Consider the following 57,102-nt stretch of genomic DNA (forward strand, 5'->3'; position numbering starts at 1 on the left):
TTCACCGACCTCTATACCCACCTGGTCCTCAACGACGGCGAGCTGAGCATGGAACCCCTGCGCTTCGGGGTGGCCGGTGGCAAGCTGGATGCGCAGATCCGCTTGAACGGCCGCACGGTGCCCATGGAAGGCCGGGCCAAACTGACCGCGCGTAACTTCAAGCTCAAGCAACTGTTCCCGACTTTCGAACCGATGAAAACCAGCTTCGGCGAACTCAACGGTGATGCGGATATTTCCGGGCGCGGCAACTCCGTGGCGGCGCTGTTGGGCACTTCCAACGGCGACCTGAAAATGTTGATCAACGATGGCGCCATCAGCCGTGGCCTGATGGAAATCGCCGGGCTCAACGTCGGTAACTACGTGGTGGGCCGCCTGTTCGGCGACAAGGAAGTCAAGATCAACTGCGCGGCGGCGGACTTTGGCATCAAGACCGGCCTGGCGACGACCCGGTTGTTTGTGTTCGATACCGAGAACGCCATCATCTACGTCGATGGCACTGCGAACATGGCCACCGAGCAGTTGGACCTCACCATCACGCCGGAGTCCAAAGGGTTCCGCCTGTTCTCGTTGCGTTCCCCGCTGTACGTCAATGGCCCGTTCATCAAGCCGAATGCCGGCGTCAAAGCCATCCCCCTGGCCCTGCGTGGCGCAGGCATGGTCGCACTGGGCGTGATCGCCGGCCCGGCCGCCGGCTTGCTGGCGCTGGTGGCGCCGAGTGGCGATGCGCCGAACCAGTGTGCGCCGTTGCTGCAACAGATGCGGGAAGGCAAGGCACCAAAGACGGTGAAAGGCTGACAGACCAAACCGCGAACAAAAATGGGGGAGGGGGGCCCCTGATGCCGTTCAGTTAAGCGTATATCGCCTTCTGTAGGAGCGAGGGGGACGCCTAGTTCTTGCTCGCGAAGAACGTCAACGATAACGCGTGTCTCCTGAATGAACGCGGCGCCTGAGAGTTCTTCGCGAGCAAGCTCGCTCCTACAAAAAAGCCATTAACTAAATGGCATTAGGGCTTGCCACAGGGGTTACAGGCTTTCCAGGATGTCGGCCATGTCATCGGCATGCTCTTCTTCCTGAGCCAGGATTTCTTCGAACAGGCGGCGCGTGGTTGGGTCTTTGTCACCGATGTACTGGATGATCTCGCGGTAGCTGTCCACCGCAATCCGCTCGGCGACCAGGTCTTCGTAGACCATTTCCTTCAGCGTATTGCCGGCCACGTACTGCGCGTGGGAGTTTTTCGACAGCAGGTCCGGGTTGAACTCCGGTTCGCCGCCCAACTGCACGATGCGCTCGGCGAGTTTGTCGGCGTGTTCGGCTTCCTGGGTGGCGTGTTCGAGGAACTCCTCGGCGGCGATCTGGGTCTTGACGCCGCTGGCCATGAAGTAGTGGCGCTTGTAGCGCAGCACGCAGACCAGTTCAGTGGCCAGCGAGGCATTGAGCAGGCGAATGATCTCTTCGCGGTCGGCGTCGTAGCCCTCGGTCACGGCGCCGTTTTCGACGTTCTGGCGGGCGCGGCTGCGCAGGGTCGCAACGTCAGTCAGGTTTGCTTCAGTCATCTCAATCTCCTGGTGCTAATCCGGTTTTGCGCCACGCTCTGCTGGCGTGATCGCTCCCAGTTGTGAGTGCCGCGCAACGCAAAAAGTTTTATTGGATTTACTGGGCGGTGTCATCTGCTCGTCGCTGGATTGGGCTAGCCTGCGCCTATCCTGTATCGATCAAGGACGTTCGCCCCATGCCGCAGTCGTTAGCCACGCGTTACCCCTTGGTGTTGGTGCCCGGCATGCTCGGGTTCGTGCGCCTGGGGTGGTTTCCCTACTGGTATGGCATCGTCCCGGCGCTGCGGGCGGGTGGGGCGCAGGTGTTTGCGGTGCAGGTCGCGCCGCTGGATTCCAGCGAGGTGCGGGGTGAGCAGTTGCTGGCGCACATCGAGCGGATTCGCCGCGAGACCGGGGCCGATAAGGTCAACCTGATCGGCCACAGCCAGGGGGCGCTGACCGCGCGCTACGCGGCGGCCAGGGTGCCGGAGTGGGTGGCGTCGGTCACCTCGGTGGCCGGGCCCAACCATGGTTCGGAACTGGCTGACCATATCCACACCCATTACCCGGCGGAGAGCGTCAGGGGTCGGATCATGAGTGCCCTGTTTCATTGGGTCGCCTGGGTGATGGGTGTGCTGGAAACCGGCTATCGCGGGCCGCGCTTCAAGGCTGACTTGCACGCCTCGCACCATTCGCTCACCAGCGTCGGCGTGGCCGCGTTCAACCGTGCGTACCCCCAGGGCTTGCCAGCAACGTGGGGCGGGCAGGGGGCTGCCGAGGTCAATGGCGTGCGCTATTACTCGTGGTCCGGCACCTTGCAGCCGGGCAAGACCGACCGCGGGCGCAACCTGCTGGACGGGACGAATCGCAGCTGCCGCCTGTTCGCCCGCAGCTTCGTGCGCGAAAAGGGCCAGTGCGACGGCATGGTCGGGCGCTACAGCTCACACCTGGGCGTGGTGATCGGCGATGACTATGCGTTGGATCATTTCGATATCGTCAACCAGTCCCTGGGGCTGGTGGGCAAGGGGGCGGAGCCGATCCGGCTGTTCGTCGAGCATGCGCAGAGGCTCAAGGCGGCCGGGGTGTAGCAGGTGCGCCGCGAGAACCATCGCTCAGGCTGCAGCGCGTTGACGCCCGACCGGCGTGGTCCAGCGCTCCGACAAAATCACCCCGCCCAGGGTCAGCAAACCGCCCACCAGGTGATACAGCGCCAGCGCTTCTTTCAACACCAGCGCTGCGATCAGCGCGGTGATCAACGGCAGCAGGTTGAAAAACAGCGTCGTGCGGCTCGGCCCCAGGGTCTTCACCGAATGCATCCATGCCAGCGGCGCGAGCATCGAAGCCAGCAAACACGCATACAGCACCAGCGGAATATTCGCCCAGCCCAGGCCGGCTTTGGCCGAGAACAGGAACAGCGGAAACAGCACCAGCACCGCCACCAGTACCTGCAAGTACAGCAACACCAACGGCGGCAGGCGCAGTTGCCACTTTTTCAGCAAGGTGCTGTAGACCGCGTAGGCCAGGGTCGCCACCAGCATCATGCCGTCGCCCAGGTTGACCCCGTGTTGCAGCAGCGCCCCCAGGCTGCCGGCCGATACCACCACCACTACGCCGGCGAACGACAGCAGCGCACCGGTGAGTGCGCCGAAGGTCAGGCGCTGGCCCAGGCTGATGATCGCGGCGGTCAGCGCCATCAACGGCATCAGGGACAGGATGATGCCCATGTTGGTGGCCGAGGTCAGGGTGGCGGCGTAATAGGCCAGGCTTTGGTACACGGCCATGCCCAGCACACCGAGGATGAAGACCTTGCCCAGGTTGCGGCGGATGATCGGCCACTGGGCAAGCACCGGCTTGAGCATGAACGGCGTGAAGAGCACGGCCGCCAGCAACCAGCGGTAAAAGCCGATTTCAGCCGGGAAGATCGAACCCACGGCCAATTTATTGACCACGGTGTTGCCGGCCCAGATAAAAATGGCCAGCAGGGGATACGCGTATTGCATCGAAAGAAACCAGGTGGGTTGATGAGGCAGGATTATCCCCTGTCTGGATCGAAGCCTATACTGCGATCCAGACAACCGACCTTTGTATCCAGACAATATGCCCAGACATACCGTACGCCTTGCGGATTTCCCCCGGCTGCCGAGCCCGGTGTACTTCCGCTACTCCGATTTCGCCCCCGATACTGAATGCACGCCGCACCGGCATTCCTGGGGCTCGCTGGATTACTCGGCCAGCGGGGTGATGCGGATGGAGGTGGCCGGCAACCGCTTTATGTCGCCGCCGCAATACGCCGTGTGGATACCACCGAATACCGAACACAGCTCCTACAATGCCCAGGCGATTGTCTATCGCTCGGTGGGCCTGGCCCCACAACTCTGCGAGCAACTGCCCAAGCAGCCTTGCACCCTGGCGATCAGCGAGATACTCAAGGCCATCCTCAGTGACTTCGCCCTGCGAGACGTCAACATCCCCCGCAGCGAGGCGGATATCCGCCTGGCCCAGGTGCTGGTCGACCAGCTCAAGCAGGCGCCGATCCACGATTGCTTCCTGCCCTACGCGCGCCACCCAGGGCTGCTTGGCGTGCTCGAAGGCATGCAGGCGGAACCCGGCGACAACCGCCCCCTGGCGCAATGGGCCGAGCAGGTGCATGTGAGCGAACGCACCCTGGCGCGCCAGTTCGTGCGCGAGTTGGGCATGAGCTTTGGCGAATGGCGCCAGCGCCTGCGTTACCTCGCCGCCATCGAAGCCCTCGACAGCCAGCGCAGCGTGCAACACGTGGCGTTTGACCTGGGCTACAGCAGCGCCTCGGCGTTTATCGCGATGTTCCAACGCCAGGCCGGCTGCACGCCAGAGCAGTACCGGCGGACGAATATCCGCAGCCGATGAAGATGTAACAAGGTTTGGCTACACTGCTGGGTAGGCCGTGCCTCCCGGCACGGTAACAGGGAGAAAACTCCATGAAGATGCTGCGTATTCCGTTGTTGATGATGGGCCTGCTGCTGTGTTCCCAGGGCTTCGCTGCTACCGCCCAGCAAAACAAGATGACCACCTGCAATGCCGAAGCCACCACCAAGACGCTCAAGGGCGACGAGCGCAAGGCGTTCATGAAAACCTGCCTGTCGGCGCCGGCGGCCAATGACGCGAAGACGCTTACGCCGCAGCAGCAGAAGATGAAGGATTGCAATGCGGACGCCAAGACCAAAGCCTTGACCGGTGATGCGCGCAAAACCTTTATGAGCACCTGCCTGAAGAAATAATAGCCCCAGGCCATAGAAGGCTGCGACACTCGCACACAGCCCCCTGTAGGAGCGAGCTTGCTCGCGAAGAACGCAATGGCCCCGCGTTTATTCAGAGTAAACGCGTTATCGTTGGCGACCTTCGCGAGCAAGCTCGCTCCTACAACATCCTTTAACGCAGTTCGTTTTGAGGCTGTATGCCAACGTTTTCTCAGCGTCACGTGTTATTGCTGGCCAGCTACATCATCATTTTCGGCGGGTTGTTGCTGGTATTGCCGCTGAAGTTGTTGCCCAGCCTGCTGGCCGGCCTGTTGGTCTTTGAACTGGTCAATATGCTCACCCCCCAACTGCAACGGCTGATCGAAGGCCGGCGCGCGCGCTGGCTGGCGGTGGCGTTGCTCGGCACCCTGATTGTCAGCGTGCTGGCCCTGATCTTCGCCGGCGCTATCAGCTTCCTGCTCCACGAGGCGGAAAACCCTGGGGCCTCCCTCGATAAATTCATGGGTGTGGTCGATCGCGCGCGCGGCCAGTTGCCGCCGTTTCTCGATGCCTACCTGCCTGCCAGCGCGGCTGAATTCCGCGTGGCGATTGGCGATTGGTTGAGCAAGCACCTGAGCGAACTGCAACTGGTCGGCAAAGACGCCGCCCACATGTTCGTCACCCTGTTGATCGGCATGGTGCTCGGCGCGATCATCGCGCTGCAGCGCGTGCCCGACGTGACCAAACGCAAACCCCTGGCCGCCGTGCTATTCGACCGTCTGCACCTGTTGGTCCAGGCGTTTCGCAATATCGTCTTCGCGCAGATCAAGATCGCCGCGCTGAACACCGTGTTCACCGCGGTGTTCCTGGCCGTGGTGCTGCCCCTGTGTGGCATCCACCTGCCGCTGACCAAGACCCTGATCGTGCTGACCTTCCTGCTCGGCCTGCTGCCGGTGATCGGCAACCTGATGTCCAACACCCTGATCACCATCGTCGCGCTGTCGCTGTCGATCTGGGTGGCGGTAGCGGCGCTGGGGTATTTGATCGTGATCCATAAGGTCGAGTACTTCCTCAACGCGCGTATCGTCGGCGGGCAGATCAGTGCCAAGTCGTGGGAGTTGTTGTTGGCGATGCTGGTGTTTGAAGCCGCGTTCGGTTTGCCGGGCGTGGTGGCAGGACCGATTTACTACGCGTATTTGAAGAGCGAATTGAAGCTCGGCGGGATGGTTTGAAGGTGGGAGGGGAAGGGGCAACACTGTGACTGTGGCGAGCAGGCTGGCCTGTGGCGCGCGGGCTTGTTGTGGCGAGCGGGCTTGCTGTGGCGAGCGGGCTTGCCCCGCGTTGGGCTGCGAAGCGGCCCCATTACAGGCGATGTGTTTTTAACTGACACACCGCGCTGCCTGGTTTTGGGGCCGCTTCGCAGCCCAACGCGGGGCAAGCCCGCTCGCCACAACGCTGCGTCGAAGAGGGAGTGGGTGAGATCGGCGCCGGTCAGCAGCCGTAACGCTTGCTGGCCTCGATCGCCAAGCCACTGCCGATGCTGCCAAAGATATTCCCTTCCACATGCCGCGCATTCGGCAACATCGCCGAGATGCTGTGGCGCAGCGCCGGAATGCCGCTGGAGCCGCCGGTAAAGAACACCGTGTCCACCTGGGCCACGTCCACCGAAGCGTCATTGAGCAATTGGGTGACGCTGTTACGCACGCGCTCCAGCAAGCCATCGATGGCCGATTCGAACAAGCTGCGGCTCAGGTCCACGCTCAGTCCTGGCTCAACCCGGTCGAGCAGCACATGGCGGCTGTCTTCGTGGGTCAGCTGGATCTTGGTTTCTTCCACTTCCATCGCCAGCCAATGCCCGGCGCGCTGTTCGATCAGCTTGAACAGGCGGTCGATGCCGCCGGTGTCTTCGATGTCGTAGCGCATGCTGCCCAGGGCCAGCTGGGATTTTTGCGAGTACACCGAGTTGATGGTGTGCCAGGTGGCCAGGTTCATGTGGTGGCTGGTGGGCATGTATGCCCCGCTCTTCATCCGGCTGCCATAGCCGAACAACGGCATCATGCCGGCGAGCGAGAGTTGCTTGTCGAAGTCGGTACCGCCGATGTGTACGCCGCCGGTGGCGAGGATGTCATCGTGGCGGTTGTCATTGTGACGGCGATCGGGCGACAGGCGCACCAGCGAGAAGTCAGAGGTACCCCCGCCGATGTCGACAATCAGCACCAGCTCTTCTTTTTCAATGGTGGACTCGTAGTCGAAGGCCGCCGCGATCGGTTCGTACTGGAACGAGATGTCCTTGAAGCCGATCTTGCGTGCCACGTCCACCAGGGTGTTTTCCGCTTCCTGGTCGGCCATCGGGTCGTCATCGACGAAGAACACCGGGCGCCCCAGCACCACCTCTTCGAACTCACGGCCGGCGGTAGCTTCCGCGCGGCTCTTGAGCTGGCCGATAAACAGCGCCAGCAGGTCGGTGAACGGCATGGCCGTGCCGAGCACGCTGGTGTCGTGCTTGATCAGCTTGGAACCCAGCAGGCTCTTGAGCGAGCGCATCAGCCGGCCTTCGTAGTTTTCCAGGTATTCATGCAGGGCCAGGCGCCCGTAGACCGGGCGGCGCTCCTCGAAGTTGAAGAACACCACCGACGGCAAGGTGATCTTGTCGTCCTCCAGCGCGATAAGCGTCTCCTCGCCGGGGCGGATCCAGCCGACGGTGGAGTTGGACGTGCCAAAGTCGATGCCGCAGGCACGGGCTGGGGATGGGTTTTCCATGTCTATCGGGTTCCGGTTGAAAAACGGCCGCGCAGTGTATGCCACCCGCGTGCAGATGCGTAGGCCGACTATCTGTTAAATAGCGGGCACTGCGCCTTGAAAGACCAGGGTTCGTCCCCAACTTGTCCAGCATACGGTCGGTGGGTGCAAGGATATTCGTGCACTGCCGATAAACTTCTACGCACCCATCGGCTTGGGATTGAGATCAGTCAATTCAAACGCTGCAATCCGGCGCATGCTGTGCCGCTGGCTGTGCGAAATCGATCACGGAGGGTGACCCCCCAGATGGACTTTAAAGACTATTACAAGATTCTTGGCGTAGAGCCGACGGCGGACGACAAGGCGATCAAGGCGGCCTATCGCAAGCTGGCGCGCAAATATCACCCGGACGTGAGCAAGGAAAAGGACGCTGAAGCCAAGTTCAAGGATGCGTCCGAGGCCTATGAAGCGCTGAAAAGTGCCGACAAGCGCGCCGAATACGACGAGTTGCGCAAATACGGCCAGCATGGCCAGCCGTTCCAGGGCCCGCCAGGCTGGCAGAGCCGTGGCGGTTTTGGCGGTGGCCAGGGCACCGAGGACTTCTCCGACTTCTTCAGCTCGATCTTTGGCGGCCGTGGCGATGCCTTCGGCGGTGGCCAGCGCCGCAGTGCCGGGCGCAAGGGCCAGGACGTGGAGATGCAATTGTCGGTGTTTCTTGAGGAAACGCTGTCCACCGAGTCCAAGCAGATCAGCTTCCAGGTACCGCAATACGACGCCTCGGGGCGGCACGTCAGCAACACCACCAAGAGCCTGAACGTGAAGATCCCCGCCGGCGTGGCCGACGGTGAGCGCATCCGCCTCAAGGGCCAGGGCGCGCCGGGTGTTGGCGGTGGCGCCAACGGTGACCTGTACCTGATCATCAAGTTTGCACCGCACCCCAAATTTGAGGTGGAAGGCGAAAACCTGGTGATCACCGTGCCGGTAGCGCCTTGGGAGCTGGCGCTGGGTACCGAGGTGGCCGTGCCAACCCTGACCGGCAAGATCAACCTCAAGGTGCCCGCCGGCAGCCAGAACGGCCAGCGCATGCGCGCCAAGGGCCATGGCTTGCTGAACAAAAGCGGGCAGCGCGGTTACCTGTTTATCCAACTGAAGGTGGTGATGCCTAAAGACGCCGATGACGAGGTCAAGGCCTTGTGGCAGGCACTCGCTGACAAAGCCGCTTTCGAACCGCGCAAAACCTGGAGTCACTGACCCGGCACCTGCCCTGCATAGTTAAGGCCCGGTCTTTGTGGGTCATGAATAAGCTCCTCATTTCTCATTGAGGTACTGGTTCATGGCCCATGCTCAACCCCCGCTTCCTCCGGGAGATCAGGGGCAGCACTATGCAACGCTCGTTTCCCTCATACCGCAGGCGCTGGTAAAGGCTTCGCCTCCCCAACGTACGGCGTTGCGCGCTATAGACCCCAAGCTCCCCGCTGGGTACACCAGCGCAACCCAGCAGCAAAAAGACACGCTCAAGACCTATGTCGACGCCAGTTGGACCTCATTGGTCCAATGGGAAACGCAGATGGCGAAGATCCAGACGGTTGTGGCTTTCGCCAAGCCGCTGCTGGAAGCAGCCCTCAAGCGTCCCGGCCAGGTGATGACGGACGAACAATACTATGCAGACATTCTGATCTTGGATGAGGAAAGAAAAACCATACTGCGCAGGCTCTGTGACCAGGCGATGGGGCGTACCGCCAGCGTTGCCTAGTGTGCTCGACGCCCTGTACGCCCGGTGTGCGTTCACTGACCAGGTGCGCACACCGATCGCCTGAGATGCGGTAGCTATACAGTCCACCCACACTGGGTCGTTCGATAGGCTGAGGGCTTCGGCTAACCCTCAAGGACGATCCACCATGTCAACACCCGTCACATCCTCCACCCTCCCCGAAGGCACGTTCACCACGGACCTTCGGGGTGTTCATTACGATTTTCTCAAAGACCGCGTACCCACCTGGTTCAACCAGGCCATCCCGTACCGACAGGAAGAACTCGGCAACCATGAAATGCACCAGCCACCCTCCTGGTATCGGACAGCTTCGCCTGACGCCAGGGCCCGGCTGGCAGACAGCCACAGCACCTTTCGTGAAACGCTGAACACGATCGAAAACAGCCTGGGGAGCATCACCGACATTCTGGCGTTTGCCGAGCAGCCGCTCAAAGAGGCGATCAAGCGAACCTTCAACCTGGACCTGGATGTCAGAAGCGTCTACTTCGCGCGCAAATATGCGTATCCACGAGGGCGTACTGACCTCTATGGTTTTTTTGCCTTCGAGCAACAGAACGATCCGACGCTGAGCTACCGGTATCGCGCTGTCTCCCTGCTGGAGGCCGCCCTGGCCAATTTCGAGCCTGGCGAAGCACGAGCCCCCTCCTGTCACGACTGCCAGATCATTACCACCTTCGGCGCGTATGACGGCGAGATTATCCCGACGTTCGATGCGCTCAGCGAACAGGCCGTGGCCATCGCCCCTCATGCGTTTGCCGCGCTGTGCCGGACGTTGGATCTGGGCGCGCGGTATCAAAAACACCTCAAGGAAATATTGACCCCCACAGGGAACGCCGAGCGCTCCGCACTGATGCAGCAACTGCAAACCCATCAGCGTCAACAGCTGGCGCTGAGCGGCGAGATCGCGAACCTTCAATTTGCCCTTCGCCCTGGCACCCGCCGGGTTGAATCGGGCATCAGTGCCGATGCCTACCGCATGCTCAAGCAAGTGCTTGCCGACCCGTCCGGCGCGACCTTGGACGGCCGCCCCGTCACGTTCGCGGCATTGAAAATCTTTGGGGTGTCCTTGATCGGGCCCTTGTTGATCGGGCCCGACCGTCAAAGCAGTCGCAGGGTTGAGCGCCTGCTGGCATACATCCCCAATGACCCGCAGCAACCGCTCAAGGAGTATGCATCGGGTGCCGACTTCATGGCTGATCTGAGGTCGCGCTTGCACAGTGCGTCCTATCGCCGGTTCTTCAGTCGGTTTATCCCGCAGCGCGAACAGGGGGCGTTCTTTAAACAGTTCAACCGGTTGTACCAGCCTGCCAGCAACGGCAACCCGGCCACCGATTACCCGCTCAAGCCTGAGCCCGCGCGGTTGCGTTTGGAAGAGACGCCCCTTACCGCCGCGCTGTGGGAGCAGCAGGTCCAGGCCTTCATCAACAAGGTGTTCGACGATGCCAGGGCGGTCGCCGTGCCCACCGGAGACGAGGACCGCAAGGCCCGCATGGAACGTTTAGAGGGCTATCTCGATGCGGTGCTCAGTTTTTTGAACGTGGCCGCCTTTGTTGTGCCGGGGCTGGGCCCGATCATGCTGGCGGTGGGCGCGGCGCAGATGTGTTCCGACGTATTCGAAGGGATCGAAGCGGCTGAACAGGGCGATACCCGGGCGATGTGGGCACATTTTTCCTCCGTGGCGCTCAATGCCGCGTTCTTTGCCACCGGGTCCCAGGTAGTGCCCAGGATCAAGTTCGTGAGCATGTTGGATAATTTCAAACCGGTCACGATGCCCTCGGGAAAAAGGATGTTGTGGAAGGCTGACCTCGGGCCCTATGAGTCCACGGTCACTCTTGCGCCGCAGTCCAAGGCCAATGAGATTGGCCTGCACCAGCACCATGGCCGGACGGTGCTTGCGCTGGAGGGCAAGCATTACCAGGTCAGGCAAGACGCGGATACCGGGCAATACCGTATCCAGCACCCGACCCGGCCCGATGCCTATGCGCCGAAACTGGAGCATAACCACCAAGGTGCCTGGAGCCATGAAGTCGAAGAGCCGCTGACGTGGGACGAGCCGACGCTGTTGCGGCGCCTGGGGCTTGCCGAGTCATCGGACCAGGTACGTATCAGTGGGGTCGAGCCGCAAACATTGCGTGAAACCTTCGTCAATCATGAGCCTGTTCCCCTGACCCTGGAGGAAACCCTCAAGCGATTTGAGATCCATCAGACGCTCACCACGTTTGTAGAGCAGATGCGCAGCAGCGACCCTTTCGTTTATGCGAAGGCTGATCCGGTGTTGCAGCTGCAAAGCATGCAGCGCTACAGCCTGTTGCCCGAGACGCCGCTGCTTCGCGTATTGGACAGCGACGCCAATGTGCTCTGGGAAGGCGACGGCCCTGCATCAACCGACAGGCGAATGGTGGTGCTCAGCCAGGGCAACGTGGATCGGGGCGAATTGCTTAACGAGGTGCTGTACACGTTGCAAGGTGTCGATGCGGACCTGCCGGGTATTCCCGGCAGCGCCCAGGACCCGTTGCATGCCCGGGCCAGCCAACTGCGGCGATTCATTGCCGACAAGGTGGATGCCATCAAGGGTTCGATGGTGAATGAGCGCTACAAAGCCTTGACCCGTACGGATGACCCCGATGTTCAGCGGGTGCAGGCGGACTTCCCCGCCCTCTCGACCCCCGTGGCCACCCAACTGCTGGAAAACCTGAGCGCCGAGGCGTTGCAGCGTTTTCGCGGCAGCGGTCGCTTGCCTGAGGCCGTGGTTGAACAGGCCAAATGGTTTGAGCAGGAAGCACGTGTCGCCCGTGCCTATGAAGGGCTGCACCTGGACACGCTGACGGACCTCGACAGCCAACGGTTGGCCTTGCGTACCCTCGAAACCCTGCCGGGGTGGCGGCGAGGAACGCGAGTGGAACTGCGCCAATATTCGGCGCAGGGCCCGATACTGGATGCCATCGGCTCCCCGGATGCGTTGCCCGCCAGGACGTTGGTCATCCAGAAAGACGATCGGTTTTCGGCGGGGGATTTTTACACCGCTGCCTGGGAAATCATGTCGCCGGGCGAGCGCCAAGCCATGGGGTTTAGCGAGGCGTCTCAATTGAAGCCGGCGATCCAGCAATCCCCGCTGTCGCGCCAGCGCCTGCGCACTGTGTTGCTGAAACATCCGGTCCGCAAGCCGGCGTTTGATCCGTCGATGCGTGCAGTGGGCGGCGGCCCGGGCTTTCGGCAACTGTTGAAAAAAACCACACAGGCTTTCCGTTCTCCCGAAGCGCGCGTTCGCACGCTGTTTCCTTCGTTCACTGACGAACAGGTTATCGAGTTCATTCAGTCATTGGGCACGGATGTATCGGTTGGGCTGGCTCGCCGCGAGGCGGAATTCGAAACCCTGGATAAGACGCTCAAGGCGTGGGTCAAGGAAAACACCCCGCAACTGGCGATTACCGCATTTGATCGTAACGGTGGCATGGCCGGTCGTACTGCCAATGACATCCGGCGTTGCTGGCGCCGGGAGACGGGGCCGGCGTTAACCCTGACGTATGGCCGGGGGACAACGTTGCCGGCATTGAGCGGGGACTTCAGTCATGTCCAAACGCTCGAACTCGCCGGTTTCAGGGGCGCAAGCAACGTAGACACGCTGCTCAAGAATTTTACCGCGTTGAAAAGCTTGAGCGTGCGCAACTGCCAGCTTGCCGAGGTTCCCCTGGCAATCGATGCCATGCCAGGCCTGACCTCCCTGAGCCTGGAGACCAATCGAATTCGGCTGACCGCCCAAAGCGCAGCGAGGCTGAGTGCGCTCACCACGCTTGAGGAACTGAATCTGCAAGGCAACCCGCTGGGCATGACGCCGGATTTCAGCGGCATGCTCCAGCTGAAAAGGTTGAATTTGATGCTGACGCAACTGGAGCAATGGCCAACGGGGTTGCACAACCAGACCTCATTGGAAATCGTCAACCTCAGCCGTAACCGGTTGCGAGAAGTCCCCCAGGCCAACCTGAATCCACCACCTGAGCAGCTTGCGGCGATTGCCCGGATCAATCGCGTGACGCTGCTGGATCACAATGCGTTTCCTGAAGACTACTGGCAACAATTTGACAGCTACTGGAAACGACTGGGAGAAAACCGGCCTGATTTGCTCCCCGGTGGGCTTGATGAGGCGTTTGACAGCGGCAACCCCAGGGTGGGCATTGTGCGCAAAATGTACCCAGGCTATGGCGTTCAAAAGGCCCGGGAATTTATCTGGAACCTGGGCCCTGGGGCAGACGCCGAGCTGGTCAGGCTTGAGCAAGCGTTTGATGTCCTCCAGGCTCAACTCAATGCCTGGGCATTCTCGGGAGGTGGCGCGTATCAGCGGTATGCCCGCCCAGGTGAGCGGAACCTCAATACAGTGGCGCACCGGGCGCGGCGCGAAGCTCAGCAGCGGATCTTGAGCTGCTGGAGACAGGAGACCCCTCAGATGCTGGCCAACGACGGCACCCGGATTGGCCTGGAACTGGACCTCAGTGGCTTGGGTTTGCCGAGCTTGCCCGACCTTGACGTGGACTTCAGTCATGTCGGTTCGCTCAAGCTGAGCAATATGGGCCTGAGCGCTTCTCCCGAGGGGTTTCTGTCGCGGTTCCGCGGGGTGCGCTGGCTGGACCTGTCAGGCAACCAGCTGCGCGAACTCCCGCCTGCGCTGGGCGAGATGCGTGGGTTGACCCGTTTGTTCTTGCACAACAACAGGATTCGCTTGAGCCCGGAGACTGCCAGGATGTTGTCCGAGCGCGTGTCCCTCAGAGCCTTGATCATCCATGACAATGACCTGCGCCTGTCGCCCGATTTCAGCCAGATAACGGATATGCGCTCGCTCAGCATGGCGCGCGCAGGTCTTGAGACATGGCCGAGCGGTTTGGCCGAACAGCCGCTGCTGGACCGGATAGACCTGTCTGGCAACCGCATGACGACCATACCGGCGTCCGTCATTGCGCCGCCAGACGAACGCCTGGCGCAAACCGCCCGGGTCAATAACGTGACGCATGCGAACGACAACCCCTGGACGGATGCCACGCTGCAACAAGTGCGCGACTACGGCCAGCGACTTGAACGGGCGGGGCTGGCATCGCCCGGTAACCCCAACCGCCTGGTGGCCACGGCTTCTGCCGAGGTGAGCCGCGTCGCCACCGCGGCTCGGCCCGATGCACCGTTTCGGCGCTGGGCGGCGGGGTTGACCGAAGAGCAAATAGCCAGCCGAAAAGCCCAGTGGGACAGCCTGCGAGGGCAGGCCGGGGCCGATGGGTTCTTCGAGGTGCTCAGGGACCTGCAAGCGGGCGCCGCTGAGCATGAGGATCTTCAGCGCCGGGTGTGGGACGTGATAGATACCGTCAGCGCACACTCCGCCGAGTCTGAAAGCCTGCACGAGCAGATGTTCGAATGGGCAGGCAGGGCGACGTGTTGCGATCGTGCGGCCTTGTCCTTCAGTAATCTGGAAATCATGGCAATGGTCTACAAGGCGCGGGCCCAGGCCCTGGACTCGACCCAGGGCGAGGTCTTGTCGACATTGTCCAGAGGCCTGTTTCGTCTGGACCAGGTTGAGAAGGTCGCCTTGAACGATATCGATCAACGTAGAACCGCCATTAACAACTCGAACCTGACGCCTGATCAGAAAACCCAGCAGTTGGAAAAACTGGAAGAAGTCGAAATAAGGCTGGCCTATCGGTATGGCCTCAAGGATCGGCTGCAGTTGCCGGGGCAGCCGCAACATGCGCGGTTCATCGGCCTTGGAAAGGTTACCCAGGCGATGCTGGACGCTGCTTATGAACGCATCGTGGCACTGGATAACTCACCCGAGGAGTTTCAAGCGCTGCTGTCCAGAGACTTCTGGCAGGACTATGTGACCCATAAATACCGCTCGCGATTCGAGGCGCAAAGCAAACCTTATCAAGACGAACTCGCCGTTTTGTTCGATAGATATACCGAGGGGAGTTTGTCGACCCACGCCTATGAGCGCCGGGCCCAAGAGCTGCAAGCGCGGCTGGTGATTGACGACGGCATGTTGATTGATGCGCTGACCCGCGAAGAGATCGTTACCCGCCCGATGGCGTCGGGAGATCTTGAAGCGCTGGTGGAGCCCGCTCCCGGCAGCTTGGCGGTGTTGGCGCTGTCGCAGGCACGCCCCATTGAGTTCGAGGGCAAGCGCTATTTTATTGCGAGCATGCCGGATGCCGGTGATGGGCAGTATTACCTGTTGAGGGTGCAGAGCCGGAGCAACCCCTACGAGCTGGTCAGCAGCGGGATTGTCGCCAAGCCTGACGTGGCCGGCGTTTGGAGACGTAGAGGCGAGACCGGCGGGGGCGGGACAGGCGCGTCTGGCGAGGCGCATGCCACCGTACCGGAGTCGATACCGATGGTGCCCTACACGGCGGGCGAGCTCAGCTTCATGCGGCGGGACGTTCACTTCACCACCCAGCAAAACAAGTTGGGTAGCTATAACCGCGCCAACAACGGCAAGTATCCCCTCCGGGACCTGCAGGGCCGACCCATTCGCATTCGAAGCCTGCAGACGCAAGTCAAAATGCCTTCAGGTCACACCTATACGTCCACGCCAATCAAACCCTATATCAAGTTTGAAGGGTTTGAGGCGGTAGGGGCGCTTTATGAAGAGAAACTGCGGTGGCGAACGTTCACTGCCGAGGATGTGAAAGTCCCTGGAGAAGCCGCGTTGGTCGGGCAGTCCATGGTGGTTGCCAACCGGCCCATTGCCAAAGGAGAAATCGTGGGGGTGTACGGCGGGGTGATTTTACCGCGCAGTTTGTCTGTGGCCTCGGAGGGGACATTCGGCATGGTCGTCGGCACGGCAAAAGTCGTTGAGGGCGGCACTTTCCATACCGTACCGCTCTTTATCGAGGGCGACTCCATCATTTCCAGAATCAACACCCATTTCGAATATGACGCCGATGGCAAACCTGTTCGACAGGCAGCGGGCGGTTACAACGTGGAGTCCGTGCCTTTCGCGGTAGAGGCCGAGCACGCGACCAGCCGTCCAGGCGTGAGGACCAACTATGTGCTCAATGCTGTGTTTGCCACTGAAGACATTCCGGCGGGTGTCGAGTTGCGACTGAACTACGAATATACGGAGGCGATGATCAAAACCAAGTTTGCGTGACTCTGCCAGTAGAGGTTCAACCCTGGACATGCAGGCCATGTTCAGGGTTGAGTGGCCCCCGTTAAAACAGGAAATACCGCTGCGCCATGGGCAGCACATCCGCAGGTTCACACCACAGCAACACGCCGTCGGCCTTGACCTGATAGGTCTGTGGGTCCACCTCGATGTCCGGCAGGTAATCGTTGTGGATCAGGTCGGTCTTCTGCACATTGCGGCAGCCCTTGACCACGGCGATCTGTTTTTTCAAGCCCAGGGTTTCCGGCAACCCGGCCTCCTGCGCCGCCTGGCTGATAAACGTCAGGCTGGTGGCATGCAGCGAGCTGCCGAAGCTGGCGAACATCGGGCGGTAGTGCACCGGTTGCGGGGTGGGGATCGACGCGTTGGCGTCGCCCATCAGGCTGGAGGCGATCGCGCCGCCCTTGAGGATCAGGGTTGGCTTGATGCCAAAGAACGCCGGGCGCCACAGTACCAGGTCAGCCCACTTGCCGACTTCGATGGAGCCGACGATATGGCTGATGCCATGGGTGATCGCCGGGTTGATGGTGTACTTGGCGATGTAGCGCTTGGCGCGGAAGTTGTCGTTGCCGGGGCCGTCGCCGGGCAGCGCGCCACGTTGTTTTTTCATCTTGTCGGCGGTCTGCCAGGTGCGCGTGATCACTTCGCCGACACGGCCCATGGCCTGGCTGTCGGAACTGATCATCGAGAACGCGCCGAGGTCATGCAGGATGTCTTCGGCGGCGATGGTCTCGCGACGGATGCGGCTTTCGGCGAAGGCCACGTCTTCGGCGATGCTCGGGTCGAGGTGATGGCAGACCATCAACATGTCCAGGTGCTCGTCGATGGTATTGCGCGTGAACGGCCGCGTCGGGTTGGTCGAGCTGGGCAGCACGTTGGGGAAGCCACAGGCCTTGATGATGTCGGGCGCATGACCGCCGCCGGCGCCTTCGGTGTGGTAGGTGTGGATGGTGCGGCCCTTGAGCGCGGCGAGGGTGGTTTCGACGAAGCCGGACTCGTTGAGGGTGTCGCTGTGGATCGCCACCTGCACATCGTATTGGTCGGCGACGCTCAGGCAGTTGTCGATACTGGCGGGCGTGGTGCCCCAGTCTTCATGCAGCTTCAAGCCGATGGCGCCGGCCTTGACCTGCTCGATCAACGGCTCCGGCAAGCTGGCGTTACCCTTGCCGGTGAAGCCGATGTTCATCGGGAACGAGTCACTGGCTTGGAGCATGCGCGCCAGGTGCCAAGGCCCTGAGGTACAGGTGGTGGCGTTGGTGCCGGTCGCCGGGCCGGTGCCGCCGCCGATCATGGTGGTGACGCCACTGGTCAGGGCCTCTTCGATCTGCTGCGGGCAGATGAAATGCACATGGGAGTCGATGCCGCCGGCGGTGAGGATCATGCCTTCGCCGGCAATCACTTCGGTGCTGGCGCCGATGGCCATGGTCACGCCGGGTTGGATATCCGGGTTGCCGGCTTTGCCAATGGCGTGAATGCGGCCGTTCTTGAGGCCGACGTCGGCCTTGACGATGCCCCAGTGATCGATGATCAGCGCGTTGGTGATCAGGGTGTCGACCACCTCGTGAGCGAGCAACTGGCTCTGGCCCTGGCCGTCGCGGATGACCTTGCCGCCGCCGAATTTCACTTCTTCGCCATAGACGGTGAAGTCCTGTTCCACTTCGACGAACAGCTCGGTGTCGGCCAGGCGGACCTTGTCACCGACGGTGGGGCCGTACATGTCGGCGTAGGCTTGGCGACTGATTTTCATGTGTGTGCCCTGAAGATGTGTGTTGAATGTGAAATCGCTATCGGGGGCAAGCCCTAATGCCGTTCAGTTAAGCGTACATCGCCTTCTGTAGGAGCGAGCTTGCTCGCGAAAAACGTCAACGATAACGCGTGTTTCCTGAGTGAACGCGGCGCCTGTGAGTTCTTCGCGAGCAAGCTCGCTCCTACAAAAAAGCCTTAACTGAACGGCATTAGGGCAAGCCCCCTCCCACATTAGAGGTGGGAGGGGGCTTGCCCCCGATGAGGCCCTAAAGGTCGCCCATGATCCGTCCGGCAAACCCGAACACCCGCCGCCCGCCGCTCAAATCAACCAGCTCGACCTCGCGACTCTGCCCCGGCTCGAACCGCACCGCCGTGCCCGCCGGAATATTCAGGCGCATGCCGCGGCTCAATGGGCGGTCAAACGTCAGCGCGTCATTGGTCTCGAAAAAATGGTAGTGCGAGCCCACCTGGATCGGCCGGTCGCCGCTGTTGGCCACGTTGAGGGTGACGGTGCGGCGGCCGACGTTGAGTTCGATGTCGCCAGGCTGGATCTGATATTCACCAGGAATCATGCAGGTTGCCCCAGGGTCTTGAAGTAGATGGCGGTCGGGCTGTAGCGCCCGTCCGGGCTTTGGCAGTAGTCGGGCAGTTCACCCAGCTTGGTGTAGCGCAGCGACTGGTAGAAAGCTTCGGCCGGCGAGCCGGCCTCGGTGTCCAGGTACAGCAGGCCGCGCTTGTGCTGGCGCGCGGCGAGTTCCAGGGTGTTCATCAACTGTTGGCCCAGGCCATGGCGGCGTGCGCTGCTGTGCACCAGCAGCTTTTGCACCTCGGCGCGGTTCAGGCCATTGGCTTTCTGGCACAGCGCCAGTTGCACGCTGGCGATCACCTGTTCATCGCGCACCACCACCCATAGCAACAGGCTGGCGTCTTCGATACTTGCCTGCACAGCGTTCAAATAGCTGCGGGCCTGGGCCTCGTCGAAGTCGGCCATGAAGCCGACCGAGGCGCCGTGCTTGACCGCGTCCAGCAACAGCTCAATCAAGCCCAGGCGGTAGTGGGCAAAACTTTCAGCATTGACTCGACGTAATTGCGCGGCGCTCATCGATCTCACTCCTTGGGCGGTTCTGCGCCCGGGTTCAAGGTCAGTTGCATAAAGGTCAGGTCGAGCCAGCGGCCGAACTTGATGCCCACTTGCGGCATCTGCCCGGTGGTCGTGAAGCCCAGGCGCTCATGCAGGCGGATCGAAGCCTGGTTGCCGCTTTCAATGGCGGCAACCATCACGTGCTTGCCGCAGGTGCCGGCGCGTTCGATCAAGGCTTGCATCAGGCGTGGGCCGAGGCCCTTGCCGCGCTGGTCGCTACGGATGTACACCGAGTGTTCGACGGTGTAGCGATAGCCTTCGAAGGGGCGCCAGTCGCCAAATGAGGCGTAGCCCACCACTTCATCGTGTTCCACCGCGACCAGGATCGGGTAGCGCTGGCCCTGGCGCGCGCTGAACCAGGCCAGGCGGTTCGCCAGGTCCACCTGTTGCTCGTTCCAGATCGCCGTGGTGTTGAGTACCGCGTCATTGTAGATGTCGCGGATTGCCGGCAGGTCGTGTTCGGTTGCGTCACGAATCATGGCCGGGCCTCAGGCAATGGGCTGGTGGACGGTGACCAGCTTGGTCCCGTCGGGGAAGGTGGCTTCTACCTGGATATCCGGGATCATTTCCGGGATGCCTTCCATCACCTGTTCGCGGGTGAGCAAGGTGGTGCCGAAGTGCATCAGGTCGGCCACGGTGCGGCCATCGCGGGCGCCTTCCATCAAGGCGGCGGAGATATAGGCGATGGTTTCCGGGTAGTTGAGTTTCACCCCGCGCGCCAGGCGCCGTTCGGCGACTAAGCCTGCGGTGAAAATCAGCAGTTTGTCTTTTTCCCGTGGGGTCAGGTCCATGGTTCAAGGTCCTTCAAAGAATGCATTCTTAAATACAACAGAGATCAAGTGTGGGAGGGAGCTTGCTCCCGATAGCAGTGGGTCAGGCAATACGTGTGCTGACTGATCCGCCGCCATCGGGAGCAAGCTCCCTCCCACATTTTGATCTTCATGTGCTCCAGATTCGTGGTGAGACCGCCTCTCGCCCAAACAGGGCGGGGCGTAACAATTTCCATAAATCGATCAACCACTGCCGCGCCAGCAATGCTTCACTGGCCAGGCAGCGGGCGACCAGCAGGCCGGGCAGTTGGGTCAGGTCGCCGCGCACCGCGTGGGGCAGTGAACGGCATTGTTCAAGCAATTCGCCAGGGATTTCGCCAGTCACCAGCAACGTCGCAAACACCGGCTGCCCATCCAGCCCGATGGGCGAGTCCAGCAAACCATCGGCGCCCACAATGCGCTGGCGTTCATGCCAGAGCAACTGGCCGTCGCGGCGGATATCCAGGTGCGATTGGAAGTGGCCCAGGTCGAAACGCTCACCACTGGCCGGGCGGCCGAGGGCGACCACGTCCCAGTAGAACAGGCGGGCATCGCCTTGCAGCTCGATACGCGTGGTGAGCTCGGCCTGGGCGGCGCTGAATACGATGGTTTCCTGGGGCAGCCATTCCAACGTGGCGCCGGCTTCTACGGTGAGATCGAGTTGCTGAAACGCCGGGCCGCTCGCGCGATACCACTTGGCAGCGCCAGGGCTGGTCAATTGCGCCCAGGCGCCCGCGCCGACGTGGGCGCTGATATCCAGGCGATCGCCGCCGGCAATCCCGCCGGGCGGGTGCACGATGATGTGCTGGCACACTTCGGGGCCTTCGGCGTACAGGTGCTTTTGCACCCGCAGCGGGCCGTGGTGGCGACGCATCACCGGGCGCGTGGTATCGCCGAAACGCGCGTAGACGAGTTCCAGCGCGGCATGCCAGCTGGGGGTGAACAGGGCGGGGGAAACGGGCAGGTTCATGGCTCAGGCTTATTGTCAGGACGCTACAGATTAGATGGTTACGAGACCGCGTACACCGTCACTTTCCATATTTTCACCGCGGCCTTGCTGCACGATTTCGCCACGGGACATCACCAGGTACTGGTCGGCCAACTCGGCGGCGAAGTCGTAGAACTGCTCCACCAGCAGGATCGCCATATCGCCCCGCGCGGCAAGCTTCTTGATCACCGCGCCGATTTCCTTGATCACTGACGGCTGTATGCCTTCGGTGGGCTCATCGAGGATCAACAGGCGCGGGCGACTGGCCAGGGCGCGGCCAATGGCCAACTGTTGCTGCTGGCCACCGGACAAGTCACCGCCACGCCGATGCTTCATTTGCAGCAACACCGGGAACAGTTCGTAGATAAACGCCGGCACTTCCTTGGCCTCGGAGCCAGGAAAACGCGACAGCCCCATCAACAGGTTTTCTTCCACGGTCAGCCGCCCGAAAATCTCCCGGCCCTGGGGCACATAGGCGATCCCGGCGTGTACACGCTGGTGCGGCTTGAAGCCGGTGATGGCCTGGCCTTCCCAATTCACTGCGCCCTCTTTGGCCGGCAGCAAACCCATCAGGCACTTGAGCAGGGTGGTCTTGCCCACGCCGTTACGCCCGAGCAGGCAGGTGACTTCGCCGACCTTCACGTCGAAAGACAGCCCTCGCAGGATGTGGCTACCGCCGTAGTACTGGTGCAGCTTGTCGACTTGCAACATTCTCAAAACCTCCTCAATTCCCTGTAGGAGCGAGCTTGCTCGCGAAAAACCTGAGGGCGCCGCGTGCATTCAGGCTGCCCGCGTTATCGTTAACGATTTTCGCGAGCAAGCTCGCTCCTACAGAAAAGCGAACTCAGCGCCCGAGGTACACCTCGATCACGCGCTCGTTTTCCTGCACCTGCTCCAACGAGCCTTCGGCCAGTACGCTGCCCTGGTGCAGCACCGTCACATGGTCGGCGATCGAACCGACAAAGCCCATGTCGTGCTCCACCACCATCAGCGAGTGCTTGCCCGCCAGGCGCTTGAACAGTTCGGCAGTGAATTCGGTTTCCGCGTCGGTCATGCCGGCCACCGGTTCATCCAGCAGTAGCAGTTGCGGGTCTTGCATCAGCAGCATGCCGATTTCCAGGAACTGCTTCTGGCCGTGGGACAGCAACCCCGCCGGGCGCTGCACCGAGGCGGTGAGGCGGATGGTGTCGAGCACTTCATCGATGCGGTCTTTCTGCTCTCCACTCAGGCGCGCACGGAGGCTGGCCCATACGGATTTATCGGTCTTCTGTGCCAGTTCCAGGTTCTCGAACACGCTCAAGGCTTCGAACACCGTGGGCTTCTGGAACTTGCGGCCGATACCGGCCTGGGCGATCTGCACTTCGCTCATGCTGGTCAGGTCGAGGGTTTCGCCAAACCAGGCCTTGCCGTGGCTGGGCCGGGTCTTGCCGGTGATCACGTCCATCAGCGTGGTCTTGCCCGCGCCGTTGGGGCCGATGATGCAGCGCAATTCACCGACACCGATGTACAGGTTGAGGTCGTTGAGCGCCTTGAAACCGTCGAAGCTGACGCTGATATCTTCCAGGGTCAGGATCGTGCCGTGGCGCGTGTCGAGGCCCGTCCCGGCCGCCTGGCCGATACCGATCGCATCGCGACCGCTGCCGGCGTCAAGGATAGGTTCGAGCATAAATTCCGCCGTCGCAGTGATTCTCATGGTTCACCCCGTTTCTTCAGCAGGCCGATCACGCCCTTGGGCAAATACAAGGTGACGATGATGAACAGCGCCCCGAGGAAGAACAGCCAGTATTCCGGGAACGCCACGGTGAACCAGCTCTTCATGCCGTTGACCACGCCAGCGCCGAGCAGCGGCCCGATCAAGGTGCCGCGTCCGCCCAGGGCCACCCATACCGCAGCTTCGATGGAGTTGGTCGGCGACATTTCGCTGGGGTTGATAATGCCCACCTGCGGCACATACAACGCGCCCGCCAGGCCGCACAGCACCGCGCTCAGCACCCACACGAACAGCTTGAAGCCGCGTGGGTCGTAGCCGCAGAACATCAGGCGGTTTTCCGCATCGCGCAATGCCGTCAGCACCCGGCCGAACTTGCTTTGCGCCAGGCGCCAGCCGATGTACAGGCTGGCCACCAGCAACAGCACCGTGGCCACGAACAACACCGCGCGCGTGCCCGGCTCGGTAATGCCAAAGCCGAGGATGCTGCGAAAGTTGGTGAAGCCGTTATTGCCGCCGAACCCGGTCTCGTTGCGAAAGAACAACAGCATCCCGGCGAAGGTCAGGGCCTGGGTCATGATCGAGAAGTACACGCCCTTGATCCGCGAGCGGAAGGCGAAGAAGCCGAACACCAATGCCAGCAAGCCCGGTGCGAGCACCACCAGGCACAGCGCCCAGAGGAAGTGCTCGGTGCCGACCCAATACCAGGGCAATTCGGTCCAGGATAAAAACGTCATGAACGCCGGCAGCCCGTCACCGGAGGCCTGGCGCATCAAGTACATGCCCATGGCGTAGCCACCGAGGGCGAAGAACAACCCGTGGCCGAGGGACAGCATGCCGGCGTAGCCCCACACCAGGTCGAGCGCAAGGGCCACGATGGCGTAGCAGAGGATCTTCCCCACCAGCGTCAGCGTGTAGGCCGATACATGCAGCGGGTTTTCCGGCGCCAGCAGCGAACACAACGGCAGGGCCAGCAGCAGGGCCAGGATCACGGCGCCGACGGCAATCGTCACTTTGGGGCCGGCCTTTTGCGTGGCGGTGAGCATCAATGGCTGGTTCATCAGTCGATCACCCGTCCTTTCAGTGCGAAGAGTCCTTGCGGGCGTTTCTGGATAAACAGAATGATCAGCGCGAGGATCAGGATCTTGCCGAGTACGGCGCCGATCTGTGGCTCCAGGATCTTGTTGGCGATGCCCAGCCCGAACGCCGCCATGACGCTGCCGGCCAACTGGCCGACCCCGCCGAGCACCACCACCAGGAACGAGTCGATGATGTAGCTCTGGCCCAGGTCCGGGCCGACGTTGCCGATCTGGCTCAGCGCCACACCGCCCAACCCGGCGATGCCGGAGCCGAGGCCAAAGGCGAGCATGTCCACGCGCCCGGTGGGCACGCCGCAGCAGGCGGCCATGTTGCGGTTCTGGGTCACGGCACGCACATTCAGGCCCAGGCGCGTCTTGTTCAGCAGCAGCCAGGTGAGCACCACAACAAACAGTGCGAACGCGATGATCACGATGCGGTTGTACGGCAACACCAGGTTGGGCAGCACCTGGATGCCACCGGACAGCCAGGCGGGGTTGGCCACTTCAACGTTCTGCGCACCGAACACCAGGCGCACCAGTTGGATCAGCATCAGGCTGATGCCCCAGGTGGCGAGCAGGGTTTCCAGCGGGCGCCCATACAGATGACGAATCACCGTGCGTTCCAGGGCCATGCCGATGGCGGCGGTGACGAAGAACGCCACCGGCAGCGCGATCAGCGGGTAGAACTCGATGGCCTGGGGCACATAGCGCTGCATCAGCAACTGCACCACGTAGGTGGAGTAGGCACCGAGCATCAGCATTTCGCCGTGGGCCATGTTGATCACGCCCAGCAGGCCGAAGGTGATCGCCAGGCCCAGGGCCGCCAGCAGCAGGATCGACCCCAGGGACATGCCGCTGAAGGCCTGGCCGAGGATTTCACCCAGCATCAGTTTGCGTTTGACCTGCGCCAGGCTGGTCTCGGCGGCGGTGTGTACGCTGGCGTCGGCTTCCACGCCGGGGGCGAGCAGGGCTTCGAGGCGGGTACGTGCCAGCGGGTCGCCGGTGCTGCCGAGCAAGCGCACGGCGGCCAGGCGTACCACTGGGTCGGTGTCCACCAGTTGCAGGTTGGCCAGTGCCAGGCTGAGGGCGGTGTGCACGTCCTCATTGGTTTCGGCGGCGACCTGCTGGTCGAGGAATTTCAGTTGCGCCGGTTGCGCGGTTTTTTGCAGGGTTCGCGCAGCGGCCAGGCGTACCTTGGGGTCGGCGGCGAGCAGTTGCTGGCTGGCCTGTACGTTGTCGATCAGGCCGCGCAGGCGGTTGTTCAGGCGTACGGTCTTGGTTTCACCGTTGAGCGTGAGCTGGCCTTGTTGCAGCGCGTCCACCAACTCGATGCGCGCCGGGTCGGGTTGGGCGGCCCAGTCCTGGAGCAGCTTGGCTTGTTGCGCGGGGTTGGCGGCCAGGAAGTCTTCGGCGTCGCCTGCATGTGCCGCCAAAGGCAGCAACAGCAGCAATGCCAGGAAATAGCGATTGAGGGCAGCGGGCATAAACAAATGTCCTAGTCATGCGCGGACAGTGTGGGAGGGGGCTTGCCCCCGATAGCAGTGGGTCAGTGACAAGTGCATTGCCTGACACGCCGCTATCGGGGGCAAGCCCCCTCCCACAGTTGACCTGTGGTGGGGCTTAGTTGCTCTTCACCGCATAGTCCGGCTTCTTGTCATTGCCAGGGATGTACGGGCTCCACGGCTGTGCCCGGATCGGCTCCTGGGTCTGCCACACCACGGAGAACTGACCGTCGGCCTGGATCTCGCCGATCATCACCGGCTTGTGCAGGTGGTGGTTGGTCTTGTCCATGGTCAGGGTAAAGCCCGACGGTGCCGCGAAGGTCTGGCCGGCCAGGGCTTCACGCACTTTGTCGACGTCGGTGGACTTGGCTTTCTCGGCGGCCTGGGCCCACATATGGATGCCCACATAGGTGGCTTCCATCGGGTCGTTGGTCACGGCTTTGTCCGCGCCCGGCAGGTTGTGTTTCTTGGCGTAGGCTTTCCAGTCGGCGACGAATTTCTGGTTGACCGGGTTCTCTACCGACTGGAAGTAGTTCCAGGCCGCGAGGTTGCCCACCAACGGTTTGGTATCGATGCCGCGCAGTTCCTCTTCACCTACCGAGAACGCCACCACCGGTACGTCGGTGGCCTTCAGGCCCTGGTTGGCCAGCTCTTTGTAGAACGGCACGTTGGAGTCGCCATTGACGGTGGAGATCACCGCCGTCTTGCCGCCAGCGGAGAACTTCTTGATGTTGGCGACAATGGTCTGGTAATCGGCGTGGCCGAACGGGGTGTAGACCTCTTCGATATCTTTATCCGCCACGCCCTTGGAATGCAGGAACGAACGCAGGATCTTGTTGGTGGTGCGTGGGTACACGTAGTCGGTGCCCAGCAGGAAGAAGCGCTTGGCGCCGCCGCCTTCTTCGCTCATCAGGTATTCCACCGCCGGGATCGCCTGCTGGTTCGGCGCCGCACCGGTATAGAACACGTTAGGCGACATCTCTTCACCTTCGTATTGCACCGGGTAGAACAGCAAGCCGTTGAGCTCTTCGAACACCGGCAGCACCGATTTGCGCGACACCGAGGTCCAGCAGCCGAACACCACGGCGACCTTGTCCTGGGTCAGCAACTGCCGACCCTTTTCAGCAAACAACGGCCAGTTGGACGCCGGGTCCACCACCACGGGTTCGAGCATTTTGCCGTTCACACCGCCTTTGGCGTTGATCTCGTCGATCGTCATCAAGGCCATGTCTTTCAGCGAGGTTTCGGAGATCGCCATGGTCCCTGACAGCGAGTGCAGGATGCCGACCTTGATGGTTTCTGCGGCCTGTACGGTCCAGGTCAGACCCATGGCGGCAATGGATGCCGACAACGTTAACGCCTTGATCAAGCTGCGACGCTGCATGGTGCGATCTCCGAGAGTGAGTGATTATTTTTCTGGGGCGCACGAACCGCCCGCCAACGTGGCTGTTTCGGTGATTGCAAAGGCTGTGCCCGGTCAGCGCCCGGTATGAAAGCGGCCTCTTTACGGGGCATTTGCAAAGGCGGTTGTTCCAATGTGGGGCTGAAATGTCAGCGTGGGGCCTGCATCGGCACCGTTCTGGTGCTTTGCGCTGCGTCGCGTGTGAGGAGGGGCTACGCCAGGTCTACACATGTAGTGCCTGGCGCCTGGCGGGGGTGTTCAAAATCGCTGGACGGGGTGCGACATCCGTCAAGCGCCCACATCCGTCTACCAGCCGTCAGGAGTACAGGAGTTGGACAACCCATTATTCAGAGATGTGCGTTCAGCGCATGGCACCCATGTTGCCGTATTACCGCCGCTTAGCCCTCCTTTCATCACGGCGGACGACGCCGCCCGCTGGGCTCAGCAACACGTGGGCAAGAGTGTCGGCGACAAAGAGTTCGGGGGTGCGATTTTCAAGAAGGACAATCACTTTTTCGCCACGCGTCCCGTGGAGGGTGGGGAGGTCACGTTTGACCATCGCGAGATAATGGCCGTGGATGAACGCGATCATTTCATCGCCCCGGCTGGCTACACCTGCGCGGCGTTGTACCACTCCCACCCTGCGCACGCCGACAGGATCAAACAGCATAACCCCACCTTTACCGACGATCAGGCCGCCGTCTTTACAAGCTTTTTTTCGCCGGCCGATATGGTGTTTATCATTGAGCATCGCCAGTCGGTACCGGCCCACTATTTGTGTGGGCCGACCGGCACGCTGTTGAAATACACCACCAGTGGCAATGCCCTGGAAAAGACGCTGCTGCAAGGCTTGAAAGGTCAGGTGCCGCTGGCAGCCAGTGCGGATTTTGAGAGCTTTATCTGGCAGGTCGCCGAGGGCGGCGATCTTCGGGTGGTGGTGGCCGATGCCTTGTGGGGGCAAGTGCGTGGCCGGGTAAAGCGCGGTTGGAGAATCAAGTCGCCGGTCGGGCCGCTGGAGACGGTACAGGAACAACCGTTTTTTACCCGGGTATTCAAGCGCCCCGAGTTGGCCGTGCTCGCCGCGTTGGAGAGCACCCCGGCGACCGTCACGGGGCGCACAGTGGGGTTTGTGCTCAAGCATGTCCAGAAGGACACCTACGTCGCCACTCGGCCGCAGGCGCCGGGCCCGGTGCTGTTCTCGCCGGCGAGCCTGTTCCCCAAGCGTCCCGACGGTAAACCCCGGCTACCCTCGCAGTTCCGCCTGGAGGCCATCTACTACCGGTCCTGGCCGCAGCCAAGTGATTTTCCGTCGAAAGAACCCTGGATGTACTCGGCGTTCTTTACGCCGGCGCAACTTGTTGCGGGCATTACCCAGGCCCGCAACACCGCCGATATCCAGGCCGACACCCGTGGCCTGGCGCTTTACATGGAGGCCAGCGACGGGGCCGTGCTGAAACTCCAGTTGCCCGGTGCCGTAGAGGCTGAAGAATTGGTGGACGAGGGCCCCGGCGGGGTGTTCAACGACAAGGGCGCCCAGGCCGAGATGATCGCTGGCACGCTGACCCCGCGTGGTTTTGTCCGGCGGGTGATCAATACGTGCAGCCTGTCGGTGGTCCGGCCCGGTGAACTCTGGCGACGCGTAGGGGAGGTGGACAATCGCTCGTCGTTACTCACGCCGTTTTATCAAGCGGTACTCAGCCCGACGTTTCTCTCGGCCACGGACGCTGCGGTGTATGCCCACGAGAAAGTGGGTGGTCGGCGGGACCGATCCTATGGTGGCTACATTCTCAAGAGCGAAGATGGCCGCTTCATTATCACTGAGCCGATGGAAAGCCAGGTCAACCCTTTTGCCTCGGCGCTGTTTTTCCCCGCGGGCGACCAGGGCCCGCTGGTTCCTCCTGAACCCTATGTGATTCATGGGCGCTATGGTTCCCACGTGGCGTTGTCCATGGTGCATCCCGACTGGATCGAGCAGCGCCGTTGGACGCGGGAAGAGGCCGAGATCAACCTGCAGGTGTTTTCCGCCGAAGAGCTCCATGGGGTGATCCAACAAGGTCGTCCGGCGTATCTATCGGCAAGCGAGACATGTCTCTTGGCGTATACGCCAAGCGGTTCGGCAAATGAAACCGTGCTGTTGAACGGTGTCGTGCCGGAGCCTGGTGGCAGCAGGGCTCAACAGCGCCTGGACAAAGGGCTGATCAAACCTGCGCAATGGGTTGGCCGGGTGGCCGAGACCGGAGGTTTACAGGTTATCCAGGGGAATGCGCTGTGGGGGCCGCGTTCTCCCGTGTATTCAGACTGGACACCGAACTTCACCTACGCAGACCGCGCAGGTCCGCCCGACTTCATCACCTATGGCGCGATTTTCTCCACGGCAGAGGAGGCCGCCCGGGACCTGCATGCCCGGGTTCATGGGCGCAACCGGGCCACTGAGTCCTGTTACGCGTTCATTCTCAAACACACGCAAAACGAGCAGTACATCGCGACTCAGGTGATGGATGTGACGACGTCTATCAAGCTGTTTTCGCGCAATGCGTTGTTTGCGAGGACGGATAAGGGCTATGTATTCCCGCCAGGGTTCATGCTCCGCGCGCTGTTTCGCTCCCAACAATGGCAACCCACCGGGCTGACCACTTCGAAGGCCTGGCTGACGCGTTTTTTCGTATTGCCAACGGTGCTGTATTCGAGCCTTTACGACGCGAAGCGTTTTGGCGAGCTGTACAACGCCGGGGACAACTTGCCTATCTATTTCTCCACCGAGGAGGGCGCGTTGCTGCGCTATCGCCTGCCGGGGCCGTTTGCGTTCGGCAGCGGCGGCGCGCTTGAAAAAGAACTGGAGGCCACTCAAACCGCGCTGGCCAGTGGTGCCAAGACACCGCTGGACTTTGTCCGGGAATGGGCCAAGCGCGGTCAGTTGCATGTGGTACGCACCAGCCAGTGTTGGGACGAGCGGGGCGCGGTCAATGAGCATTGGCAAGGGTATGCAACGCTCATGCGACGACGCCTGAGCCCCGCATTTGCCGAGCCGGACGATGCCGTGCGGCATGTGCGCACGTTGATTGGTGACAATCGTCAACGCGCCTATGGTGGTGTAGTGCTGCGCCTCGGCAATGGGCTGTTCGTCGCCACGGCGCCCTTGGCGATACCGCCTCAAGGTTTTGTGCTCAATTGGATCTTCCCTGACCAGGCGGTTTCGAAAGGCTTGTACCCAGAGGGGGCGACCGTTGTCGGGCGTTACCGCTCCACGCTTGCGCGTGAGGTGCCGATCCTATTGTCTGCGACCGAGAAGGCCATCTACACCAGCATGGTACCCACCAGCGTGCTGTCGAACCTGTTGCGGCGTGAAGTGCATGTCAAGCGTGAGTACCTGATCGGCTCCGATGGCGTCTTGTTGAGCTACAACCTGACGGACTCCCCCGAGGAACAGACGCTCAAAGCGGATCTGGCTGCGCTCGACCTGGTCAAGGGCGACGTTGGGGATAACCTCATCGAGCGGCGGATTCGCAGTGGCGAACTGCTGCCCACGCAGTTTGTGTCGCGGGTGGCGAAGGCGGGCGAGTTGAGGGTGGTTGAAGGGAGCCGGTACTGGGGACCGCCCAGGCGCTTGCTCGGCGAATTTTCCGCATTCGTTTATCAATGGCCAGGGCTCTTGATTCGGGGCTCCTTGGCTGACCCCGCGTTCAGCCCGGTGTTCACCCAGGCCGACGACGCCGTGAGTTCAGTGCTGCCACCGTCTGACGCGAGAGAATGGCTGACGTTTGGCTATCTGCTCAAGTCAACCCGGAAAGAGCACTACAGGGTCACGCTGCCGTTGCAACGGCAGGACTTCTCCCGGCTCGAGCAGGTGTTTCCCTACGCGCAGTTGCCTCAGGGCTATGCCATTGTGGGGTTGTATCTGTGTGCCTCCAGCGCAGCCATCGGCAAGGCTGGTGACCCCATGGGGCGCAGCTTTTTTTGGCCGCGCGACATTGCCGATGGACTGAGTTTCGTCAAGAAAACCGCAGATGAAGGTTATTGGCCGTTGTATCTGCGCTGCGCTGACGATGCTTTGCTCAAGTTTCAATTTGATGGCCTCGACCGGTCGGTGATGTTTTCCAGTGAAACGACCAAGCTGCACAGTTACTTGCGGGGTGGGGCGCTGCAACTGGTCGACTATGTGCACAGCCTGGCGGTCAAGGGCACGCTGGATGTCGTGGAAACGAGCCCGGTCTGGAACGGTCGAGGTCGCATTGACACCTCCTGGCAACCGGGCGCCGCCGCTGTGTATGTCTATGGCTTTCCGGCGCCTCTACTGGTGTGCGGACCGGTGTGTGCCCATCCTGATGACGCCGCACGGCACGCTCAGGGGTTGTCTGCCGGGTTTGCCGGCAAGACGCTCCTGGGCGGCGTGCTCAAGGTCGCCGGCACCAACGATGTGTGCGCGGTGACGCCGATAGAGGAAGACCAAAGCACGGCATTGACGGTGCCGGCGCTGTTTGCAAGTGGCGGCGGCCTGGCGCTGGCGTCGGCCCATCGAGCCGGTTACTACCAGGTCGTGGCCGTGCAGTCGTTCTATAAGGCAATGGCGGTTTCAGCGGGTGCCGAGGTTTTCGAAAGCACTCTCAGGGCCAACTTCATCGCCGAGGCGGATTTGAAGGCGATGCTGGACACTCTGCGAATGAACGAGCCGTCAGCCGAGGGATGCTATTTCATCAGCCGAGGCGGCGCATTGCTCAAGTACTTGCCGGCCAACCCGGCGACAGAACACACGCTGGCCGCCACGGGGCCCCAACGTTCTGCGACTCAATTGATCGGAACGCTGAGGGCAAACGGAAAGCTGTCGGTGCTGGAGACCGATGCTTTCTGGACGCGTCTGGGGGAGTTGGGGGATGAATGGCAAATCAAGGATGTAGGCGCCCAACCTGAGCCTGAAGACGTCCAGTACGGTCGAGACAGAGATGAACTTTGACCCCCGGTGACAAAGAGCCTGAAGGATGAAAAGAAATCCTTTGGCAACGCTGGAACAGGGCCATGACGGCGCCCCCGAGGGGCGGTGAAAGGGCCCGGATCAACGAACCGCCGCTGCCCAGGCCGTGTTGCCGGTGGCCTGGGCGCGGCGCCTGTTTCATGCGGAGCGGGAAGCAGGTTTGTCGGGGTTGAAAAAACGCGTCAACACCAGGCGATCCAAGGCCCATACGGTTATCAACGACGCGCCCACCAAGGGAAAAATGATCGCCAACCCGAGCATGATCACCAGGGCGGTTTTCCACTTCGGCAGGTCATGGCGCAGCGGCGGAACCCCCAGGCCACCCTGTGGCCGGCGTTTCCACCAGATCACCACGCCACTGACCGCACTGAGCAGGATCATCAGGCAGATCAGCAGCACGATCAGTTGGTTGACCCAGCCGAACATCTTGCCCTCATGCAGCATCACACCGGTCTCGGTCGCGCGTGCGACGATGCCGTAGTGTTCCCAGCGCACGTCGGCCAGCACCTTGCCGGTGTATTGATCCACATGCAGGGTGGCGTCGTTGCGCGGGTCGTCGGCGAATACCGCGATGGTGAACACACCGTCGGCCGTGGTGGGGAACGTGATGCTGTAGCCGGGTTCGACCTTGCGTGCGTTGGCCAGCTCGACCACCTGTTGCAGGCTGACCGTGGGCGCGGCGGGAGCGGCGTGCGTGGCACCGTGCTGCATGTGTTCGGCATGGTCGCCGGACATCGGCATCGGCGTGTTTTCCATGGCCCAGGGCACGGTCTGCTGAGTCGCCGTGTTGAGCACCCGCGCCTGCTGGTCTGACTGCGGCACGTTGTTCCACATCGCCGCCGGGAAGGTGTTCCACAGGTCAGCGTATTGCTTGCCCCAGAAGCCCGTCCAGGTCATGCCGCTGAGCAGCATCACCAGCAAGAAGGCCGCGCCCCAGAAACCGGCGACCGCGTGCAGATCGCGCCAGAACACACGGCCACGACTGCTGAACCGTGGCCACAGCACCCCGGCCGAGGCCTTGCCGCGCGGCCACCACAGGTACAGGCCGGACACCACCAGCATCACGCCCCAACCGGCGGCAAGCTCCACCAGGCGATCGCCGACGGTGCCGATCATCAGCTCGCCATGCAGGGCGCGGGCGATGGCCTGCAGGTTGTACTTGGCATCCTGCTCACCCAGTACCGTACCGCGATAGGGGTCGACAAAGACCGTCACGTCGCGGCCGCCAGCGCGCATGACGAACTGTGCGCTGCTGGTGGCGTCGGCCGGTGGCAAGTACTTGCTGAGCTTGCCGTGGGGAAAGGCCGCCTGGGCCCGTTGCAGTTGCTCATCGGCACTCAACGCGTGCTCGGCGGTTTGCACCTTGAGCAGGTCGCCATACATCAGCGGGTCGAGCTGGGGCTTGAACAGGTAGATGATGCCGGTCAGGGCCAGCAGCACCATGAAAGGGGCGACGAAGAGCCCGGCGTAGAAGTGCCAGCGCCAGGCCAGGTTGTAGAAGGAGACTTTTTGAGTGGTCATCAGGGGCTCCGCAAGGCTTTAGTTTTTTGGGTTCAGTTACACCGCCATCGGGGGCAAGCCCCCTCCCACATGTGGAATGCATTCCAATTGTGGGAGGGGGGCTTGCCCCCGATGCTTTTAGAAGCTCATGTCCACCTTGGTCCAGAGCGTGCGCCCCGGTTCCTTGATGGCTTGCGGGTCGCTGGCCGGGTAGCCGAACCCCGCGTTGCCGGCCAGGTTCAAGTGCTCGGCGTAGGCCTTGCCGAACAGGTTGTCGACGCCGGTGCTGACCTTGAAGTTTTTATTGATGCGGTACGCGCCGTTCAGCGAGAACACGCCAAAGCCACCGCTCTTGTCGTAGTCCTTGCCGACCACGTTGCCCGCGTTCTGGTCGATGCGGTTTTGTGCGGCGACCACGCGCCACAGGGCGCCGGCACTCCAGTCGTCCTCGCTGTAGGTCAGGCCCAGGCGTGCGTCCAGGGGCGGCATTTGCGGCAGGGCCTTGCCGTCGCTGCTGTTCTTGCCCCAGGCGTAGGCGAGGGTGGCGTCGGCCTTCCAGTTTGGGGTCAGCTTGTAGGCCGCGCCCAGTTCGCCGCCCATGATGCGCGCATCGACATTACGTGCCTGGGACGTGGTACCCATCATCCCGGGCTGGTAGTCGAACAGGATGAAATCGCGCACCTGGCCGATGTAGCCCGAGGCCCAGGCTTCAAGGTCGGCAGTCTTGTATTGCGCGCCGAAGTCGAGCTGGGTGGTTTTCTCCGGCTTCACGCCATCGAACGCGTTGACTGATCCGACCGCCCCGGTGTTGGGGGAAAACAGCTCCCAGTAATCCGGGAAGCGCTCCGAGTGGCCCAGGCCCGCATAGAGGGTCGTGGGGGTGTCGGCCAGGTCATGCTCATACCGCACAAAGCCCGAAGGCAGAGTGTCGGCGCGGGTGTCGTTGGCGGTCGGGTTGGGGCGGGCCATCATTCCCGATCCGGTAGTCTGGCGGAAGTCCTTGGCCGAGGCGCGGTCCAGGCGTGCGCCGGTGACCAGGCGATCGCGGTCGGCGGCGTACCAGGTCAGTTCGCCGAACACGCCGTAGTTGTGGAAGTTGGCGTCCTTGTTGCGCGGCAGGTCCTTGTAGGTATCGATGCCCATGCTGCTGCGCTGGCGGTGTTCGTTGGTCTGCGCGTCCAGGCCACTGATGAGCTGTACATCGGCCCAGCGCCAGGTGGCCTTGATGCGCGCGCCGAGGGTGCGGCGGTCAACGTTGGAGGCCATGGGCCCGGCCATCATCCCGGTGCCCGACGGGACGCGCAGGCTGTAGTTGTCCATCACGTGGTCGGCGTAGTTGTAGTAGACCTGGGCTTCGACCTTATCCAGCACCTCGCCGAGATTGGATTTCTCGAAACGCAGGCCCAGGCTTTCGCGCAGGAACTGCGAGCCATCCATGCCGCGCCCGGCGTAGCGCGCCTCGCCATCGCCACGGCCGGCGGTGAGTTCGAGCAGGGTATCGGCGTCGGGGGTGAAGCCGACCGCGACGTCGCCGTTCCATTTGTCATAGCGCGAGGCGACGGTGTCGTTGTTGCCGTCCTTGTAGTCGTCGGCATGCGCCTGGTTGCCGATCACCCGCACATAGCCCAATGGCCCCCCAGCGGCGGCATCGATGACTTTGTCGAAGCGGCCGTTGGAGCCGGCCAGCACACTGGCATTGATCCGTGTGCCGAGTTCGCCGAACTGCTCCGGCTCGCGCTCGAAGAGAATCGTGCCCGCCGAGGCGCCGGGTCCCCAGAGCACGGTCTGCGGGCCTTTGATCACGGTGAGCTTGTCGTAGGTTTCCGGGGAAATATACGAGGTGGGCGCATCCATCCGCCCTGGGCAGGCGCCGAGCATCATGCTGCCATTGGTGAGGATGTTCAGGCGCGAACCGAACATGCCGCGCAGCACCGGGTCGCCATTGGTGCCGCCGTTGCGCACCAGGGCAAAGCCGGGGATGGTCTTGAGGTAGTCGCCGCCGTCGCTGGCGGGCACCGGTTGGCGCGGGTCCTTGGGGTTGGTGACCACGGTCAGTGGCGAACTGGGAGCGATCGCGGTGATCACGGTGGGCGTCAGCTCATGCTCGGCGTGCTCGTCGGCATGGGCCTGTGGCGCCAAGAGTGCGCCGCACAGAACGGCGAACACGGGGGCGTTTCCCAAACGGGAGTCAGCAGTAAACCTGGACATACACATTCCATCTATCAATCGTAAACAACACGGCCAGCAGCCTGCGGCTGTCTGTCTAAAGTCGGCCGGGGTGAAGTAACGGTGTTAAGGGTTTACGAGGCGATGGGGGGCGCGCGGCTGCGTGCGCCGGGGAAAATGCTCTGCCGGGCATGGCCCAGGCGCGGGGAGGGGGTGAGGGCATTGGCCGGCGGTGGGGGGCCGAGGGCCATGAATGACACGCTGCCAGGCAGGGCCGGGCAACTGAAGAGCAGGCTGCAATAGCCGCACTTTTCCCAGAGGACGTGATGCTCGTCGGGCGTCTTGGTTGGCTTGGACTCGCCATGGCAGTTGGGCATGTCCATCGACATGGCCATGGACATACCGGCGTGCTGATCCGTCGGCATCGCTTGGGAAATCAGCGGACCGATAAAGATCATCAGCATGGCGAACAGGCTGATCCAACTGCCGCGCATCACGCGGCGATGTGGAGATAACCTGGCGCGAGGGGCGCCCATCGAGGTTGGCTTACTGAGCGTGCATATGCTCGTGGCCGGCCATCGGCGGCGCTTTCTGCACCGACACTTCCACTTCGACCTTGCCGGCTTTTTCGAAGGTCAGGGTCAGTGGGAATTGCTTGCCATCGGCCAGCAGGCTGCGGTCCTTGAGGCCCAGCAACATCACGTGATACGCCATGGGCGCGAAGGTCAAGTCACCCTTGGCCGGCACGGCAACGCTGGGCACTTGTTGCATCTTCATCAAGTCGCCTTGCATCACATGCTCATGCAGTTCGGCCTTGTCGGCCACTGGCGTGTCGACACTGAGCAGGCGGTCCGGGGTAGCGCCGGTGTTATGAATCACGAAATACGCCGCGACGGTTGGCGCGTTCGGCGGCAATTCCTGGGACCAGGGATCGCTGACCGACAGGTCTCCAGCCTTGTAGTCGGCGGCATTGGCAGCACTGAACACCGGCAGCAGCAACGCAGCCAGAAGCAGGGAAGATTTAAGCATGGCAGTTCTCCAGAACGGTTCTAAACGCAGTTCACTTGCGAAGACAATCAGACCGTTGGAGAGGCGCGGGGGTTAAGGCTCGGCCATTGCTGGCGCGGTGTGGGATTTTGCAACGAGGGCGGCGGCAGGCTCTGCACCGCCTCGAACCGCGTGACGTACAACTGCGGCGCATGCCCCGGCAACGCCACCAGCGACGGGGAGCCCGAGCAACACCAGCAATGCTGCATGGCGGAATGCTCGTCCTGCTGCGGCGCCGGAATTTCCAGCTTGCCCAGGGCAATCGTCTTCAGGCTGGCGCCATTGGACGAACAGAAACCACCCCACAGCAATTGCTGCACGGGGTCCTTGGATTGCTGCATTGCACTGGCCATCGGCATGGCAAACGCATTGAACAGCACTGCAAGGCAGGCGATCCAGGCAATTGCAAAGCGTTGACGGGCCATGGCGGACAATCCGTAGGGTTAAACGATCAGGTGGGTATTTAGCCTGATCGGGGGGGAGAAGTAAAAAGGGGCGGTGTGGTTTGGTGTCGCAGTACTATCAGATCGCTGTAGCGTGAAGCTTGAGGCCCAAAGCCTTCATGACTTTCATGATAGTCGCGAACTCGGGATTGCCATTGCTGGAGAGGGCTTTGTATAGACTTTCTCTTCCGAGGCCGGCATCGCGGGCTACTTGGGTCATGCCTTGGGCGCGGGCGATGTTGTTTAGCGCTGAACGGATCAGCAGACCGTCACCCGTATCTTCTTCGAAGCACGCTTCAAGATATTCGGCCATATCCTCGGGGTTTTTTAGGTGCTCCGCCACGTCGAAGTCAGTGAATTCATTCATGAGTTACTCCTTTTTTTCAAAGTCTTCTGCAATTTGTTTAGCGCGCTGAATGTCACGTTTCTGCGTTGACTTGTCGCCTCCGATCAACAGCAGGTAAACCACTTCGTCTCTGCGAGTGAAATAAACCCTGTAGCCAGGGCCATAGTGGATGCGCATTTCAAAAACGCCATTTCCGAGTGCTTCGCAGTCTCCAAAGTTGCCCCATTGCGCGTGATCCAACCTTGCCAGTACGCGTGCTCGCGCGGGTTTACTGCGTAACGAATCAAGCCATTCTAGAAAGTGTTTTGACTTCTTAAACTGAATCATCTTGGATCGTATTCCTTGGGATACAAAGTGGCAAGATGCGACGCGCTGCAAAAGCAGTGCATCCCCCTCGCGGGCGCTGACGTAAAACCGCGAGGGAGGAGGTTAGGGCGGGGGCTTTTGGCTGAGCCAGCCAGCTGGTTCGGAAGTGTTTGTAGGTAGAATCGACTTTTTGGAGGGAGGCCAAATAGCTAGTCGTTTGGCTGGTTATTCGTACAAGCAGAAATTTCCGACAGGGATTTGAGGTTGTCCCTAGGACACTCGGTCTCTAGTCTCCGTACACCGCTGTAAACGCAGCGGACGGGCGTCGCGGCCCGGGTTTTCTAAGAGCAAAAGCGCTATCGCCTGCTTTCAGTTGATGCTTTTTTATCGTCTACTGTGCGGCTAAATGGTGGCTGTGCGCGGGATACCTTCGGGTATGCCGGGATGCCTTAGACCGGTCCGCGAACCTGCGTACAGCTGCCACCCTATCGCGTCGCGGCGAATCAGTGGCAGCTCCACCTTTCTAAGGAGCTTCACAATGATCAAACCCACCCCAAATCCCCCCGTTCGGCTCTTCACCGTGGCCGATGGCATCAGCACCGAAGGCCTGCTGGTCAACCTCAGCGAAACACTTGCCTCGGCCAACGCGCTGAGTTGCGACATCGCCTTTAACCTGGAAGGCGCACCACGCGAGGAATTACTGGGCGTTGCGCAGTTGATCGAGCTGGCGCAGTTGCTGGCTGATCGGGTACACGATGGTGTTGGGCAGACAACAGCCGCAGGCAGCGAATAACACGACTGTGATCGTCCCCACGCAGAGCAGGGGAACGATCAAATTAGGCAGTGGGAACTCCGTGTACCTGCATATCAACGCCCAGGGCTTTTCTAATCACCGCAAAAATCGCCGAGAGATTATCCATGCTTGGATTACCACTGGCTGATAGCATCCGATGCAGGCTTTTGCTCGGTTTGGCGGTTTCCTTTGCGAGTCCTTCAAAGCCCACTGTGGCGTTGACCAAATCGCGCAGAATCACACGTGAAATTTCCGGTTCACCATTGAGAAACAGTGTAGCGGCCTCATCAAGAAGAGCTTGGGCGAATTCAGGATCACGTTGAGCACGCTCGGCGATTGTGTGTTTGTAGCTGCGGGTAAGCGCCATGCTGGTTACCTCTTTTGTTTCACTTTCTTGTCACGCTGATACTGATCGATCAGCGACTTCACGGTCTTGATATCGCGCTTTTGACTGGACTTGTCGCCACCACCGAACAGAATGATTAATCGGTGGCCCTCTTGTATCAGATAAATTCGTAGGCCTGGCCCCCAGTCGATGCGGTATTCGCCGAGCCCATCGAACCATTTGATGTTGCTTGTATTGCCCATTTCAAGTCGAAACAAAGCAGTTGAAACTTTGGTTGCTGCCGGCACACTCAACGATGAAAACCACTCATCGAATGGGCTCAACTGGTTATCGCGTCGGTATTCTTCAATTTCAATCATTGGTCGCCCTGAAGGTAACAAATAGGTTACTAATCAAGCAAGCGAGCGATCCTGACTTATCGAATGAAATCTGCCAACGAATCGATTGTTTCCGCGGGCGACAAAAGCTCCCGATCCACAGCCGCCAACACCGGCCGCTTCAACACCAACACCGGCACCCCACGCTCCCTCGCCACTTCCAGCTTCGGCTCCGTCGCTGTGCTGCCGCTGTTCTTGCTGATCAGCACATCAATCCCACGCCGTTCAAACAACGCGCGTTCATCTTCGATCAGGAACGGACCGCGTGCGCCAATCACTTCACAGCGCTCATTGCCGGGATACACATCCAGCGCGCGCAACGTCCAGAACTGCTCCGGCGGGATCTCATCAAGGTGCTGCAGCGGCTCTCGTCCCAACGTGAACAGCGGGCGCTTGAACGGTTTCAACGCTTCAATCAACGCGGCCCAATCGCTGACCTCTCGCCAATCATCCCCCGCCTGCGGCTGCCACGCCGGACGCCGCAACGCCCAACACGGCACACCGCACACCCTTGCTGCCTCGGCGGCATTGCGGCTGATCTGCGCCGCGTACGGGTGAGTGGCGTCGAGGATCAAGCTGATGTGTTCGTCGCGCACAAACTGCGCCAGCCCTTCGGCGCCGCCATAACCGCCGACACGCACTTGGCAGGCGAGATCGGTCGGCACACGGCCCACACCGGCCAGGCTGTAGATATGTTCCGGCCCCAACGTACGAGCGATAGCCAGCGCTTCGGTCACACCGCCCAGCAGCAGGATGCGTTTCATCGCGGCTTGACCACTTCCAGCAGGGTGATCGGAAGCGCCTGCCGCCACGTATCGAATTCACCCAGCGGCTGGGCCTGAGCGATGTGGATGCGCGTCAGTTCACCGCCATGTTGAGCGCGCCAGTTCATCAAGGTCATCTCACTTTGCAGGGTCACGGCGTTGGCGACGAGCCGGCCGCCGGGGCGCAGGTGTTGCCAGCAGGTGTCGAGCACGCCCTCGCGGGTGACTCCGCCGCCGATGAAGATGGCGTCGGGTGCTGTAAGGCCGTGCAAGGCTTCCGGGGCTTTGCCACGAATCAACTGCAAACCGGGCACGCCGAGGGCGTCGCGGTTGTGTTCAATAAGGCCCTGGCGGCCTTCGTCCGCTTCAATCGCCAGTGCGCGACAGCTGGGGTGCGCACGCATCCATTCGATGCCGATGGAGCCGCTGCCCGCACCCACATCCCACAGCAGCTCGCCGGGCATCGGGGCGAGGCGGGCGAGGGTCATGGCGCGGACGTCGCGCTTGGTCAGTTGGCCGTCGTGCCGGAAGGCGGAATCGGGCAAGCCAGCGAGGCGCGATAGACGGGGTGTGTCGCTGGAGGCCAGGCAGTCGATGGCGACCAGGTTCAAGTCGGCGACCGAGGCGTGTTGCCAATCCTCGGCCAAACCGTCGATGCGCCGCTCATCCGCGCCGTCCAGGTGTTCAAACACTGTCAATCGGCTGGGCCCAAACCCGGATTCGGCCAACAACGAAGCAATCAACGCGGGACTGCCGCCGTCATTACTCAGTACCAATAAACGCACACCCGTGGCCAGATGCGCATTGAGCGCCGCCACCGGCCGGGCCACCACGGACAGCGTCACCACCTCCTGCAACGGCCAGCCCAACCGCGCCGCCGCCAACGACACCGACGACGGCGCCGGCAAGATCAGCAGTTCTTCAGCCGCCACCTGGCGCGCCAAACTGGCGCCCACGCCATAGAACATCGGGTCGCCGCTGGCCAGCACGCACACAGGCTCGCCGCGCCGCGCCAGTACCGGCTCCAGGGAAAACGGGCTCGGCCACACCTGGCGCTCACCACGAATACACACCGGCAACAGGTCCAACTGGCGCTGACCACCTATAATCCGCGAGGCGCGCAACAGGGCATGCCGGGCATTCCTGCCCAGCCCCTTGAAGCCGTCTTCACCGATGCCTACAACCGTCAGCCAGGGCGACATATCAATTCCTTGAACGACATCCGACGGGCAGGCTTTTCATGCCGCCGGACAAAGCAGGCATAATACCGCGCCTTTACCCGTGAACCGGTAGCCCTGTGAACCCAACGCCCGCTCTGAACACCTTGCGCCCCTCGGCTTGTCCGGGGTTGCTGCGTATCGTCCAGGCGCTGGATGGCGGCATTTGCCGGATCAAATTGGCCGGTGGTTCGATCAGCGCCGCCCAGGCCCATGCCGTGGCGGATGCGGCCCAGGCGTACGCGGGGGGCGTGATCGAGGCGACCAACCGCGCGAACCTGCAGATTCGCGGGATCGGTGTCGAGCAAGACGCCTTGATCACCAGGCTGCTGGCTGCCGACCTGGGCCCGAGCAACGCCGCCGGGGATGACGTACGCAACCTGATGCTCAGCCCCAGTGCCGGTATTGATCCACAGATGCTGTTCGACACCCGCCCGCTGGCCGAGCAGATCCTCGCCACCCTGCAAAATCATCCGCGTTTCCATGAGTTGTCGGCCAAGTTCGCCGTGCAACTGGACGGCGGCGAGGCCCTGGCGATGCTCGAGCATCATCACGATCTGTGGCTGTCGGCGTTCGTACGCAATGGCCAGACGCTCCTCGCGTTCGGCCTGGCAGGTTGTCCGGGGCTGGATGCGCCGTTGGCTGCCGTGCCGTTGGAGCAGGGTCATGCATTGGTGGTGGCGGTGTTGGAGGCGTTTCTTGACCTCGCCACCCCAGAGCAAACGCGCATGCGCCATCTGGCTGTGGATAAGTTGCTGAGCCGCCTCAGCCTGCCGCTGCTGCCAGCCGACGGCTTCCAGCGCCCGCCCAGCGGTGCTTTGCTGCACCTCGGGAGTTATCCACAGTCTCAAAAAAATCAATTCTACGTCGCTGCCATCGTACCCTTGGGGCGCCTGGATTCGACGATGCTCAGGGGCGTCGCGCAACTCGCCAACGAACATGGCGACGGCACATTGCGCTTCACCCCTTGGCAAGGTGTGCTGCTGCCCAACGTCGAAAAACCTCACGCCGTGACCCAACGCCTGGGGCAGCTGGGCTTCCTCTGCACTCCCGACCAACCCCTGGCGCGCATGACCGCCTGCACCGGTTCCAGTGGCTGCGTAAAGGCCCTGGCCGATACCAAGGTCGACGCCGTGCGACTGGCCTCATTACAGACCGAGCACGAGGTTCACCTGTCCGGCTGCCCACGCTCCTGCGCTGCGGCACATACCGCGCCGGTCACCCTGCTGGCGGTGAGTCCTGGCCACTACGACCTCTATTTTCGCGATGCCGCCCACCCAGGCTTCGGCCGGCTGCACGCGCGCACTCTTTCCATTGAAGCGGCGGGCGCCCTGCTGCGCGCTCGCCCACGGAGCAACACCGATGATTGATTACATCCGCGACGGTCAGGAGATCTATCGCAACTCCTTCGCCATTATTCGCGCGGAAGCCAAGTTGGAGCGTATCCCGGCTGATTTGGAGAAACTCGCGGTGCGGGTGATTCATGCCTGCGGCATGGTCGAGGCCATCGACGGCCTGCAGTTTTCCGAAGGCGCGGGCAAGGCCGGGCGTGATGCGCTGGCTGCTGGCGCGCCGATTCTGTGTGATGCGCGGATGGTCTCCGAAGGCGTGACCCGCGCGCGCCTGCCGGCCAACAACGAAGTGATCTGCACCCTGCGCGACGACAGCGTGCCGGCGTTGGCGCGGGAGCTGGGCAACACCCGTTCCGCCGCCGCACTGGAGCTGTGGCGCCCGCACCTGGCAGGCAGCGTGGTGGTGATCGGCAACGCGCCGACGGCTTTGTTCTACCTGCTGGAGATGCTCGACGCCGGTGCGCCGAAGCCGGCGCTGATCCTGGGGTTCCCGGTCGGTTTTGTCGGCGCCGCCGAGTCCAAGGCCATGCTGGCCGCCGATAGCCGTGGCGTGCCCTTCGTGATCATGCAAGGCCGCCTGGGCGGCAGTGCCATGGCCGCCGCCGCAGTCAATGCCCTCGCCACGGAGGTCGAATAATGCCGGCACGCGGACGTTTGATCGGCCTGGGCGTCGGTCCCGGTGACCCGGAGCTGATCACCCTCAAGGCCCTGCGCCTGCTGCGCGAGTCGCCCGTGGTGGCGTACTTCGTGGCCAAGGGTAAGAAGGGTAACGCCTTCGGCATCATCGAAGACCATCTGGTGCCGCAACAGACCCTGATGCCGTTGGTGTACCCCGTGACCACCGAAGCGCTGCCGGCGCCGCTGTCCTATGAGCAAGTGATCAGCGACTTCTACGACGGCGCCAGCCTCGACGTCGCCGCGCATCTGGACGCCGGCCGCGACGTGGCGGTGATCTGTGAAGGCGACCCGTTCTTCTACGGCTCCTACATGTACTTGCACGACCGCCTCGCCGAGCGCTACGAAGCCCAGGTCATCCCGGGCGTGTGCTCGATGCTCGGTGGTGCCTCGGTACTTGGCGCGCCATTGGTGTATCGCAACCAGAGCCTGTCAGTGCTCTCGGGTGTGTTGCCCCATGACGACCTCAAGCGCCGCCTGGCGGATGCCGATGCGGCGGTGATCATGAAACTGGGGCGCAATTTCCCCAAGGTGCGCCAGGTGCTGGAAGAACTCGGCCTGGCCGAGCGTGCGCTGTATGTGGAGCGCGCCACCATGGCCAACCAGAAGATCGTGCCGCTGGATCAGGTGGAGCCGATGTCGTCACCGTATTTCTCATTGATCATCGTGCCCGGTGAACGGTGGCAAGGTTGATGAAGCCGGCGATTGTCATCCTGGGCCAGGGCAGCCTGGCCACTGCGCGCAAGATTCAACAGGTTTACCCTGGCGCGCTGATCCATGGTCTGGCCGGGCGGGTCGACGGCGCGGACCAAGCCTACAGTGAGTTCGGTGCGACCCTGCGCCAGCTGTATCAGCAAGGCACGCCGCTGATTGCGTTGTGCGCGGCCGGTATCGTGATCCGCACCCTGGCGCCGCTGCTGCTGGAAAAAGGCGAAGAACCCGCCGTGTTGGCCGTGGCTGAAGACGGCAGTGCCGTTGTACCGCTGCTGGGCGGCCTGGGAGGCGTAAACGTCATGGCGCGGGATGTTGCCGCGGCCCTGGGCGTGAACGCTGCGATCACCACCAGCGGCGAGTTGCGTTTCGGCACCTGCCTGCTCAACCCGCCCGCGGGCTATCAACTGGGCGACCTGGAGCTGGGCAAGCGCTTTGTCTCGGACCTGCTGGCCGGCGAAAGCGTGCGCATCGAAGGTGCCGCGCCGTGGCTGGACCAGGCCAACCTGCCGCAGGATCAGCAGGCGCGCCTGGCGATTCATGTGGGCAATACCGAGCGTGCGCCTGCGGCCAATGAATTGCTGATCTATCCGAAGAACGTCTGCGCTACGTGCAAGCCCGGTGCGCAGTTGGCGGCGCGTGTGCGCACGGCGTTGCATGACGCGGGGATCGCCGTGCAATCCCTGGCCTGCCTGTTGGCCAGTGAGACGCAGATGGCGCAAGCATCGTTGCAGGATGCCGCGCTGGAGTTGGGTGTGCCGCTGCGCTTCGCCAAGGTGGAGCAAGACGCAGAGATCATGCTCACTGTCGCCGAGCAGCCCCTGGATGTGTCGCAAATTGGCCGCGCGCGTGGGCGCCTCGCCGTGATCGGCCTGGGCCCTGGCGCGGCCGAACTGATGGTTCCGGCGGTGAAGGCCGAGCTGGCGCGTTGCACCGATGTACTGGGCTATGAAACCTATGTGCGCATGGCCGGGCCTTTCCGTGACGACCAGGTGCAGCACTGCACTGATAACCGTGAAGAAATGCAGCGTGCACGCCACGCGTTCGAGCTGGCAGCCCAAGGCCGTTCGGTGGTGGTGGTGTCGTCCGGCGACCCTGGTGTATTCGCCATGGCTGCGGCGGTGATCGAGGCGTTGCACGAGTCCAGTGACCCGGCGTGGCATCAGGTCGACCTGGAAATCCTGCCGGGGGTGTCCGCCAGCCTGGCCACGGCTGCCCAGGCAGGCGCACCGTTGGGACATGATTTCTGTGTGATGTCGCTGTCGGATAACCTCAAGCCCTGGGCGATTATCGAAAAACGCCTGGACCTCGCTTCCCAGGCCGATCTGGCCCTGGCGTTCTACAACCCGATCTCGCGGGCGCGGCCATGGCAATTGGGGCGTGCCCTGGAAATCGTCGCGCAGCACCGCACGGCCGACACGCCGGTGGTACTGGGCCGCGATATCGGTCGCCCCGGCCAGACCCTGCGGGTCACCACGCTGGGGCAACTTACGCCCGACCAGGTGGACATGCGCACCATGGTGCTGGTCGGCTCATCCACCACCTGCACGTTCCCACGTGCCGGTGGCGGTGAGTGGGTGTACACGCCGCGCTGGTACGGGGCCAAGCCCGTCGCCTGAAAACGGCCCCGCAGTGGCCCGAAAGCTCCGAGTGACGATGGGTGAACACCTGCCGTTATGCGGGGCTTTTTCTTTTTTTGTCGATGAAAGCCGGAAGGCCGGGGGATACGCCCAACGATCGCTGGGAGGCGTTTTTCGCGGTGTGTTCGCAAGCGATGTTTGTCGTCTGGAAAACCCGCCAGCCCCTGGACTAGTGTGGTCACACGCCCTATGTGGGGTGCTTGTGGAGAACTGGAAAATGGAGCGACATCACAGAAGGATCAATCACACCAAACGGCGCAAGTTGATCGCCGCGTACAAACTGCCTGGGGCGCCTGGGGCGCAGCCGGTCAAGATCGACGTCGAGGATGACTGCAATGCGGCGGTGGTGAACAACGGCGTGATTTCATTTGCCGACGGCCTGAGCGGCCTGAACCGCGAGTACATTCGCAAAAGCTATCTGCTGGCCAGCAGCTACGTGAGCGATGTGTTGAAGGTCCACCGGGGTACGGAACAGTGGTACGACGAATTCATCAAGGTCATGGTCAGCCTGGGCTGGCTGCCGGTGCGCAGTCGCTTCGAGCGGGTCTCAGGCTCTGGCAAGGGCCTGACGGTGCAACTGGCGGCGTTGAATATCATTGCTGCCATGCTGGCGTCGACATCCCTGAGCGGACCCTGGCTGGAGGCGCTGCCGAAGTTGGCGGCCGATGCGTTGGAAGCCTTGAAGCAACAGCCGGCTTCTTTCGAGCTGTTCAAGCGCAACAGCACCGTACGCCAGGGCGGTGATTTCGGCCTGGCATCCTGCGCCGAGCGCGACGGCGAAGTGATGATGGTACTGGTGACCTACAGCAGCCAGGGCGTGAGCAAGCAGGTGGGCTTGCCGTTTCTGGAGTGGGACAGCTCGTCGTTCGAGGCTTTCAGCGGGCAAACCTGCCTGGTGCTGAATACCTCGGTGGTCAACGAAAAAACCATCCAATTGATGCGTGAGAGTGCGGGCGACAAGGTCCAGCTGGCAATCGCCAAGTACCGGATCTAGGGCACCAGGTAACCGCGCACGCCGGTAAAGATGATTTGCGCAGCGAGGGCGCACACGAACAACCCCATCAACCGGCTGACAATCTGTAAGCCCTGGTCGCCGAGAATGCGTTCGATACGGTTGGACAGGTACAGCACCACGCCCACTGTGAGGCTGGCCAGGGCGATGCTGAGGATGGCGGAGATCTTGTCATCCCAATGGGGCTGGCTGACGCCCATCACCAGCAGCGCACCGATAGTGCCGGGGCCGACCGTGAGCGGGATCGTCAGCGGCACAATGGTGACGTCCTGTTGCACGTTGTCGGTCTGTACCGCCGACTTGCCCTGGGCCATCCCCAGGGCGGAGATAAACAGCACACTGCCGGCGCCGATGCGGAACGCATCCACGGTGATGCCGAATACACTGAAAATCACCCGGCCGAACAGGTAGAGCAACACGCTTGAGATCAGGGTCGCCAGCGCCACTTTCCAGGCCAGGCGCCGCCGCTCCTTGCTGGAGTAGCCACGGGTCAGGCTGATAAAGCAGGACAGTACGAAGAACGGGCTGTAGAGCACCAGCATCTTCAGGTAAACGCTGAATAGCACGTGGAGCATGGGAGCGGCTCGTGGGCGGGGAAAGTGTGGAGAGTCTATCAGGCGTCAGAGATCAAATGTGGGAGGGCGCGTGCCCCGATGACCATGGGTATCTGCCCCACTTTTCAGCCCCAGACAAATCCCCCCTGTGGCGAGCGGGCTTGCCCCGCGTTGGGCTGCGAAGCGGCCCCAAGCCCAGCCTCTACAGAGTGTCTGATACACCGCGTTCTTTTTTTACTGGGGCTGCTGCGCAGCCCAACGCGGGGCAAGCCCTAATGCCGTTCAGTTAAGCGTACATCGCCTTCTGTAGGAGCGAGCTTGCTCGCGAAAAACGTCAACGATAACGCGTGTTTCCTGAGTGAACGCGGCGCCTGTGAGTTCTTCGCGAGCAAGCTCGCTCCTACAAAAAAGCCTTAACTGAACGGCATTAGGGCAAGCCCGCTCGCCACAACAAGCGGGCTTGCCACAACAGTTCTATCTGCCGGGTGTTCTGCGTTCAGGACGGGGCGTGTTCCGGGCGTTGTTGACGCTGCGCCACCCAGAACTCCACCAATTCGCGCAGTTGTGACAGCTCTACCGGCTTGGCCATATGCCCGTCCATTCCGGCCTGGCGTGCGCGTTCTTTATGTTCCGAGAGGATGTGCGCCGTGAGGGCGACGATCGGCGTGCGGATGCGTTGGTGGCTGACCTCCCACGCACGCAATTGCTGGGTCGCCGAGAAGCCGTCGAGGATCGGCATTTCACAGTCCATCAATACCAGGTCGTAGCGCTGGGCTTTCATCGCTTCCAGGGCTTCTTCGCCATTGCTGGCGGTGTCCGGGTTGAGGTTGAGCTTGCCCAGCATGCCGCGGATCACTTTGGTGGAGATGCTGTTGTCTTCAGCGACCAGGATGCGGAAATCACTGGGCACGATGACAGGCGCTGGCACGCTCAGGGGCGCGCGGGGCTGTACATTGCCTTTGCTGCGCTGGGTCAGCTCGTCGGCCAGGGTGGTCTTGAGGGTATAGCCGGCCACCGGCTTGGCGAGGATGCGCTTGATTCCGCAATTGCGCGCAATGATCTTGCTCGGCGCGTTGCTGATGCCGGTGAGCATGATCAGCAGGATGTCGTGGTTCAGGCTCGGGTCTTCCTTGATTTTCGCCGCCAGTTGCATGCCGGTCATGCCCGGCATGTTCTGGTCGAGCAGCACCACATCGAAGTAATCACGCAGGTGCGCCTTGGTGCGCAGCAGCGCCAGGGCTTCCTTGCCCGACGGCACGGCGCTGACATTGAGGCCCCAGGCGGTGCATTGCTGCACGAGCACTTTGCGGCAGGTGTCGTTGTCGTCCACCACCAGTACCCGCGCGCCCTTGAGCGGGCCATCGAGGTCGGAGGTCGGGTGCTCCAGGCGTTCCGGGTCCAGCGGCAGGGTCAGCCACAGGGTGCTGCCCTGTTGCGCGCCACTCTTGATACCAAATTCGCCATTCATCAACAGGATCAGTTGGCGTGCGATCACCAGGCCCAGGTGGCCGGTCAAGCGCGTCTCCGACAGGAAGTTCTTGCTGTGCAACTCACTGTGCAGCAACGCGTCGCGCTCGGCGGCTTCCATCGGCAGGCCGCTGTCTTGTACGGCAATGCGCAGGCGCGGCTTGGTGCTGCGTTCGTCCAGTGCCACGACGATCAGCACTTCACCTTCGTCGGTTTTCTGCAGGGCGTTTTCCAGCAGGCTCAGCATCGCCTGGCGCAGGCGTGTCGGGTCGCCGCTGATCACGCGCGGCACCTGGGGCTGGATAAAACTGATCAGCTCGACGTTCTGCTGCTCGGCCTTGGCGCGGAAGATGCTCAGGCAGTCTTCGATCAGGGCATTCAGGTCGAACTGCACATCGTCCAGTTCGATTTGCCCGGATTCGAGCTTGGAGATATCGAGAATCTCGTTGATCAGCGTGAGCAGTTCATTACCGGCGCTGTGAATGGTCTGCACATAGTCGCGCTGCTTCACCGACAAAGGCGTGCCCAACAGCAGTTCGGTCATGCCCAGCACGCCGTTCATGGGGGTACGGATTTCGTGGCTGATTTTCGCCAGGAACTCGGCCTTGGCGGCGATTTCGGCATTGCTGGCGGCCAGGTCGCGGCTGACACTGAAGCGTTTTTCGACAATCGCGCGCTGGCGCTCGCCCAGGGCCAGGCTCATCAGCAGGCCGCTGAGGCAGACAAACCCGAGCAAGGTGATGATCAGGCCTTGGGGTGCTACCAGTGTCAGACCGAGCAGGGCGGGCAGGATGATCAACGTGCCGATGTTGAATACGACCATCGCCGCCACGAACAGCCGCGCCGGGCGGTAGCCTTTTTGCCAGTGGTAGGCCGAGACAAACAGCATGCTCAGGCCCGCCAGCGCTACCAGGACGTAGGTGATGATGTTCAGCGGCAGGGTATTGACGAACAACAGCAACAGGCCACACAGCACGATCAGCAGGATGTCGGCCATCAGCAGCTTGTTCAGCGGGTGCGGGCCCAGGGGCATGAAGAAGCGGTAGGCAAACATCAGCCCGCAGGGTGCAGTCAGCAGAAGGGCGAGGTAGGCGCCTGGCGTCTGGATCGCGTGCCAGTCGGGCAGCCATGGCCCCACCAGGTTGAGTAGCAGCGCCAGGCTGAGCATCAACAGGCCTTCGCACGCCGCCAGCCACAGGCTGCTGCGCGAGCGGTGGTAGGCGAAACGTGTGAGGTTGTGCAGGATCAACATCAACAGGCAGCCGAACAGCAGGCCATAGATCAGCGTCTGGTTCTGGTCGGCGGCGGCCAGGACGGCCGGCTCCAGGGTGATGTAGGGGCGCAGTTCGTGTTCCGAGACCAGGCGCAGGTACACCTCGAGGGGCTTTTGGCTCTGGGGCATCGGCAGCATGAAATCGCTGCTGGGCAACGGGCGTTCCGCCTGGGGCTGGCGGGTGCCGGTGCTCTGTTGTTCGATCAGGGTGTCGCCGTCCAGCACATAGAGGCTCAGGTGTGAGACGTCCGGGGCGAATATGCGCAGCACTTGCTCGTGCTTGCCGGGCTGCAGCTTGAAACGTACCCACAACGCACCGTCCGGCGCGGCGGCGGTAATCCGGTCCAGTTCGATGGGGCTGAATTGATTGGTGTAGCGCGAGGAACGGATGTCGCTCAGTTGCAGGTCGGCCTGTTCATCAAGCAATACCGCCCAGCCACTGCCTTGCGCGGCGGCCTGGGCCGGGAACAAGCAGAGCAGTGTCAGCAGACTGACAGTAAAACCTATGGCGATCCTGAGCCAGCGCACGGCGAAATCCCTTCGTAGGTTGATGCACGGTTAACTATGCGCGGGGAGGCCTGTATACGGCAAGGGCCAGAGGCCCTTGCCTAACCGAACGGATAGCTAGTGTTACTGGCTTTCGCCACGTTCGCGTGCAATGGCGCGATAACCGATGTCCGTGCGGTAGAAACAGCCTTTCCAGTCGATCTTCGCCGCCAGCTTGTAAGCCTGTTGCTGCGCAGCGTCGACACTGGCACCCATCGCGGTAGCGCACAACACACGGCCACCCGCGGTGACAACCTTGCCATCCTTGAGCGCGGTGCCCGCATGGAACACCTTGCCTTCCAGCGTAGCAGCCGCGTCCAGGCCTTCAATCACATCGCCTTTGGCGTAGTCGGCAGGGTAGCCGCCGGCTGCCAGCACGATGCCGACGCTCGGGCGTGGATCCCACTGTGCTTCAACCTTGTCCAGCGCCTGGGCGAGGGCGGCTTCCACCAGCAGCACCAGGCTCGATTGCAGGCGCAACATCACGGGTTGGGTTTCCGGGTCACCGAAGCGGCAGTTGAACTCGATGACTTTCGGGTTGCCGGCCTTGTCGATCATCAGGCCGGCGTACAGGAAGCCGGTGTACACGTTGCCTTCGTCGGCCATGCCGCGCACGGTTGGCCAGATCACCAGGTCCATGACGCGCTGGTGCACCTCGGCGGTCACCACCGGGGCCGGGGAGTAGGCACCCATGCCGCCGGTGTTCGGGCCGCTGTCGCCGTCGCCGACGCGCTTGTGGTCCTGGCTGGTGGCCATCGGCAGTACGTTCTTGCCGTCGACCATCACGATAAAGCTGGCTTCTTCGCCGTCGAGGAACTCCTCGATGACCACGCGCGAACCGGCATCACCAAACGCGTTGCCGGCGAGCATGTCGCGCACCGCGTCTTCGGCTTCCTGCAAGGTCATGGCGACGATCACGCCTTTACCGGCGGCCAGGCCGTCGGCCTTGATCACGATCGGTGCGCCTTTTTCACGCAGGTAGGCCAGGGCCGGCTCGATCTCGGTGAAGTTCTGGTAGTCGGCGGTCGGGATCTTGTGGCGCGCCAGGAAATCCTTGGTGAAGGCTTTCGAGCCTTCCAGCTGGGCCGCGCCAGCGGTTGGGCCGAAGCAATCCAGGCCGCGGCTGCGGAACAGGTCCACGACACCGGCAACCAATGGTACTTCCGGACCGACGATGGTCAGGGAGACGTTTTTCTCGGCGAAGTCGGCCAGTTGTTCCAGGGCCAGTACGTCGATGGCGACGTTTTCGCACTTGGCTTCGATGGCGGTACCGGCGTTGCCGGGGGCGACGAAGACTTTCTGGACGCGTGGGTCCTGGGCAACTTTCCAGGCCAGGGCGTGTTCACGGCCACCGCTGCCAATGATCAAAACATTCATGTCAAAAACCTCTGTGAAACGCTGTGCTTCCCGTAGGAGCGAGCTTGCTCGCGAAGATCGTCAACGATGACGGGGGGCATCTGGCTCCCCGTGGCGTTTTCGGGCTTTTCGCGAGCAAGCTCGCTCCTACAGTAGGAAAGCAGTGGTGTTTAGTGACGGAAGTGGCGCATGCCGGTGAAGACCATGGCGATGCCGGCTTCATCAGCGGCGGCGATCACTTCGGCGTCACGCATCGAGCCGCCCGGTTGGATCACGGCAGTCACGCCAGCTTTCGCGGCATTGTCCAGACCGTCGCGGAACGGGAAGAACGCATCGGAAGCCATCACTGAACCGGCGACCTGCAACCCGGCGTGTTCGGCCTTGATCGCGGCGATACGCGCCGAGTTCACGCGGCTCATCTGGCCGGCGCCGACACCGATGGTCTGGCGGTTCTTGGCGTAGACGATGGCGTTGGACTTCACATACTTGGCCACTTTCCAGGCGAAGATCAGGTCGTTGATTTCCTGCTCGGTCGGCGCGCGCTTGGTCACTACCTTCAGGTCGGCGCTGCTGATCATGCCAATGTCGCGGCTCTGGACCAGCAAGCCGCCATTGACGCGCTTGTAGTCCCAGGCGGCGGCGCGTTCGGCCGACCACTCGCCGCAGGCCAGCAGGCGCACGTTGGCTTTCGCGGCAACAATGGCGCGGGCTTCTTCGCTGACGGAGGGCGCGATGATCACTTCGACGAACTGACGCTCGACGATGGCCTTGGCGGTCTCGGCGTCCAGTTCACGGTTGAAGGCGATGATGCCGCCGAAGGCCGACTCGGTGTCGGTGGCGTAGGCCAGTTCGTAGGCCTGGCGGATGCCGCCTTCAGCGTCGGGGCTGACGGCCACGCCGCATGGGTTGGCGTGCTTGACGATCACGCAGGCGGGCTTGACGAAGCTCTTCACGCATTCCAGCGCGGCGTCGGTATCGGCCACGTTGTTGTAGGACAGCTCTTTGCCTTGCAGCTGGGTCGCGGTGGCGATGCCCACTTCGGCCGGTTTGGCTTCCACGTAGAACGCCGCGCTCTGGTGCGGGTTCTCGCCGTAGCGCATTTCCTGGGCCTTGATGAACTGGCTGTTGAAGGTGCGCGGGAACTGGCTGCGGCCTTCAGTGCTCAGGGTTTCGGCGGCCTGGTTCACGGTGCCCATGTAGTTGGCGATCATGCCGTCGTAGGCGGCAGTGTGTTCGAACGCCTTGAGCATCAGGTCGAAACGCTGGGCGTAGGTCAGGCCACCGGCCTTCAGGCTTTCCAGCACTTGGGCGTAGTCGCTGGCGTTGACCACGATCGCCACGTCTTTGTGGTTCTTGGCCGCCGAGCGCACCATGGTCGGGCCGCCGATGTCGATGTTCTCGATGGCGGTCGGCAGGTCGCAGCCTGGCTTGTTGATGGTGGCTTCGAACGGGTAGAGGTTGACGGCCACCAGGTCGATCGGCTTGATGCCGTGTTCGTTCATGATCGCGTCGTCGACGCCGCGACGGCCGAGGATGCCGCCATGGATTTTCGGGTGCAGGGTCTTGACCCGACCGTCCATCATTTCTGCGAAACCGGTGTAGTCCGCGACTTCTACTGCGGCCACGCCGTTGTCCTGCAGCAGTTTGAAGGTCCCGCCCGTGGAGAGGATTTCCACGCCCAGGGCTTCCAGCCCCCGGGCAAATTCGAGGATCCCGGTCTTGTCGGAAACACTGATCAAGGCGCGGCGGATCGGCAGGCGGGTAGTCTGGTCGGTCATTTCAATTTCCATCAAAAGCAAAGGAGTCAGCAAAAAAGGCGACCGGTTTTACGCGGGCGCCTTTCTGGTTGGATTGAATGCTTACAGCAAATCGTATTGTTTGAGCTTTTTGCGCAAGGTGCCACGGTTGAGGCCCAGCAGCTCACTGGCTTTGGTCTGGTTGCCCTTGACGTAGTTCATCACGCTTTCGAGCAAGGGTGCCTCGACTTCGGAGAGCACCAGGTTGTACACGTCCGTGACGGAAGCGCCCTCAAGGTGGGCGAAATAATTGTGCAGCGCCTTCTCGACACTCCCGCGAAGGGTCTGGCCTTCTTCGCTCGGCGTGTTGAGGTGCTGTTTCAAATTGACGTTGTCGCTCACGGGTGTTGTTCCACTCACTAAAGTCTCGGTCATCATCGTCATGCGGCCACCCCCTTTCCGTCCCCTGTCCCCAGGCTCTTGTAACGTTCGCTGAAGAACTCACGAACGTTGGCGCACTGTGCTTCCGTATCATCCAAACGATTGAAGTGGGCGCGGAACTCCCTGGCGCCCGGCAGGGTTGCGAGATACCAGCCGACATGCTTGCGAGCAATGCGTACTCCCATCACGTCTCCATAGAAGGCGTGCAGGGCGGCCAGATGCTCTAGCAGAATACGTTCCACCTCGATCAACTCCGGTGCCGGCAGGGTTTCGCCCGTACGCAGAAAATGCTCGATCTCACGAAAAATCCACGGTCGCCCCTGGGCGGCCCGGCCAATCAACAGGCCATCGGCACCGGTTGCGTGCAGCACGCGCCGGGCTTTCTCGGCTGAATCGATATCGCCATTGGCAAACACCGGCATTGACACCGCCTGCTTGATCGAGGCAATGGTGTCGTACTCGGCTTCACCGGTGTACAGATCGGCGCGGGTGCGGCCATGTACCGCCAGCGCTGTAATACCCGCCTGTTCGGCGATCTTCGCCACCGTCAGGCCATTCTTGTTGTCCCGGTCCCAGCCGGTACGAATCTTCAGGGTCACCGGCACATCCACTGCGGCGACAACGGCCTGCAGGATCTCGGTGACCAACTGCTCGTCCTTCAACAACGCGGAACCGGCGGCCTTGTTGCAAACCTTCTTGGCCGGGCAGCCCATGTTGATATCAATGATCTGCGCACCCAGCTCCACGTTGGCTCGGGCCGCATCCGCCAGCATCTGTGCATCTCCACCGGCGATCTGTACCGAGCGGGGCTCGGGATCACCTTCGTGGATCATGCGCATCCGCGATTTGCGGGTGTTCCACAAGCTCATGTCGCTGGTGACCATTTCCGAGACTACTAGACCCGCGCCCAAACGCTTGCACAGCTGACGAAAGGGCTGGTCGGTGACGCCCGCCATGGGGGCGAGAATCAAGCCATTCTGCAATGTGTATGGGCCGATGCGTACCGCCGACATAGGACTTCCCTGTTGTGGGGCCGGATCATTAGAGTTCGAAAAAGGGTTGGCATGATACCCGCTCTCGATGACTGGATAAAGGCTGAATTGGATAAAATCTGAACAGTTATTTCTTTATCGCCACCGGTTTGGTCGCCGGTGACTCAGTCTGGAATCTGTCGTAAAGCTTCGCTGCGTGAACCGATTCACTCGGGCGAGTGGAAGCTCAGGCTGTAATTCACGGCTTTGTTGCCCGGATCGAGGATGTCCAGGGAGATATGGATCGGCGTCTGGGAGGGCATTTCGCTCACCCCGGCCAGCTCGCCACTCAGGTATTCGGCGGGCTTGAAGCGACGACTGGCGATCAGGCCGCCGTTCAAATCGGCAAAGCGCAGTTCCAGCAGCGGGAATGGCTGGGAAAACGTCGCGCGGTTATAGATGATCGCGTCCACCACCAGCGCCCCGGCGAAGTCCGGATGGCTGCGTACCACCAGGTTGCTGCTCTTGATATGGGCGATATCGACGCGCGACGGCACGGTGCAGCCCAATGTCGGGCATAACTGCTGGAACCATGGGCGGTAGGCGTCCTGGCGGGCCAGGTCGTCGAATTGGTAGGCGATGTACTGGCCGGCAAGGCCGGCGGCGGCGATCAGCACCAGCAACAGCCAGATCAGGCGACGGCCCCAACCCGACGGGCGTTTCTGCGCGTAGAGGTGCAGCGGGTCGTCTTCCAGGTCCTGGAGGACATCGTCGTGGGCACCGGTCTCGGCGCGCGGGCGTTTGCGGCGGGGCAGGGGGCGTTCTTCGGGGGCTGCCGTGTCTGCTTCGTCGGTAATGGGGGTGACGGGCGGGTCGAGTTCAGCCGCGTCATGGGTGGCATGCAGCGGTGGTTCGTCATCGATATCGTCCATGCTGAATGACATGGACGGTTCCGTGCGCTGTCGGGGCGCCGTTGCCTTGGTTGGCTCAGGCTCGTCTTCAGCGGCTTGGGTGCGCTCTTCAGGCGGCTCGCTGAACAGGCTGGCGGCCCACTTTTCTTCCTCGGCCTTGACGGTATCGCGGCTGGCGCTGAGGGGCTCTTCTTTTTGCCGGCGGTCGGAGCCGGGTTGGCGACGCTCCGCACCCACCGGCTGGGTGTGCTGAATCTCGCGGCGTTCCAGCTTGGCCAGTTCTTCGTCCAGGTCCAGGTTATCCAGGTCCAGCTCTTCGGCTGTCCACTGCTTCTGGCTGATTGCCCGTGTTGTCTCGGGCGCTGCCTGCGGGGCTGGCTCAAGGGCCGCCGGTGGTTCCACAGCGGTGGCGGGCGCGTGGGCGCGCTGCTCGAGTAACTGGCGAGCGGCGTTGAACACTTGCAGGCACGAGCCGCAGCGCACTACGCCGCGGGCCACGCTCAATTGAGCGTGGTTGACGCGAAAGCGCGTTTGGCAATGCGGACATTGGGTGACGAAACTGTCGGTCATGCGGCCATCCGATTCAGGCAAGCGCTCATTCTAGCGCCGACGCCCGCTGATGCGTACCCAGCCATCGCGGTTGGCGATCGGATCCAGCTCGAAATCCTTCGCGTACGCGGCGGCAACGTCTTCGCCTTGCTCGGCAAGGATGCCCGACAGCGCCAGGCGGCCACCCGGCTTGACCAGGCTCGACAGCTGCGGCGCCAGGGAGACCAGCGGGCCGGCGAGGATGTTGGCCACCAGCACATCGGCTTGCACCTGGGGCAAGTGCTCCGGCAGGTACAGTGGGAATTTGCCTTCAGGGATGTTGTTGCGCCCGGCGTTGTCGCGGGAGGCTTCCAGGGCTTGCACGTCGATGTCGGTGCCCACGGCTTCCTTGGCGCCCAGCAGCAGGGCGGCAATCGCCAGGATCCCCGAGCCGCAGCCGAAGTCCAGCACGTGGCTGTCGGTCAGGTCCTGGCCGTCCAGCCATTCCAGGCACAGGGCCGTGGTCGGGTGGGTGCCGGTACCGAAAGCCAGGCCCGGGTCGAGCAGCAGGTTGACTGCATCCGGCTCAGGGGCGGCATGCCAGCTTGGCACGATCCACAGGCGCTGGCCGAAACGCATTGGCTGGAAGTTGTCCATCCAGCTGCGTTCCCAGTCCTGGTCTTCGATCACTTCACTGTGGTGCTCTGGCAGCGGGCCACCGGTGAGCAGTTCCATATGGGCGAGGACGGCGGCGGCATCGGTGCCGTCTTCGAACAGGGCGAGCAGATGGGTGTGGGACCACAGCGGGGTGGTATTGAGTTCCGGCTCGAAGATCGGTTGGTCTTCGGCGTCCATGAACGTCACCGACACCGCGCCCACTTCGAG

At 62.0% G+C, this 57,102-nt stretch carries 48 protein-coding genes and 2 pseudogenes (2 of these 50 cut by a window edge); 16 read left to right on the forward strand and 34 right to left on the reverse strand.

Translation table 11 applies throughout. The features are described 5' to 3' along the window. Nucleotides 1–795, forward strand: the final stretch of a protein-coding gene (locus P2T68_RS04330; RefSeq protein ID WP_024073122.1) for an AsmA family protein. It extends 1,275 nt beyond the left edge of the window; only the last 795 of its 2,070 coding nucleotides appear in the window; its start codon lies beyond the left edge, outside the window; the stop codon is at nt 793–795. A 227-nt stretch (nt 796–1,022) separates the two neighbouring features. On the opposite strand, the gene P2T68_RS04335 is transcribed toward P2T68_RS04330, so the two are convergent. Then, nucleotides 1,023–1,553 carry a ferritin-like domain-containing protein gene (locus tag P2T68_RS04335; protein ID WP_277379089.1) on the reverse strand — a complete coding sequence of 177 codons (531 nt, stop codon included), beginning with the start codon at nt 1,551–1,553 and terminating at the stop codon, nt 1,023–1,025. A 176-nt stretch (nt 1,554–1,729) separates the two neighbouring features. Between P2T68_RS04335 and P2T68_RS04340 the strand changes: the two genes are divergently transcribed. Then, nucleotides 1,730–2,620: a triacylglycerol lipase gene (locus tag P2T68_RS04340; protein ID WP_024073124.1), complete on the forward strand. Its 891-nt coding sequence runs from the start codon at nt 1,730–1,732 to the stop codon at nt 2,618–2,620. A gap of 24 nt (nt 2,621–2,644) precedes the next feature. Here P2T68_RS04340 and P2T68_RS04345 read toward each other — a convergent pair whose 3' ends face one another. Next, complete coding sequence (locus tag P2T68_RS04345; RefSeq protein ID WP_102625707.1) at nt 2,645–3,532, reverse strand: DMT family transporter; 888 nt, start codon at nt 3,530–3,532, stop codon at nt 2,645–2,647. Nucleotides 3,533–3,629: 97 nt separating this feature from the next. Between P2T68_RS04345 and P2T68_RS04350 the strand changes: the two genes are divergently transcribed. The 3 genes from P2T68_RS04350 to P2T68_RS04360 all read left to right on the forward strand — a co-directional run bounded on the left by P2T68_RS04350 (nt 3,630) and on the right by P2T68_RS04360 (nt 5,979). Then, the gene (locus tag P2T68_RS04350) at nt 3,630–4,418 is read left to right on the forward strand and encodes a helix-turn-helix transcriptional regulator (protein WP_024073126.1); all 789 of its coding nucleotides are present in this window, start codon (nt 3,630–3,632) and stop codon (nt 4,416–4,418) included. A gap of 71 nt (nt 4,419–4,489) precedes the next feature. Then, complete coding sequence (locus P2T68_RS04355; protein WP_024073127.1) at nt 4,490–4,789, forward strand: PsiF family protein; 300 nt, start codon at nt 4,490–4,492, stop codon at nt 4,787–4,789. A 176-nt stretch (nt 4,790–4,965) separates the two neighbouring features. Next, the gene (locus tag P2T68_RS04360; RefSeq protein WP_024073128.1) at nt 4,966–5,979 is read left to right on the forward strand and encodes an AI-2E family transporter; all 1,014 of its coding nucleotides are present in this window, start codon (nt 4,966–4,968) and stop codon (nt 5,977–5,979) included. A 259-nt stretch (nt 5,980–6,238) separates the two neighbouring features. On the opposite strand, the gene P2T68_RS04365 is transcribed toward P2T68_RS04360, so the two are convergent. Next, nucleotides 6,239–7,507, reverse strand: coding sequence for an Hsp70 family protein (locus P2T68_RS04365; protein ID WP_024073129.1), 1,269 nt, complete (start codon nt 7,505–7,507; stop codon nt 6,239–6,241). Nucleotides 7,508–7,792: 285 nt separating this feature from the next. Here P2T68_RS04365 and cbpA point away from each other — a divergent pair, with 285 nt between their 5' ends. The 3 genes from cbpA to P2T68_RS04380 all read left to right on the forward strand — a co-directional run bounded on the left by cbpA (nt 7,793) and on the right by P2T68_RS04380 (nt 16,383). Continuing rightward, nucleotides 7,793–8,737, forward strand: a complete 945-nt coding sequence (cbpA, locus tag P2T68_RS04370) for a curved DNA-binding protein (protein ID WP_024073130.1) — start codon at nt 7,793–7,795, stop codon at nt 8,735–8,737. 82 nt (nt 8,738–8,819) lie between these two features. Continuing rightward, entirely contained in the window at nt 8,820–9,239 is a 420-nt protein-coding gene (locus P2T68_RS04375; RefSeq protein ID WP_277379090.1) for a hypothetical protein, read from the forward strand. A gap of 145 nt (nt 9,240–9,384) precedes the next feature. Further along, nucleotides 9,385–16,383 (forward strand): NEL-type E3 ubiquitin ligase domain-containing protein, encoded by a 6,999-nt coding sequence (locus P2T68_RS04380; protein WP_277379091.1) that lies wholly within the window; start codon nt 9,385–9,387, stop codon nt 16,381–16,383. A gap of 61 nt (nt 16,384–16,444) precedes the next feature. On the opposite strand, the gene ureC is transcribed toward P2T68_RS04380, so the two are convergent. The 12 genes and pseudogenes from ureC to urtA form a co-directional block, all read right to left on the reverse strand. Further along, on the reverse strand, nt 16,445–18,145 hold the full coding sequence (ureC, locus tag P2T68_RS04385; RefSeq protein WP_024073133.1) for an urease subunit alpha: 1,701 nt from the start codon (nt 18,143–18,145) through the stop codon (nt 16,445–16,447). A gap of 265 nt (nt 18,146–18,410) precedes the next feature. Beyond that, on the reverse strand, nt 18,411–18,716 hold the full coding sequence (locus tag P2T68_RS04390; RefSeq protein WP_024073134.1) for an urease subunit beta: 306 nt from the start codon (nt 18,714–18,716) through the stop codon (nt 18,411–18,413). Next, nucleotides 18,713–19,246 carry a GNAT family N-acetyltransferase gene (locus P2T68_RS04395; RefSeq protein ID WP_024073135.1) on the reverse strand — a complete coding sequence of 178 codons (534 nt, stop codon included), beginning with the start codon at nt 19,244–19,246 and terminating at the stop codon, nt 18,713–18,715. The genes P2T68_RS04390 and P2T68_RS04395 overlap by 4 nt, the downstream gene beginning before the upstream one ends. Before the next feature lie 5 nt (nt 19,247–19,251). Beyond that, nucleotides 19,252–19,764 carry a GNAT family N-acetyltransferase gene (locus P2T68_RS04400; protein WP_277379092.1) on the reverse strand — a complete coding sequence of 171 codons (513 nt, stop codon included), beginning with the start codon at nt 19,762–19,764 and terminating at the stop codon, nt 19,252–19,254. A gap of 9 nt (nt 19,765–19,773) precedes the next feature. Next, on the reverse strand, nt 19,774–20,076 hold the full coding sequence (locus P2T68_RS04405; RefSeq protein ID WP_069075162.1) for an urease subunit gamma: 303 nt from the start codon (nt 20,074–20,076) through the stop codon (nt 19,774–19,776). A gap of 148 nt (nt 20,077–20,224) precedes the next feature. After that, nucleotides 20,225–21,064: an urease accessory protein UreD gene (locus P2T68_RS04410; protein WP_277379093.1), complete on the reverse strand. Its 840-nt coding sequence runs from the start codon at nt 21,062–21,064 to the stop codon at nt 20,225–20,227. A 30-nt stretch (nt 21,065–21,094) separates the two neighbouring features. Next, the gene (gene urtE, locus P2T68_RS04415) at nt 21,095–21,793 is read right to left on the reverse strand and encodes an urea ABC transporter ATP-binding subunit UrtE (RefSeq protein WP_024073139.1); all 699 of its coding nucleotides are present in this window, start codon (nt 21,791–21,793) and stop codon (nt 21,095–21,097) included. A gap of 22 nt (nt 21,794–21,815) precedes the next feature. Continuing rightward, nucleotides 21,816–21,902 (reverse strand): annotated as a pseudogene (locus P2T68_RS04420) (outer membrane lipoprotein carrier protein LolA); the annotation flags it as partial. Nucleotides 21,903–21,926: 24 nt separating this feature from the next. Continuing rightward, a complete protein-coding gene (urtD, locus tag P2T68_RS04425) occupies nt 21,927–22,775 on the reverse strand; it encodes an urea ABC transporter ATP-binding protein UrtD (protein ID WP_024073140.1) in 849 nt (282 codons plus the stop codon). Further along, on the reverse strand, nt 22,772–23,851 hold the full coding sequence (urtC, locus tag P2T68_RS04430; protein WP_024073141.1) for an urea ABC transporter permease subunit UrtC: 1,080 nt from the start codon (nt 23,849–23,851) through the stop codon (nt 22,772–22,774). The genes urtD and urtC overlap by 4 nt, the downstream gene beginning before the upstream one ends. Continuing rightward, nucleotides 23,851–25,353: an urea ABC transporter permease subunit UrtB gene (gene urtB / locus P2T68_RS04435; RefSeq protein WP_041160828.1), complete on the reverse strand. Its 1,503-nt coding sequence runs from the start codon at nt 25,351–25,353 to the stop codon at nt 23,851–23,853. The genes urtC and urtB overlap by 1 nt, the downstream gene beginning before the upstream one ends. Before the next feature lie 136 nt (nt 25,354–25,489). After that, nucleotides 25,490–26,755, reverse strand: a complete 1,266-nt coding sequence (urtA, locus tag P2T68_RS04440) for an urea ABC transporter substrate-binding protein (RefSeq protein ID WP_024073143.1) — start codon at nt 26,753–26,755, stop codon at nt 25,490–25,492. Between the two features lie 349 nt (nt 26,756–27,104). Between urtA and P2T68_RS04445 the strand changes: the two genes are divergently transcribed. Then, nucleotides 27,105–31,721, forward strand: a complete 4,617-nt coding sequence (locus P2T68_RS04445) for a DUF4329 domain-containing protein (RefSeq protein ID WP_277379094.1) — start codon at nt 27,105–27,107, stop codon at nt 31,719–31,721. 156 nt (nt 31,722–31,877) lie between these two features. Here P2T68_RS04445 and P2T68_RS04450 read toward each other — a convergent pair whose 3' ends face one another. From P2T68_RS04450 to P2T68_RS04480, 7 genes are all read right to left on the reverse strand, one after another. Then, a complete protein-coding gene (locus P2T68_RS04450) occupies nt 31,878–33,260 on the reverse strand; it encodes a PepSY domain-containing protein (RefSeq protein WP_277379095.1) in 1,383 nt (460 codons plus the stop codon). A gap of 117 nt (nt 33,261–33,377) precedes the next feature. Next, nucleotides 33,378–35,447 (reverse strand): TonB-dependent copper receptor, encoded by a 2,070-nt coding sequence (locus P2T68_RS04455; RefSeq protein ID WP_024073146.1) that lies wholly within the window; start codon nt 35,445–35,447, stop codon nt 33,378–33,380. Nucleotides 35,448–35,539: 92 nt separating this feature from the next. Beyond that, complete coding sequence (locus P2T68_RS04460; protein ID WP_024073147.1) at nt 35,540–35,941, reverse strand: DUF2946 domain-containing protein; 402 nt, start codon at nt 35,939–35,941, stop codon at nt 35,540–35,542. Between the two features lie 10 nt (nt 35,942–35,951). Beyond that, nucleotides 35,952–36,434: a copper chaperone PCu(A)C gene (locus P2T68_RS04465; RefSeq protein ID WP_168232253.1), complete on the reverse strand. Its 483-nt coding sequence runs from the start codon at nt 36,432–36,434 to the stop codon at nt 35,952–35,954. 47 nt (nt 36,435–36,481) lie between these two features. Next, the gene (locus tag P2T68_RS04470) at nt 36,482–36,877 is read right to left on the reverse strand and encodes a DUF2946 domain-containing protein (protein ID WP_102625775.1); all 396 of its coding nucleotides are present in this window, start codon (nt 36,875–36,877) and stop codon (nt 36,482–36,484) included. Nucleotides 36,878–36,974: 97 nt separating this feature from the next. Continuing rightward, a complete protein-coding gene (locus tag P2T68_RS04475; protein ID WP_024073150.1) occupies nt 36,975–37,262 on the reverse strand; it encodes an addiction module antidote protein in 288 nt (95 codons plus the stop codon). 3 nt (nt 37,263–37,265) lie between these two features. Continuing rightward, entirely contained in the window at nt 37,266–37,568 is a 303-nt protein-coding gene (locus P2T68_RS04480) for a type II toxin-antitoxin system RelE/ParE family toxin (RefSeq protein WP_102625774.1), read from the reverse strand. 517 nt (nt 37,569–38,085) lie between these two features. Between P2T68_RS04480 and P2T68_RS04485 the strand changes: the two genes are divergently transcribed. Further along, nucleotides 38,086–38,340, forward strand: coding sequence for a DUF6124 family protein (locus P2T68_RS04485; protein WP_024073152.1), 255 nt, complete (start codon nt 38,086–38,088; stop codon nt 38,338–38,340). A gap of 43 nt (nt 38,341–38,383) precedes the next feature. On the opposite strand, the gene P2T68_RS04490 is transcribed toward P2T68_RS04485, so the two are convergent. Genes P2T68_RS04490 through cbiE form a run of 4 tightly spaced genes read right to left on the reverse strand, consistent with a single transcriptional unit; the run spans nt 38,384 to nt 41,029 of the window. Then, a complete protein-coding gene (locus tag P2T68_RS04490) occupies nt 38,384–38,707 on the reverse strand; it encodes a transcriptional regulator (RefSeq protein ID WP_024073153.1) in 324 nt (107 codons plus the stop codon). Between the two features lie 5 nt (nt 38,708–38,712). Continuing rightward, nucleotides 38,713–39,045, reverse strand: coding sequence for a type II toxin-antitoxin system RelE/ParE family toxin (locus P2T68_RS04495; protein ID WP_024073154.1), 333 nt, complete (start codon nt 39,043–39,045; stop codon nt 38,713–38,715). Nucleotides 39,046–39,101: 56 nt separating this feature from the next. Then, a complete protein-coding gene (locus P2T68_RS04500; protein WP_024073155.1) occupies nt 39,102–39,827 on the reverse strand; it encodes a cobalt-precorrin-6A reductase in 726 nt (241 codons plus the stop codon). Continuing rightward, nucleotides 39,824–41,029 (reverse strand): precorrin-6y C5,15-methyltransferase (decarboxylating) subunit CbiE, encoded by a 1,206-nt coding sequence (cbiE, locus tag P2T68_RS04505; RefSeq protein WP_277379096.1) that lies wholly within the window; start codon nt 41,027–41,029, stop codon nt 39,824–39,826. Before cbiE ends, P2T68_RS04500 begins: the two co-directional genes overlap by 4 nt. Before the next feature lie 95 nt (nt 41,030–41,124). Between cbiE and cobG the strand changes: the two genes are divergently transcribed. The 5 genes from cobG to P2T68_RS04530 all read left to right on the forward strand — a co-directional run bounded on the left by cobG (nt 41,125) and on the right by P2T68_RS04530 (nt 46,416). After that, the gene (cobG, locus tag P2T68_RS04510) at nt 41,125–42,414 is read left to right on the forward strand and encodes a precorrin-3B synthase (RefSeq protein ID WP_227496844.1); all 1,290 of its coding nucleotides are present in this window, start codon (nt 41,125–41,127) and stop codon (nt 42,412–42,414) included. Then, on the forward strand, nt 42,407–43,033 hold the full coding sequence (locus P2T68_RS04515) for a precorrin-8X methylmutase (protein ID WP_069075170.1): 627 nt from the start codon (nt 42,407–42,409) through the stop codon (nt 43,031–43,033). Before cobG ends, P2T68_RS04515 begins: the two co-directional genes overlap by 8 nt. Then, nucleotides 43,033–43,764: a precorrin-2 C(20)-methyltransferase gene (locus P2T68_RS04520; protein WP_024073159.1), complete on the forward strand. Its 732-nt coding sequence runs from the start codon at nt 43,033–43,035 to the stop codon at nt 43,762–43,764. Before P2T68_RS04515 ends, P2T68_RS04520 begins: the two co-directional genes overlap by 1 nt. Then, a complete protein-coding gene (cobJ, locus tag P2T68_RS04525; protein WP_193690136.1) occupies nt 43,764–45,401 on the forward strand; it encodes a precorrin-3B C(17)-methyltransferase in 1,638 nt (545 codons plus the stop codon). Before P2T68_RS04520 ends, cobJ begins: the two co-directional genes overlap by 1 nt. A gap of 238 nt (nt 45,402–45,639) precedes the next feature. Beyond that, nucleotides 45,640–46,416, forward strand: coding sequence for a hypothetical protein (locus P2T68_RS04530; protein WP_069075172.1), 777 nt, complete (start codon nt 45,640–45,642; stop codon nt 46,414–46,416). Here P2T68_RS04530 and P2T68_RS04535 read toward each other — a convergent pair. The 3 genes from P2T68_RS04535 to purD all read right to left on the reverse strand — a co-directional run bounded on the left by P2T68_RS04535 (nt 46,413) and on the right by purD (nt 51,651). Next, complete coding sequence (locus P2T68_RS04535) at nt 46,413–47,009, reverse strand: MarC family protein (RefSeq protein ID WP_024073162.1); 597 nt, start codon at nt 47,007–47,009, stop codon at nt 46,413–46,415. The genes P2T68_RS04530 and P2T68_RS04535 overlap by 4 nt on opposite strands. 475 nt (nt 47,010–47,484) lie before the next feature. Continuing rightward, nucleotides 47,485–50,256, reverse strand: a complete 2,772-nt coding sequence (locus P2T68_RS04540) for a hybrid sensor histidine kinase/response regulator (protein WP_277379097.1) — start codon at nt 50,254–50,256, stop codon at nt 47,485–47,487. Nucleotides 50,257–50,358: 102 nt separating this feature from the next. After that, nucleotides 50,359–51,651, reverse strand: coding sequence for a phosphoribosylamine--glycine ligase (gene purD / locus P2T68_RS04545; protein WP_168232257.1), 1,293 nt, complete (start codon nt 51,649–51,651; stop codon nt 50,359–50,361). A 23-nt stretch (nt 51,652–51,674) separates the two neighbouring features. Between purD and P2T68_RS04550 the strand changes: the two are divergent. Continuing rightward, a pseudogene (locus tag P2T68_RS04550) lies at nt 51,675–51,785 on the forward strand (outer membrane lipoprotein carrier protein LolA); the annotation flags it as partial. Between the two features lie 15 nt (nt 51,786–51,800). On the opposite strand, the gene purH reads toward P2T68_RS04550, so the two are convergent. The 5 genes from purH to prmA all read right to left on the reverse strand — a co-directional run. After that, complete coding sequence (gene purH, locus P2T68_RS04555; RefSeq protein ID WP_024073165.1) at nt 51,801–53,408, reverse strand: bifunctional phosphoribosylaminoimidazolecarboxamide formyltransferase/IMP cyclohydrolase; 1,608 nt, start codon at nt 53,406–53,408, stop codon at nt 51,801–51,803. 81 nt (nt 53,409–53,489) lie between these two features. After that, entirely contained in the window at nt 53,490–53,810 is a 321-nt protein-coding gene (gene fis / locus P2T68_RS04560) for a DNA-binding transcriptional regulator Fis (RefSeq protein ID WP_002555375.1), read from the reverse strand. Next, a complete protein-coding gene (gene dusB / locus P2T68_RS04565; protein ID WP_277379098.1) occupies nt 53,807–54,820 on the reverse strand; it encodes a tRNA dihydrouridine synthase DusB in 1,014 nt (337 codons plus the stop codon). Before dusB ends, fis begins: the two co-directional genes overlap by 4 nt. Before the next feature lie 185 nt (nt 54,821–55,005). Then, nucleotides 55,006–56,259 carry a DUF3426 domain-containing protein gene (locus tag P2T68_RS04570; protein WP_277379099.1) on the reverse strand — a complete coding sequence of 418 codons (1,254 nt, stop codon included), beginning with the start codon at nt 56,257–56,259 and terminating at the stop codon, nt 55,006–55,008. Between the two features lie 30 nt (nt 56,260–56,289). Next, nucleotides 56,290–57,102: the 3' portion of a 50S ribosomal protein L11 methyltransferase gene (gene prmA / locus P2T68_RS04575; protein WP_024073168.1), read on the reverse strand. 66 nt of this gene lie beyond the right edge of the window; 813 of the gene's 879 nt are visible here — the last part of the coding sequence; its start codon lies off the right edge, out of view; the stop codon is at nt 56,290–56,292.

Origin of the sequence: Pseudomonas sp. G11, assembly GCF_029457515.1 — a bacterium.
Taxonomy (GTDB): Bacteria; Pseudomonadota; Gammaproteobacteria; order Pseudomonadales; family Pseudomonadaceae; genus Aquipseudomonas; species Aquipseudomonas gorinensis.

Excerpts from the sequence above, each read along its gene's own strand:
- P2T68_RS04340 (WP_024073124.1), top strand. The coding sequence starts at position 1,730 with ATGCCGCAGTCGTTAGCCACGCGTTACCCCTTGGTGTTGGTGCCCGGC.
- purH (WP_024073165.1), bottom strand. The coding sequence starts at position 53,408 with ATGACCGACCAGACTACCCGCCTGCCGATCCGCCGCGCCTTGATCAGT.
- P2T68_RS04335 (WP_277379089.1), bottom strand. The coding sequence starts at position 1,553 with ATGACTGAAGCAAACCTGACTGACGTTGCGACCCTGCGCAGCCGCGCC.
- ureC (WP_024073133.1), bottom strand. The coding sequence starts at position 18,145 with ATGAAAATCAGTCGCCAAGCCTACGCCGACATGTACGGCCCCACCGTC.
- P2T68_RS04360 (WP_024073128.1), top strand. The coding sequence starts at position 4,966 with ATGCCAACGTTTTCTCAGCGTCACGTGTTATTGCTGGCCAGCTACATC.
- P2T68_RS04380 (WP_277379091.1), top strand. The coding sequence starts at position 9,385 with ATGTCAACACCCGTCACATCCTCCACCCTCCCCGAAGGCACGTTCACC.
- P2T68_RS04390 (WP_024073134.1), bottom strand. The coding sequence starts at position 18,716 with ATGATTCCTGGTGAATATCAGATCCAGCCTGGCGACATCGAACTCAAC.
- P2T68_RS04465 (WP_168232253.1), bottom strand. The coding sequence starts at position 36,434 with ATGCTTAAATCTTCCCTGCTTCTGGCTGCGTTGCTGCTGCCGGTGTTC.
- P2T68_RS04530 (WP_069075172.1), top strand. The coding sequence starts at position 45,640 with ATGGAGCGACATCACAGAAGGATCAATCACACCAAACGGCGCAAGTTG.
- P2T68_RS04490 (WP_024073153.1), bottom strand. The coding sequence starts at position 38,707 with ATGGCGCTTACCCGCAGCTACAAACACACAATCGCCGAGCGTGCTCAA.
- P2T68_RS04455 (WP_024073146.1), bottom strand. The coding sequence starts at position 35,447 with ATGTCCAGGTTTACTGCTGACTCCCGTTTGGGAAACGCCCCCGTGTTC.
- P2T68_RS04495 (WP_024073154.1), bottom strand. The coding sequence starts at position 39,045 with ATGATTGAAATTGAAGAATACCGACGCGATAACCAGTTGAGCCCATTC.
- P2T68_RS04355 (WP_024073127.1), top strand. The coding sequence starts at position 4,490 with ATGAAGATGCTGCGTATTCCGTTGTTGATGATGGGCCTGCTGCTGTGT.
- P2T68_RS04345 (WP_102625707.1), bottom strand. The coding sequence starts at position 3,532 with ATGCAATACGCGTATCCCCTGCTGGCCATTTTTATCTGGGCCGGCAAC.
- purD (WP_168232257.1), bottom strand. The coding sequence starts at position 51,651 with ATGAATGTTTTGATCATTGGCAGCGGTGGCCGTGAACACGCCCTGGCC.
- P2T68_RS04450 (WP_277379095.1), bottom strand. The coding sequence starts at position 33,260 with ATGACCACTCAAAAAGTCTCCTTCTACAACCTGGCCTGGCGCTGGCAC.
- P2T68_RS04350 (WP_024073126.1), top strand. The coding sequence starts at position 3,630 with ATGCCCAGACATACCGTACGCCTTGCGGATTTCCCCCGGCTGCCGAGC.
- P2T68_RS04460 (WP_024073147.1), bottom strand. The coding sequence starts at position 35,941 with ATGGGCGCCCCTCGCGCCAGGTTATCTCCACATCGCCGCGTGATGCGC.
- P2T68_RS04470 (WP_102625775.1), bottom strand. The coding sequence starts at position 36,877 with ATGGCCCGTCAACGCTTTGCAATTGCCTGGATCGCCTGCCTTGCAGTG.
- cobJ (WP_193690136.1), top strand. The coding sequence starts at position 43,764 with ATGAAGCCGGCGATTGTCATCCTGGGCCAGGGCAGCCTGGCCACTGCG.
- urtC (WP_024073141.1), bottom strand. The coding sequence starts at position 23,851 with ATGAACCAGCCATTGATGCTCACCGCCACGCAAAAGGCCGGCCCCAAA.
- P2T68_RS04480 (WP_102625774.1), bottom strand. The coding sequence starts at position 37,568 with ATGATTCAGTTTAAGAAGTCAAAACACTTTCTAGAATGGCTTGATTCG.
- P2T68_RS04570 (WP_277379099.1), bottom strand. The coding sequence starts at position 56,259 with ATGACCGACAGTTTCGTCACCCAATGTCCGCATTGCCAAACGCGCTTT.
- P2T68_RS04500 (WP_024073155.1), bottom strand. The coding sequence starts at position 39,827 with ATGAAACGCATCCTGCTGCTGGGCGGTGTGACCGAAGCGCTGGCTATC.
- P2T68_RS04485 (WP_024073152.1), top strand. The coding sequence starts at position 38,086 with ATGATCAAACCCACCCCAAATCCCCCCGTTCGGCTCTTCACCGTGGCC.
- P2T68_RS04400 (WP_277379092.1), bottom strand. The coding sequence starts at position 19,764 with ATGATTCGTGACGCAACCGAACACGACCTGCCGGCAATCCGCGACATC.
- dusB (WP_277379098.1), bottom strand. The coding sequence starts at position 54,820 with ATGTCGGCGGTACGCATCGGCCCATACACATTGCAGAATGGCTTGATT.
- P2T68_RS04410 (WP_277379093.1), bottom strand. The coding sequence starts at position 21,064 with ATGAACCTGCCCGTTTCCCCCGCCCTGTTCACCCCCAGCTGGCATGCC.
- urtE (WP_024073139.1), bottom strand. The coding sequence starts at position 21,793 with ATGTTGCAAGTCGACAAGCTGCACCAGTACTACGGCGGTAGCCACATC.
- P2T68_RS04515 (WP_069075170.1), top strand. The coding sequence starts at position 42,407 with ATGATTGATTACATCCGCGACGGTCAGGAGATCTATCGCAACTCCTTC.
- fis (WP_002555375.1), bottom strand. The coding sequence starts at position 53,810 with ATGACGATGATGACCGAGACTTTAGTGAGTGGAACAACACCCGTGAGC.
- cbiE (WP_277379096.1), bottom strand. The coding sequence starts at position 41,029 with ATGTCGCCCTGGCTGACGGTTGTAGGCATCGGTGAAGACGGCTTCAAG.
- urtB (WP_041160828.1), bottom strand. The coding sequence starts at position 25,353 with ATGCCCGCTGCCCTCAATCGCTATTTCCTGGCATTGCTGCTGTTGCTG.
- urtD (WP_024073140.1), bottom strand. The coding sequence starts at position 22,775 with ATGAGAATCACTGCGACGGCGGAATTTATGCTCGAACCTATCCTTGAC.
- P2T68_RS04405 (WP_069075162.1), bottom strand. The coding sequence starts at position 20,076 with ATGGACCTGACCCCACGGGAAAAAGACAAACTGCTGATTTTCACCGCA.
- P2T68_RS04395 (WP_024073135.1), bottom strand. The coding sequence starts at position 19,246 with ATGAGCGCCGCGCAATTACGTCGAGTCAATGCTGAAAGTTTTGCCCAC.
- P2T68_RS04520 (WP_024073159.1), top strand. The coding sequence starts at position 43,033 with ATGCCGGCACGCGGACGTTTGATCGGCCTGGGCGTCGGTCCCGGTGAC.
- P2T68_RS04535 (WP_024073162.1), bottom strand. The coding sequence starts at position 47,009 with ATGCTCCACGTGCTATTCAGCGTTTACCTGAAGATGCTGGTGCTCTAC.
- P2T68_RS04365 (WP_024073129.1), bottom strand. The coding sequence starts at position 7,507 with ATGGAAAACCCATCCCCAGCCCGTGCCTGCGGCATCGACTTTGGCACG.
- P2T68_RS04475 (WP_024073150.1), bottom strand. The coding sequence starts at position 37,262 with ATGAATGAATTCACTGACTTCGACGTGGCGGAGCACCTAAAAAACCCC.
- cbpA (WP_024073130.1), top strand. The coding sequence starts at position 7,793 with ATGGACTTTAAAGACTATTACAAGATTCTTGGCGTAGAGCCGACGGCG.
- urtA (WP_024073143.1), bottom strand. The coding sequence starts at position 26,755 with ATGCAGCGTCGCAGCTTGATCAAGGCGTTAACGTTGTCGGCATCCATT.
- P2T68_RS04375 (WP_277379090.1), top strand. The coding sequence starts at position 8,820 with ATGGCCCATGCTCAACCCCCGCTTCCTCCGGGAGATCAGGGGCAGCAC.